This window comes from Hymenobacter rigui (assembly GCF_003944715.1).
Classification (GTDB): domain Bacteria; phylum Bacteroidota; class Bacteroidia; order Cytophagales; family Hymenobacteraceae; genus Hymenobacter; species Hymenobacter rigui.
Genome location: NZ_RWIT01000001.1, coordinates 456402 through 514072 on the forward strand (window position 1 = coordinate 456402; position 57671 = coordinate 514072).

The 57671-nt window shown below is 58.3% G+C and carries 41 protein-coding genes and 1 riboswitch (2 of these 42 cut by a window edge); of the genes, 24 read left to right on the forward strand and 17 right to left on the reverse strand.

Annotation, left to right across the window (positions count from 1 at the left end; genetic code table 11):
• Together EI291_RS01840 and EI291_RS01845 are read right to left on the reverse strand one after the other, a co-directional pair.
• Positions 1-994, reverse strand: partial view of an O-acetylhomoserine aminocarboxypropyltransferase/cysteine synthase family protein gene (locus tag EI291_RS01840; protein WP_125417558.1) — the 5' portion only. 386 nt of this gene lie to the left of the window's left edge; only the first 994 of its 1380 coding nucleotides appear in the window; it begins with the start codon at positions 992-994; its stop codon lies beyond the left edge, outside the window.
• A gap of 393 nt (positions 995-1387) precedes the next feature.
• A riboswitch (SAM riboswitch) is annotated at positions 1388-1501 on the reverse strand.
• Positions 1502-1858: 357 nt separating this feature from the next.
• A complete protein-coding gene (locus EI291_RS01845; protein ID WP_125417559.1) occupies positions 1859-2155 on the reverse strand; it encodes a LysM peptidoglycan-binding domain-containing protein in 297 nt (98 codons plus the stop codon).
• A 226-nt stretch (positions 2156-2381) separates the two neighbouring features.
• Between EI291_RS01845 and EI291_RS01850 the strand changes: the two genes are divergently transcribed.
• Together EI291_RS01850 and EI291_RS01855 are read left to right on the forward strand one after the other, a co-directional pair.
• The gene (locus EI291_RS01850; RefSeq protein WP_125417560.1) at positions 2382-2801 is read left to right on the forward strand and encodes a lipocalin family protein; all 420 of its coding nucleotides are present in this window, start codon (positions 2382-2384) and stop codon (positions 2799-2801) included.
• Positions 2802-2929: 128 nt separating this feature from the next.
• Positions 2930-5491 (forward strand): erythromycin esterase family protein, encoded by a 2562-nt coding sequence (locus EI291_RS01855; protein ID WP_125417561.1) that lies wholly within the window; start codon positions 2930-2932, stop codon positions 5489-5491.
• Between the two features lie 87 nt (positions 5492-5578).
• On the opposite strand, the gene EI291_RS01860 is transcribed toward EI291_RS01855, so the two are convergent.
• Positions 5579-6664, reverse strand: a complete 1086-nt coding sequence (locus EI291_RS01860) for a lysylphosphatidylglycerol synthase transmembrane domain-containing protein (protein WP_125417562.1) — start codon at positions 6662-6664, stop codon at positions 5579-5581.
• A gap of 251 nt (positions 6665-6915) precedes the next feature.
• Here EI291_RS01860 and dxs point away from each other — a divergent pair, with 251 nt between their 5' ends.
• Together dxs and EI291_RS01870 are read left to right on the forward strand one after the other, a co-directional pair.
• The gene (dxs, locus tag EI291_RS01865; RefSeq protein WP_125417563.1) at positions 6916-8859 is read left to right on the forward strand and encodes a 1-deoxy-D-xylulose-5-phosphate synthase; all 1944 of its coding nucleotides are present in this window, start codon (positions 6916-6918) and stop codon (positions 8857-8859) included.
• Between the two features lie 211 nt (positions 8860-9070).
• Positions 9071-9601, forward strand: a complete 531-nt coding sequence (locus EI291_RS01870; RefSeq protein ID WP_125417564.1) for a YceI family protein — start codon at positions 9071-9073, stop codon at positions 9599-9601.
• A 119-nt stretch (positions 9602-9720) separates the two neighbouring features.
• Here EI291_RS01870 and EI291_RS01875 read toward each other — a convergent pair whose 3' ends face one another.
• Positions 9721-10713 carry an SRPBCC family protein gene (locus EI291_RS01875; protein WP_125417565.1) on the reverse strand — a complete coding sequence of 331 codons (993 nt, stop codon included), beginning with the start codon at positions 10711-10713 and terminating at the stop codon, positions 9721-9723.
• Positions 10714-10803: 90 nt separating this feature from the next.
• On the opposite strand from EI291_RS01875, the gene EI291_RS01880 reads away from it, so the two are divergent.
• Complete coding sequence (locus EI291_RS01880) at positions 10804-11562, forward strand: alpha/beta fold hydrolase (RefSeq protein ID WP_125417566.1); 759 nt, start codon at positions 10804-10806, stop codon at positions 11560-11562.
• Positions 11563-11715: 153 nt separating this feature from the next.
• Here the strand turns inward: EI291_RS01880 and EI291_RS01885 are convergent, their stop codons facing one another.
• A complete protein-coding gene (locus tag EI291_RS01885; RefSeq protein WP_125417567.1) occupies positions 11716-14466 on the reverse strand; it encodes a TonB-dependent receptor in 2751 nt (916 codons plus the stop codon).
• 649 nt (positions 14467-15115) lie between these two features.
• Between EI291_RS01885 and EI291_RS01890 the strand changes: the two genes are divergently transcribed.
• Complete coding sequence (locus EI291_RS01890) at positions 15116-16348, forward strand: isocitrate dehydrogenase (NADP(+)) (protein ID WP_125417568.1); 1233 nt, start codon at positions 15116-15118, stop codon at positions 16346-16348.
• A gap of 164 nt (positions 16349-16512) precedes the next feature.
• Here EI291_RS01890 and EI291_RS01895 read toward each other — a convergent pair whose 3' ends face one another.
• Together EI291_RS01895 and EI291_RS01900 are read right to left on the reverse strand one after the other, a co-directional pair.
• Positions 16513-17658 (reverse strand): energy transducer TonB, encoded by a 1146-nt coding sequence (locus EI291_RS01895; protein ID WP_125417569.1) that lies wholly within the window; start codon positions 17656-17658, stop codon positions 16513-16515.
• A gap of 113 nt (positions 17659-17771) precedes the next feature.
• The gene (locus tag EI291_RS01900) at positions 17772-18770 is read right to left on the reverse strand and encodes an aspartate-semialdehyde dehydrogenase (RefSeq protein ID WP_125417570.1); all 999 of its coding nucleotides are present in this window, start codon (positions 18768-18770) and stop codon (positions 17772-17774) included.
• A 125-nt stretch (positions 18771-18895) separates the two neighbouring features.
• On the opposite strand from EI291_RS01900, the gene EI291_RS01905 reads away from it, so the two are divergent.
• The 3 genes from EI291_RS01905 to EI291_RS01915 all read left to right on the forward strand — a co-directional run bounded on the left by EI291_RS01905 (position 18896) and on the right by EI291_RS01915 (position 24630).
• Positions 18896-21508: a lamin tail domain-containing protein gene (locus EI291_RS01905; protein WP_125417571.1), complete on the forward strand. Its 2613-nt coding sequence runs from the start codon at positions 18896-18898 to the stop codon at positions 21506-21508.
• A 202-nt stretch (positions 21509-21710) separates the two neighbouring features.
• Positions 21711-23270, forward strand: a complete 1560-nt coding sequence (locus tag EI291_RS01910) for a DUF1800 domain-containing protein (protein ID WP_170172457.1) — start codon at positions 21711-21713, stop codon at positions 23268-23270.
• Positions 23271-23421: 151 nt separating this feature from the next.
• Positions 23422-24630: a DUF1501 domain-containing protein gene (locus EI291_RS01915; RefSeq protein WP_125417573.1), complete on the forward strand. Its 1209-nt coding sequence runs from the start codon at positions 23422-23424 to the stop codon at positions 24628-24630.
• 92 nt (positions 24631-24722) lie between these two features.
• Here EI291_RS01915 and EI291_RS01920 read toward each other — a convergent pair whose 3' ends face one another.
• The 3 genes from EI291_RS01920 to EI291_RS01930 all read right to left on the reverse strand — a co-directional run bounded on the left by EI291_RS01920 (position 24723) and on the right by EI291_RS01930 (position 29614).
• On the reverse strand, positions 24723-25562 hold the full coding sequence (locus EI291_RS01920) for a transporter (protein WP_125417574.1): 840 nt from the start codon (positions 25560-25562) through the stop codon (positions 24723-24725).
• 57 nt (positions 25563-25619) lie between these two features.
• Positions 25620-28088 (reverse strand): TonB-dependent receptor, encoded by a 2469-nt coding sequence (locus EI291_RS01925; RefSeq protein ID WP_125417575.1) that lies wholly within the window; start codon positions 28086-28088, stop codon positions 25620-25622.
• Positions 28089-28237: 149 nt separating this feature from the next.
• Entirely contained in the window at positions 28238-29614 is a 1377-nt protein-coding gene (locus EI291_RS01930) for an Nramp family divalent metal transporter (RefSeq protein ID WP_125418241.1), read from the reverse strand.
• Between the two features lie 188 nt (positions 29615-29802).
• On the opposite strand from EI291_RS01930, the gene EI291_RS01935 reads away from it, so the two are divergent.
• A complete protein-coding gene (locus tag EI291_RS01935; protein ID WP_125417576.1) occupies positions 29803-30810 on the forward strand; it encodes a cation diffusion facilitator family transporter in 1008 nt (335 codons plus the stop codon).
• A gap of 67 nt (positions 30811-30877) precedes the next feature.
• Here the strand turns inward: EI291_RS01935 and EI291_RS01940 are convergent, their stop codons facing one another.
• Entirely contained in the window at positions 30878-32551 is a 1674-nt protein-coding gene (locus EI291_RS01940) for a gliding motility-associated C-terminal domain-containing protein (RefSeq protein WP_170172458.1), read from the reverse strand.
• Between the two features lie 916 nt (positions 32552-33467).
• Between EI291_RS01940 and EI291_RS01945 the strand changes: the two genes are divergently transcribed.
• A complete protein-coding gene (locus EI291_RS01945; protein ID WP_170172459.1) occupies positions 33468-37061 on the forward strand; it encodes a fibronectin type III domain-containing protein in 3594 nt (1197 codons plus the stop codon).
• A gap of 76 nt (positions 37062-37137) precedes the next feature.
• Here the strand turns inward: EI291_RS01945 and EI291_RS01950 are convergent, their stop codons facing one another.
• Complete coding sequence (locus EI291_RS01950; protein WP_170172460.1) at positions 37138-38535, reverse strand: PQQ-dependent sugar dehydrogenase; 1398 nt, start codon at positions 38533-38535, stop codon at positions 37138-37140.
• Positions 38536-38658: 123 nt separating this feature from the next.
• Here EI291_RS01950 and EI291_RS01955 point away from each other — a divergent pair, with 123 nt between their 5' ends.
• The 6 genes from EI291_RS01955 to EI291_RS01980 all read left to right on the forward strand — a co-directional run bounded on the left by EI291_RS01955 (position 38659) and on the right by EI291_RS01980 (position 45014).
• Positions 38659-39093, forward strand: coding sequence for a GNAT family N-acetyltransferase (locus tag EI291_RS01955; RefSeq protein WP_125417580.1), 435 nt, complete (start codon positions 38659-38661; stop codon positions 39091-39093).
• Positions 39094-39126: 33 nt separating this feature from the next.
• Positions 39127-39771, forward strand: coding sequence for an HD domain-containing protein (locus EI291_RS01960; RefSeq protein WP_125417581.1), 645 nt, complete (start codon positions 39127-39129; stop codon positions 39769-39771).
• Between the two features lie 100 nt (positions 39772-39871).
• Positions 39872-40159 (forward strand): hypothetical protein, encoded by a 288-nt coding sequence (locus EI291_RS01965; RefSeq protein WP_170172461.1) that lies wholly within the window; start codon positions 39872-39874, stop codon positions 40157-40159.
• A 114-nt stretch (positions 40160-40273) separates the two neighbouring features.
• The gene (locus EI291_RS01970; RefSeq protein ID WP_125417583.1) at positions 40274-42733 is read left to right on the forward strand and encodes a S9 family peptidase; all 2460 of its coding nucleotides are present in this window, start codon (positions 40274-40276) and stop codon (positions 42731-42733) included.
• Positions 42720-44003, forward strand: coding sequence for a hypothetical protein (locus EI291_RS01975; RefSeq protein ID WP_170172462.1), 1284 nt, complete (start codon positions 42720-42722; stop codon positions 44001-44003). Before EI291_RS01970 ends, EI291_RS01975 begins: the two co-directional genes overlap by 14 nt.
• A gap of 96 nt (positions 44004-44099) precedes the next feature.
• The gene (locus EI291_RS01980) at positions 44100-45014 is read left to right on the forward strand and encodes a hypothetical protein (RefSeq protein WP_125417585.1); all 915 of its coding nucleotides are present in this window, start codon (positions 44100-44102) and stop codon (positions 45012-45014) included.
• 15 nt (positions 45015-45029) lie between these two features.
• Here the strand turns inward: EI291_RS01980 and EI291_RS01985 are convergent, their stop codons facing one another.
• Positions 45030-45797, reverse strand: a complete 768-nt coding sequence (locus EI291_RS01985) for a phosphatase PAP2 family protein (RefSeq protein ID WP_240635336.1) — start codon at positions 45795-45797, stop codon at positions 45030-45032.
• Positions 45798-46064: 267 nt separating this feature from the next.
• Here EI291_RS01985 and metK point away from each other — a divergent pair, with 267 nt between their 5' ends.
• Positions 46065-47327, forward strand: a complete 1263-nt coding sequence (gene metK / locus EI291_RS01990) for a methionine adenosyltransferase (RefSeq protein WP_125417587.1) — start codon at positions 46065-46067, stop codon at positions 47325-47327.
• A 128-nt stretch (positions 47328-47455) separates the two neighbouring features.
• On the opposite strand, the gene hpf is transcribed toward metK, so the two are convergent.
• The 4 genes from hpf to EI291_RS02010 form a co-directional block, all read right to left on the reverse strand.
• Positions 47456-47755, reverse strand: a complete 300-nt coding sequence (gene hpf, locus EI291_RS01995) for a ribosome hibernation-promoting factor, HPF/YfiA family (RefSeq protein ID WP_125417588.1) — start codon at positions 47753-47755, stop codon at positions 47456-47458.
• A 37-nt stretch (positions 47756-47792) separates the two neighbouring features.
• Positions 47793-48680 carry a tyrosine-type recombinase/integrase gene (locus EI291_RS02000; protein WP_125417589.1) on the reverse strand — a complete coding sequence of 296 codons (888 nt, stop codon included), beginning with the start codon at positions 48678-48680 and terminating at the stop codon, positions 47793-47795.
• 154 nt (positions 48681-48834) lie between these two features.
• Entirely contained in the window at positions 48835-49035 is a 201-nt protein-coding gene (gene rpsU / locus EI291_RS02005; RefSeq protein WP_125417590.1) for a 30S ribosomal protein S21, read from the reverse strand.
• 157 nt (positions 49036-49192) lie between these two features.
• Entirely contained in the window at positions 49193-50332 is a 1140-nt protein-coding gene (locus tag EI291_RS02010) for an acyl-CoA dehydrogenase (RefSeq protein WP_125417591.1), read from the reverse strand.
• A gap of 252 nt (positions 50333-50584) precedes the next feature.
• Between EI291_RS02010 and EI291_RS02015 the strand changes: the two genes are divergently transcribed.
• From EI291_RS02015 to EI291_RS02040, 6 genes are all read left to right on the forward strand, one after another.
• Positions 50585-51526, forward strand: coding sequence for a polysaccharide biosynthesis/export family protein (locus EI291_RS02015; RefSeq protein ID WP_125417592.1), 942 nt, complete (start codon positions 50585-50587; stop codon positions 51524-51526).
• Between the two features lie 47 nt (positions 51527-51573).
• Positions 51574-54030 (forward strand): polysaccharide biosynthesis tyrosine autokinase, encoded by a 2457-nt coding sequence (locus EI291_RS02020; protein WP_125417593.1) that lies wholly within the window; start codon positions 51574-51576, stop codon positions 54028-54030.
• 18 nt (positions 54031-54048) lie between these two features.
• Positions 54049-54810: a tyrosine-protein phosphatase gene (locus EI291_RS02025; protein WP_125417594.1), complete on the forward strand. Its 762-nt coding sequence runs from the start codon at positions 54049-54051 to the stop codon at positions 54808-54810.
• 38 nt (positions 54811-54848) lie between these two features.
• On the forward strand, positions 54849-55844 hold the full coding sequence (locus EI291_RS02030; RefSeq protein WP_125417595.1) for an NAD-dependent epimerase/dehydratase family protein: 996 nt from the start codon (positions 54849-54851) through the stop codon (positions 55842-55844).
• A 185-nt stretch (positions 55845-56029) separates the two neighbouring features.
• Positions 56030-57427: a tetratricopeptide repeat protein gene (locus EI291_RS02035; RefSeq protein WP_125417596.1), complete on the forward strand. Its 1398-nt coding sequence runs from the start codon at positions 56030-56032 to the stop codon at positions 57425-57427.
• 207 nt (positions 57428-57634) lie between these two features.
• A protein-coding gene (locus EI291_RS02040; RefSeq protein WP_125417597.1) for a phosphosulfolactate synthase crosses the window boundary here: on the forward strand, positions 57635-57671 show its 5' end (the start). 797 nt of this gene lie beyond the right edge of the window; 37 of the gene's 834 nt are visible here — the first part of the coding sequence; it begins with the start codon at positions 57635-57637; the stop codon falls past the right edge of the window.

The following is a 57671-nucleotide window of genomic DNA, read 5'->3' on the forward strand; positions in this document are numbered from 1 at the left end:
TGCTGGGCAAACCGGGGTAGTTCACGGCTTCCACCTGCGGGTGCTGCTCCAGCCAGGTGGCAATGCGCAGCGCGTTTTCCACGGTGCGGTCAACGCGCAGACTCAGGGTTTCGAGGCCCTGCAACAGCAGGAAGGAGTTAAACGGGCTCTGCGAAGGACCAAAGTCGCGCAGGCCTTCTACCCGGGCCCGGATGATGAAGGCAATGTTGCCAAACGGTCCGTTTTTGCCGAATACGTCGTTGAATACCAGGCCGTGGTAGCCGTCGGAAGGCTCCGTGAACTGCGGAAATTTGCCGTTGCCGAAGTCATACTTGCCGCCGTCCACAATCACGCCGCCCACGCTGGTGCCGTGGCCGCCAATCCATTTCGTGGCCGATTCTACCACAATGTGCGCCCCGTGCTCCAGCGGCCGGAATAGGTAGCCGCCCGCCCCGAAGGTGTTGTCCACGATGAGCGGCAGGTCGTGTTTCTCAGCAATAGCGGCAATACGCTCAAAATCAGGTACGTTGAAGCCGGGGTTGCCGATGGTTTCCAGGTACAGGGCCTTGGTATTCTCGTTGATCAGCGCCTCAAAGCTTTCCGGCTTGTCGCCATCCGCAAAGCGCACCTCGATGCCCAGACGCTTGAACGCCACTTTAAACTGGTTGTATGTGCCTCCGTACAGGAACGAGGTAGACACGAAGTTGTCGCCGGCCTGCAGGATGTTGTTGAGCGCAATGAACTGCGCCGCTTGTCCCGAGGATACCGCCAGAGCTGCTACGCCACCTTCCAGGGCCGCCACGCGCTGCTCAAACACGTCGGTGGTAGGGTTCATCAGACGGGTATAGATGTTGCCAAACTCCTTCAGCGCAAACAGGTTGGCCCCGTGCTCGGCGTTTTTGAATACGTAGCTGGTAGTCTGGTGAATGGGCACGGCGCGGGAACCGGTAACGGGGTCGGGCTGCTGGCCGGCGTGGAGTTGCAGGGTTTCGAAGTGGAGGTTCTGCGTGGACATGGTACTGCTGGTTTAGGAAGAGGTAGGGATGTAAGCAGGAGGGCGAAAACCGCCGCAAAGGGCCCGTAAACCGGGCAAGGAGCCGCACCAGGGCCACGCAGCAATGTACTGAGCGTGAAAATGATAGGGATGCGGAGGGGCCGCCGGGTGCCGGCTACCGGACACCACCGGCACGGCCGGAGCTATTGAGGGGGGAGGGGGGCTGCGTAGCCTGACTGGCGGCTAGCAACAGCAACAACACGCGCCGCTACAGCAGCGCATTCGCATTCGGCCGGCGGCGGCCACAGTGGCCGGGGCAACACAAACACCCCACGGCAAAGCAGCAGGCCCGAAGGAGGCTGAGGCGGTGGGGTTCACAAGGGCGAAAGCGAGGGTGTTTTCCATGGTACTCCTGAGTTATATGCCCCGCCGCCGGATGGCTGGTCGGGCAGGAATTGGCACCTTTCGCGCGGTCGAAGGTTGCCAGTGGGTCACGGAGCCTGTTCTCTCGCCACTTCTGTATAAATCCTATGAAAACTTCCCCGCCGCAAACGGGGGAGTACCGGGTTGGTATTGCAAAGGTATAGGTGCAGATTTGATATCTGCAATAGCTGGTTGAAAATAAATGAAAATATTTTCAACCAGCCCGATAATCCGGCTGCTGTTCTGGAGTAGCTTGCAGTTGATTGATAATCAAAAAAATGTCTTTTTAGAGAAGGCTCTGTAATTAGGAAGCCAGTGTGATGGTCAGCTAAACCGTGAGTACTATGCTGGCTGTGCAAGGAGGCGCTGTGGGTAGCAGATAAGATGAAAAGCCATGCTGATCAGACACAAAAAAAGCCACTCATTCAGGAGTGGCTTTTTGAATATTTCTAAGAAGTAGTGCTATGCGGAAATCTTGGGCAGCGTCAGTACCTGGCCTACTTCAATCTTGTCGGGGTCGGAGCCAATGATGCCTTTGTTGGCCTCATAAATCTGGTGCCACTTGGTGCCGTCGCCGTAGTGGTTGCGGGCAATTTTCGACAGCGAGTCGCCGCTTACTACCGTGTAGGTTTCGCCTTCGGTAGCGGCAGCATTATTAGCGTTTCCGAAGAAATCGGTAGCACCGCCGGCTGCTGGTTTTGCAGCGGGCTCAACGGGTTTTTTTTCGCCTTCGTTCGAGAGAAAATCAAACAGTCCCATAGGAGTAGAATCGTTAAGAGTGGGAGGGGAAGCACCGACCACCGGCCGGGAGGCGGGCAGTCACAGGCTTATTACGCCGTGGCAGGCAATAAGTTGTAGCGGCACTATATTCTGCTTAAACCATACGATGATGGGCAAACATCTTGCGGCGGGGTTGCGTACTAGACGCACTATCGGCCTCGCTGCCGCAGTTTCTGCCACATCCTTCACCCTATTCACTCTCCCCATGAAAACCCTGACTTCCCCCTTCCGCCTCCTGGCCAGCCTGCTGGTATTGCTGGTTCTCTTCACGGCTGCCTCCTGCGGCAGCAAAGAGGGCAAAGTGGAAGGCGTAAATATGCTGTACGGCACCCAGAGCAAAGTCTGGAAAACCGATAAAGAGCTGAGCTCTACCGGCGACAAAGTGAAGCAGACCGACGCTCAGGAAGATGAGCGCATCACCTTCTTCGCCAACGGCCAGTACAATATGACCGCCCCCACCGGTGCCGTAAACGGTAAATATACCTTCGATCAGGGTGCCAAAACCATCACCATGATGCCCGACGGTGCCGCTCAGAGCAACACCTTCACCGTGGTAACCCTCACCGACGACAAGCTGACCCTGAAAGCGCCCACCGGTGCTGAGCTGAAGCTTGAAAAAGAATAACCCCGCTGTTAGGTTTGTATAACAGTCCAAAAACTCAGGAAAGCCCTTCTGCCTCAAGCGGAAGGGCTTTTTTGATGAGTATTCGCGGAAGTATGTAGCTTGCTGGCTCCTTACATACCGTTGTTACTATGTTTTCTATCCGAGTGCTGGCCCTGGCGGGCCTGCTGAGTGTGTTGGCTGGCCCCATGCTGGCCCAAAATGCCCCGAGTGCAGCGGCAGCAAATGTGCCATTCAAGACGCACCCGGTGCGCAGTATTAATCCGGCTGATACCGATTTTGCTGACCTGGAGTTTCTGCGCCAGGAAATAGGTGGTGCCCGGGTGGTGATGCTGGGAGAGCCTACCCACGGCGTAGGCACGGCCACGGAGGCCAAAATCCGGCTAATCCGGTTCCTGAAGGAGAAAATGGGCTTCACCACGGTGGCGTTTGAAAGCGGTCTGTATCCGCTGGACCGCGCTGAACGGGCCATGCAAGCGGGCACGCCGGTGGCGGAGGCCATCAATGCATCGGTGTATCCGGTCTGGACGGAAACCCGGGAGTTTCAGGCGCTGCTGCCGCTACTGGGTAAGGGCCAGCTGCACGTAGCCGGCTTCGACTCGCAGGTAGGCTGGGGCCACGATGACCTGCTGGGAGATTTGGAAGCCTTTCTGAAGCCTGAGAAAGGCAGTTCCGATATTGCCTACGATTACCTAGACGAGTGCATCAGCACCATGGGCGAGCATAACATCTTCCCACCCTCGCACCAGTTGGTAGTGTTCAAGCTGCAGCTCGGGAAGGCCCGGAAAATTCTGGACAAAGTAGCCGCCGGCCCCGATGCCAGGCGCCGGGAGCAGGCCGCATTCTGGCAGCAGCAGCTCCGCAGCATACAGGCCCTGGCCCAAGACTACTCCACCAACGACCCTGCTGCCAAGGACTCGGCCACGTTCAAGGCTGCCGACAGCAACGCCCGCGACGCCCAGATGGCTGATAATCTGCTCTGGTATCTGCGCCGACATCCCCAGGAAAAGGTGATTTGCTGGGGCGCCATCGGGCACCTGTCCAACACCACGGCCGGGCTGGACGAGGGAGAGCTGAAAAACTTCCGCCCGATGGGCCAAGCGGTGAAAGCCGCGCTGGGCGAGGATGCGGTGTATACGCTTAGCACAATTGCGGGCAGCGGCACGCACGGGTTCGGCTACTGGGGCAAGCATAAAACGGTGCCGTCGCCCGCCCCCGGTACGCTGGAAGCTGAGCTGCTGGCTCAAGGTCAGGAATACAGCTTCGTAAGCTTGAAGCACGATGCACCGGGCCGCCGACTCACCACCTACGCCTTTGAGTTCACGCCAATTTCTGGCCCCTGGAGTGAGGCCATTGATGGACTGCTCTACCTAAAAACCATAGCCCCGCCTAAGCCTGCGCTGGCTACAGCCGCTCCACCCACCGAAGCTGCTGCTGCCGCGCCGCCCGCCGTGCTAGGCCGGCAACATGCCAATACACGCCCGGCCGCCGGTAAAGCCGGCGCGGCGCTGCTGCTAAGCGGCACGGTGCTGGACCGCAAAACCGGCCAGCCCGTTCCCTTCACTACCGTAGCCGTGCCCGCCCGCAGTGCCGGTACCATTACGGATGCCCAGGGCCGGTTTCGGTTGGAGGCGCGGTCGGGCGAGCTGGTACAGATAAGCAGTATCGGCTACGAACCCACCACTTTAACGGCCCAAAATACATCGGCTCTGAATGTGCGGCTGGTGTCCGCGGCCTTCGCCCTGGCCGATGTACGCGTAAGCGCCCAGTCGCAGGACCCGAAGCGCATCATGCAAAAGGTCATCAAGGCCATTGAGAAGAACTACGAGCAACAGGATTACACCCAGCAGCTGTATGCTCACCGTCGGGTTACGGGCTTTGATACAGTACGCCACGAAATAGAATATACTGGCAGGGAGTGGGTGCCCACTGGCTATCATCATTGGGCCGGTGGATTTCTGATGCTGGAAAAGCGACCAGCGTTACGGTTGCAGGAAAAGCGTGTAATAGCGGGCTCAGCAGACAGCCCGGCATATCGTGAGCCGGGCTATGGCTTTTCGGGCGGCTTTGATCCGGTGCGGATATCCCCGCTCTTCAAAACGGGCACTGTGGGTAAGTTCCGGCTGCAATTGGATAGTATTGAACAGCGCGGTGCGGATACTTACTACGTAATCAGCTTTGCCGCAAAGCGGGCCAGTCACCGTACAACCGGGCTGGGTTTTGAGGCGGGGTACTCTGGGAAGGTGTACGTGCGGCAGCAGGATTACGCTGTAGTGCGCTATGAAAGTCTCTGGCAGCATGATACAGCCGAGGTAAATGCCATTGCGCATAAGTACTACGGTACTAAAAGCAGGATTCGGTACTATTTCACCTCAGTATACCAAGACCACCGGGCTACTCACGTAGTAACGTATCAGCAAGCCAGTAACGGCCGCTATTACGCGGCTGCCAGCATAGCCCAAGCTATTGAGGTAGGCCACACGCTAGGCCGTAAACCGTTCTACAACCAGAAAACCTGCGACATCTACTATGCACCACCAGTCCTGATGGAGGTTGTTGAATTAGAGACCCTCAAAGAACATCCGGAGTTATATGGCAGTGGTGCCAAAGTGCCTTACCACCCGGAGTTCTGGCAAACCTACCAGCGCCCGGTACCCGCCGAAGCGGCCCCGGTGCTGGAAGCCACGAAATAGACGAGTTGTTACAGGATAACGGGAGAAATCCGGGTTAAGTCGTTGATGCGATAAACCCGGATTTCTCCCGTTATCCTGTAGTAATAACTAGGAATGCATTACCTGCTCAGCTTTCGGTTTGCCGTAGATGCGGGTTATCCAACGGGGCAGGAATACGGCCCCCAGCACCAGATACAGATAATACGTGACGATGCGGTAGAGCAAGACCATGAAATTAGTCATGGTGGGCGTACCGATGAACTTGCCGAAGAACGTAGGGAAAGCGCCCTCGGCAATGCCCGCGCCGCCCGGCGTAACGGCAATCAGCAGGATGACTTTATACGTGAGGTTGCGGCCGAAAATCAGCCAGAACTCCGGCCAGCTCACGTTGATAAACGCCGCAATCAGGCAGCCGATAACCAGGTAGCGAGCCGTCCAGACAAACGCCGTGCTCAGGGCGGCCCGCAGCCAGTAGCCCCATCCGTTGCCGCGCAGCTGGGCCGAGGCCAGCACCAGCTCGTTGCCGTGCTGATACGCCTTATTGCGCCAGCGCCGCAGGCCCCGCACCGAAAAAAGCCGGATAAACAGCCGCCGCACCGACTGCGGATTTACGAAAATGGCGTACAGCATCAGCAACGCGTAGGCCGTCACGAATACGTAACTCAGCACAAATCCCACCCGCAGCGTAGCCACCAGCCCGCCCTGCAATGCCTCGTGCGGATACAGCGCGTCGCCCCCAATGAGCACCACCAGTGGCACCATCAGCACGTAATACAGGTTGTCGAGCATGGCCGTGGCCATAATGTAGGCCACCGATTTGCCCAGCGGAATGCCCTCCTTGTGCAACAGCACCGGGGCCACGGCCGTGCCGCCCACTGCCGAAGGCAGCACGCAGGACGAGAATTCCCAGAGCATAATTACGTCCAGGGCGGCGCGCCAGCTCAACACTTTCTCGGTTAGGTAGCGGATGCGGTACACGTAGCCGGCGTCGCGGGCCACCAGCACTACCAGCATCAGCAGCAGCCAGAGCGGCTTGGCGTTGGCCAGCGGGGCCAGGTCGCCGGGTTTGTAGCTGCGCCAGAACATAAAGCCCACCACGCTTAGCCCAATCAGCACCGGCAGCACAATCCGCGAGGGGCGGAGCTTATCGAGCAGCTGCTGGTCTTCGGCCTGAGGTTGGGTGAGCTGGGGCATTACGCGGGAGAGGGTGGGTGCGGCTAAAGGTACGGATTTGCGTAGGCGGGGATGTTAAAGTGACATTAAGGCCGGGTTGTGATACGGTTGCTGCACCATAAGCAGCCGAATTTCGTAACTCGGTGGTTCAACCGGCCGTGCGGAAAACCCGTACCTTTGCCTGTTGTACATTTACTCATCTGGTAACTGCCTAACCTTTAGGGCTGGTTATCGGTTGCCTAGCAAATATTCCCTCTTCCTACCTCCTGCACATGATTGTCGAACCTGGTGCCCTGCTGGCGGAAATCAATTCGCCCGATGACCTGAAAAAGCTCAGCCCCGACCAGTTGGTGCAGGTTAGTCAGGAACTGCGGCAGTTTATTATTGATACGGTTTCCATCTACGGCGGCCACTTCGGCGCTTCGCTGGGCGTAGTGGAGCTGTCGGTGGCCCTGCACTATGTGTTCAATACGCCCTACGACCAGTTGGTGTGGGACGTGGGCCACCAGGCGTATGGCCACAAAATTCTCACTGGCCGCCGTGACCGGTTCCCGACCAACCGCCGCTACAACGGTATGTCGGGCTTCCCCAAGCGCAGCGAAAGTGAGTACGATGCTTTCGGCGTAGGGCACAGCAGCACCAGCATTGGGGCGGCGCTGGGTATGGCCGTGGCATCTGATTACAAAGGAGAATTCGACCGTCAGCACATTGCCGTAATCGGGGATGGGGCCATGACAGCCGGTATGGCTTTCGAGGCCTTGAACCATGCCGGGGTGGAGAAATCCAACCTGCTGGTTATCCTCAACGACAATTGCATGAGCATCGACCCCAATGTGGGCGCGCTCAAGGAATACCTCACCGACATTACCACCTCCCGCACCTACAACAAGGTGCGCGACGAGCTGTGGAACGTGCTGGGCAAGCTCAGCAAATTCGGTCCCAACCCCCAGCAGATTGCCCGTAAGGTAGAGTCGGCCATGAAGGCCACGTTGCTTAAGCAAAGTAACCTGTTCGAGGCCCTGAACTTCCGCTACTTCGGTCCGGTGGATGGGCACGACGTGCAGCACCTGGCCACTATTCTGCAGGATCTAAAGAGCATTCCGGGCCCCAAGCTGCTGCACTGCGTGACGGTGAAGGGCAAAGGCTACGCCCTGGCCGAAAAGGACCAGACCCTGTGGCACGCCCCTGGTTTGTTCGACAAGGTGACGGGCGAAATCCACACCAAAACTTACGAGAAGCCCCAACCGCCCAAGTACCAAGACGTGTTTGGGCACACCATCGTAGAGCTGGCCGAGCAGAATGATAAAATCATGGGCGTGACGCCGGCCATGCCTTCGGGCTGCTCGCTCAACATCATGATGAAGGCTATGCCCGACCGCGCCTTCGATGTGGGCATTGCCGAGCAGCATGCCGTTACGTTCTCAGCCGGTTTGGCTACCCAGGGCCTGGTGCCGTTCTGCAACATTTACAGCTCCTTTATGCAGCGCGCCTACGACCAGGTGCTGCACGACGTGGCCCTACAGAAGCTGCACGTGGTATTCTGCCTCGACCGCGCCGGTTTCGCCGGTGCCGACGGACCCACCCACCACGGCTGCTACGACCTGGCCTATATGCGCTGCATCCCGAACATGGTGGTATCGGCCCCGATGAACGAGGAGGAGTTGCGCAACCTGATGTACACGGCCACTCTGCCCGAAAACGCTGGCCCGTTCAGCATCCGGTACCCCCGCGGCGAAGGCGTGATGCCGGAGTGGCGCAAGCCGCTGAAGAAAATTACCGTAGGCACGGGCCGCGTAGTGCGCGAAGGCGAAGGCGTGGCGGTGCTCAGCATCGGCCACATCGGCAACTATGCCGTGAAAGCCACCCAGCTGCTGGTAGCCGAGGGCCTCAACCCCGGCCACTACGACATGCGCTTCTGTAAGCCGCTGGATGAGGAAATGCTGCATAGTATTGCCCGCCGGTACAAAGCCATTGTGACCGTGGAAGACGGCTGCCTGCCCGGCGGCTTCGGCGCGGCCGTGCTGGAGTTCCTGGCTGACCATGGCTACTCGCTGCCCGTGAAACGCCTTGGCATTCCGGACCGCATTGTGGAGCACGGCACCCAGGATGAGCTGTATAAAGAGTGCGGCTTCGACGCTGCCGGCATTGCCGCCGCCCTGCGCGAGATGAGCGGGAAGGTAGCTGCTGCCGCGCCGCTGGAAACGGTTCTCCTGTAAACTGAAGGTATACAAAACAGAAAGCCCCGCTGGATTCGTCCGGCGGGGCTTTTTGTTTTGACGGTTAGGCAGGATGTATAAGTGAAAAATAAATTGATGTACATACATCATTTGTAAAATAAGTACGTACATTTGTCAGGAATTCGGCGCGGCGGTGTAGCTTGCCTGAGTTCGTATAGTGTTCAATTTCACCTCTCAACTGAGTACCGATATGGCAACTACCAAATGGGTTCTGGACCCGATGCACTCCGAAGTACAGTTCAAGATCAAGCACTTGGTTATTTCGACGGTAACCGGCGCGTTCAAGAAGGTTGAAGGCTCGGCCGAAACCGAAGGCGACGCCTTCGACAACGCCCAGGTACGCATGAGCCTCGACGTGGACAGCATTGATACGAACCAGGAACAGCGCGACCAGCACCTGAAAGCCGACGACTTCTTTGCCGTAGGTACCTATCCTAACATCACCTTCGAATCCACGAGCCTGACCAAATCGGGCTCCGACTATAAGCTCACCGGCAACCTCACCATCAAGGACGTAACCAAGCCCGTTACCCTGGATGTGGAGTACGGCGGCACCGCTACCGACTTCTACGGCAACACCAAGGCTGGCTTTGAAGTGAGCGGCAAAATCAACCGCAAAGACTTCGGCCTGACCTGGGAAGGCATTACCGAAGCCGGCTCCATTGTAGTGGGCGAAGATGTGAAGCTGATTGCCAGCGTGCAGTTTGCCAAGCAAGCCTAAGCAGCCGCTTTACCTCCCGCGCCGGGCCGCACACCTACGGCCCGTTCAGTCGGGCCGCCCGCCGCGACGAGGAGTTTGCAAAACGCCCGTTTCCTGCTCCGGAAACGGGCGTTTTGGCGTTAGCGGCGGGCGGTGCTCTGCTGCGTGTTTTCGCACCGCTGCTTGATGACTTCCAGAATGCGGCGCTGAATTTCACTCATCACATAATCGGTCCAGAGGCCGGCGTAGGGGTTGAGGCGGGTGCTGAGGCGTTGCTGGCTATAGAGCACGAGGCGGGTGCGGCCGGGGCCGGCGGGTTGTAGCTCGTATGTGCCGCGCAATACGTCGAAAAACCGGCCGCCCACGGTTACGTGCTCGTCGAAGGTGGTGGGTGGAATAGTGGCCGTGTTGGGCACAATGCTGAACGACAAACGCCGTTGCGGCTCCCACAAATCCACCGTTTCAATGAATTCGACGCCTCGCTCGAATGTGGCCCGCCGTACCCCGCCAACTCCTTCGTGGCTGAGCGTGGCTTCCACCGGACGTGGAAACCCGATTTTATCAACCAAACTGGGGCCTAAATCCTGCGCCTGAATAGGCGGTACCCGGATGATGTGCTGCCACACTACGGCGGCCGGAGCCTGAATCAGAATAGTGTTTTCGACGCGACGATTGTCGGTAGGGGTGTTGAGCTGGGCTTCGAGTGGGGCCAGCAGAAACGGTAGCAGCGCAAATGCCGCCACCGTGTACGTCCGGTTTTTGTCGGGTTTGTCGTTGGTTATGGCTAGGTAGAGGATGGCCCCAAGCCAGGAGGTGAAAAGGAAAAGCGGCGAAATGATCAGCACGCAAATCATCCCCTCTAGGTGGAACAGCAACGCGCAGAACAGAAACAGCAGGACGGTACAGAGTGGTCCCCACACCGCCCGCCACGTGCGCGACATGTACCCCGGCGTGAAATGCGCGGTAACTGCGCCCAGGGCCATCGGAATCAGTAGGAGAAAGCACAGCATCAGTAGCCCGCCGCCATTGGCAAAACCAGTGCTGCCAAACACGAAACGGCCCAGTAGCGCCACAAGTAAGCCCGCCGCCACGGCAATGGCATAGTGATAATATCGACGCTCAATAAAGGACATAGGAGTACAGTTAAAAAAACGAACCGGGCAAAAGTGCGTAATTGTGGCCATTCAACCAGTTTTTCCCGCTTTGCAAGGCGGATCTTCCCCATGACCACTGCCCAGCCCACCATCCTGTTCCTCCACGGCTTTGCTGAATCCCGCGAAGTATGGACGAAATTCACCCGCGACTTTCCCGACGGCTACCGCCTGCTCACGCTCAACCTGCCCGGCCACGGCACCAACGTGCACGATATCCGGGACTACTCCATGGAGGCCCAGGCCCGCTATGTGGCTGAGCAGCTGCGCCAGAAAAATGTGGACCAGGCTTTACTGGTGTGCCACAGCATGGGTGGCTACGTGGCCCTGGCCTTTGCTGAACGGTACCCCGAAATGGTGGCGGGCCTCGTGCTGTTCCACAGTACTGCCCTGCCCGATACCGAGGAGAAAAAAGCCAACCGCACGAAGAACATGGATTTCGTGCGCCGCCACGGGGTGGAGAAGTTCATGGAGTCGTTTATCCGGCCGCTGTTTGCGCCGGCCAACCGGGAGTGTATGCTGGAGCAGCGGGAGTTTCTGGAGGAAATTGGCAAAACCACGCCCGAGGCTACTGTACTGGGGGCGCTGGAAGCTATGAAAAACCGCCCCGACCGTACCAAGGTGCTGAAAGAAGCCCGCTTCCCGGTGCTGTTCATTGCCGGCAAAGATGACGTAGCCGTGCCCACCGACAGCCTGCTGCCCCAGCTGACCCTGCCGGCCCAGAGCCACGCCCTGCTGCTCAGCAACGTTGGCCACCTCGGCTATTTCGAGGAACCGGAGCTGACGCGCCGCGCCGTGGTTGATTTTGCGGGCGGGGTGTTCGGAAAATGAGCGTACACCGGGCTTGAAAGCGTGAAAACGAACGTCATGCAAAGCGTAGCGAAGCATCTCGCGTGCTGATGTTACCAAGCTATTCAGACGTCAGCACGCGAGATGCTTCGCTACGCTCTGCATGACGTTCAATGTCAATTCGCCCCGTTCAACTTAAGGCAGATTCAGCTCCACGCCCGCAAACGCCAGCCGGCCTATCTGCGGGCCGCCGATTACCTGCACGTTGCGGGCATCAAAGGCATTGGACACGCCCGCCTGCAGTACCGCGTGCAGCTTGGGTAGCTGGTAGCGGACGGAGGCGTCGGTGCTGCTGAAGCTGGCCACGTAGCCGGCCGCAAAGGGCATTTCCTGGTAATGGCCCTGGGCCCAGCGGTAGTTGAGCAGGTAACCAAACCGGCTTATCGTACCCGAAACTCCCGCGTTGAACTTGTGGCGGGGCGTGTTGAAATACGTAGCTACCCCGGCCGGTACTTCGCTCCTGTTCAGGTCATTGAAGGAGTAATTGACCGTGGGCACCACTGTCCGCCAGCCGGTGTAGGTGAGGGCCGCCGTGACGCCCTGCGTGTGCAGCTGCTGCCGGCTGTTGAAATAAGTGAACAGGATACGCGTGGGCTGGGTCCGGTTGGAGTAGGTGGGCCAGCCTGCCGCAATCTGCGGCAGGGTAGGGAGGCTGCCATCCACGTTGCCCAGGATAACCTGTGTGGCTATAAAATTGCGGTACTCACTGCGGAAGTAGCTGGCATCCAGATACAGGTTGGGCAGCACCAGCCCCCGGTACCCTACTTCCCAGGTAGTAGCCCGCTCCAGATCCAGCGGGGCCAGCGTAGTCCGGAAGCTGCTGAGGTCGGGCGTAGTGCCGAATGCCTGGCCTTGGTCGTTGGTGGCGCGGTAGCCCTGGTAGCCGTTGCGCACGTTGCCCAGGAATATGGCGTAGCCCAGATCCTCGTACACGTACTGCTCCAGCTGCGAGGGGGCGCGGTACGCCTGCCCGTAGCTGGCCCGGAAGTTATGGCGCTGATCGGGACCTACGGAGTACACCGCCGCCGCCCGCGGTGAGAGGGCCGTGGTGAAGTTGCGGAACTCATCGACCCGGGCCGCCGCCGACAGCTTCAGCCGGTCGTGCAGCAGTGTCTGGATAACCTGCCCGTAGGCCCCGTACTCGTAATTGGTAATGGATCGGCCGGTGGTATCGGCAAACAGCTGTCCGCCCGAGCCCAGCCGGTAATGCCGGTACGCGGCCCCGGCCGTCAGCACCGTCCCGAAGTCAGACACCGGCAAACTGTACTGGGCGCTAAGGTCAGTGAGTTGGGAGCCGAAGCGTTGGCGGGCACCCCGGCCGGGCTTATCGTCGTTGATAATCTGCCGGTGCAGGCTGGCAAAGCGCGGGTTAGCCGGCGTCAGTCGGGTCGCATCCGCAGCTTGTTGGGCCGCTTGTCGGGCAGCCTCTACGCTGGTGCCGGCCTGCCGCTGACGGGTATACTCGGTGTTATAAGTGGCGAAATACGTTTGCGCGAACGAACGGCCGCTTCCATCGTTGTCAGGGGCTTCCTGCAACAGGTTGCCCAGCTGGTTGAGCTCATATGAGCGGTTGGCCGCGTCGTGGGTAGTGTAGAGGCGCACGAAGCCCCGGCTGCTCTTCAGCTCGGCGCGGTACTGCTGGGCCTGCAAGTCCTTCACCCGGAAGCGGCTCAGGTTCTGGTAGGTGGCCGTGGCCTGGGCCAGACGGGCTTCGGCCGTAAGCTTCAGGTTGGGCCGCAGCAGGTAGGCAGCCGTACCCTGCAGCCGGTAGGCACTGGTATGGTCGTCGCCGGCTACCAGCTCCCGCTCCGAGAAACCGGGCGTGTACACCGTCTGGCCGTACAGCTCGGGGTTGATGCCCACCGGTAGCACCGGGTTGGGGGCGGGCGTAAACTGCACCCCGTAGTTGCCATAGGAGTTGATAGGGTCGTAGCCCAGCGGCGAGCCGGCCGGATTAACGGAAGTAGCGGCAGCGGCGTAGTTGGTGGCCAGCCAGTCGCGGGCCCGCAGGGCACTGCCGGTCACTTTTACCGCCAACCGCTCATTGATTTTGTGGGCGTAGCGCACCTGCGCATCCAGCAGGTCGCGCTGGCCGCCGCGCAGCCGTACGCCCAGCCCCGGCGACACAAACGCGTCGCGGGAGTTGAACAGGATAACTCCGCTCAGGGCGTTGGCCCCATAGAGTGCCGAGGCCGGCCCGTGGATAATCTCCACGCTTTCAATGTCCAGCTCGGGCAAACCCAGCAGGTTGCCGGGGCTCAGCCCCAAGGAAGGCAGCTGGGTGTCCTGGTAATCGGTAAGCTGCACCACCCGCTCCGATTTGGCCGTGTTGAAGCCCCGCGTACTCAGGCTGGTGAACAGCATGGACGCCGAGCTGATATCCAGCCCTTTCAGCCGGGCCAGACTGGTCAGCAGCTCGGGCGTGGCCTGCCGCTCCAGGTCGGTGCGGCTCACCTTATCCACCGTCACGGGGCTGAGCTGAATGTTTTCCTCAATCCGCGAAGCCGACATGACCACCTGGCTTACCTGCTCAGTGCTATAGGGCAACACTACCCGAAGCGGGGCAGCAGCATCCGTTACGGCTACCTCCTGCGTGACGTGGCCTACGTAGGCCACCACCAGCGTAAACGGCAGCGGCCGGGCGTCACGAGCCAGTACAAACTCGCCGTTGGCATTGGTACTGGTGCCGATAAAGGTGCCTTTTACAAAAATCGTAGCCCCGGGAAGAGGTTGTCCCTCTTCAGTAAGAACCACCCCGCTGATCATCTGGTTAGGAGTGGGCGTCTGACGCTTCAGTAGTGGGCGACGGGTCGCGGCCGGAACGCCATCGGGGGGCGGAGCCGCCAGCAGAACGCCGGCAGCCAACAGGAGAGCAGAGGGAAGCATAGGTGGTAATCGGCAGGCAAAAAAGCAGGGCGGGAATAAGTCGGTATACTGTAGGATTATCCGGTGTTAGCGGGGTTGGCCGGGTAGCATAACAAGTTGACGATATCCTGACGAAAGTGCAATTTTATTCTATCAATTCGGTGGTTATATAGGTTAATCCATATTCTGACACGGTGAGAAGCGGCCCTTCACTTTAGTATATGTTTTTTAATATTTCAATTCGCGGCTATTGACAACGGATTCCCCACGATGTTGCAGCTCAGCAGTAAACCGAGCAGCATGGAGCGTGTACGGCAAGCAACGCGTTACCAGACTATGAGAAGAGCAAGCAGTTTCACTGCGTTCTGCATGACGTTTTTTGGGCTTGTTTTCTGCCCAGGTAAGGCATTCTGCAAGTTTGCTCACCTTTCTCACCATACCCCCGACGGAAATGCCGCAGTCGATTTTATGGGCGAAGTGCGTTGCTAATCAAAAATCTGGGCAACTTTGCCGGTCTGTGCCCCACGTCCGGGCCCGGCGCGTAATAACCACTGGCCTTGGCGGGTGTTGTTAGCTGCCGGGGCCGTAGCTTGGGTCGATGATAAGGCAACAGGCACTCCCCGCCATACCCTTGGCATAACCAGAAAGACCACTTAATCCCCACTTACTCATGACCAAAATCAAAGTAGCAAACCCGGTAGTTGAGCTGGATGGCGACGAAATGACGCGCATCATCTGGAAGTTCATCAAGGACAAGCTGATTACGCCCTACCTGGAGCTCGATATTAAATACTACGACCTGGGCATTGAGTACCGCGACCAGACCAACGACCAGGTGACCATCGACGCGGCCAATGCCATTAAGCAGTACGGCGTGGGCATCAAGTGCGCCACCATCACCCCCGACGAGGAGCGCGTGAAGGAGTTCAACCTGAAGCAGATGTGGAAGTCGCCGAACGGCACCATTCGTAACATCCTGGACGGTACCGTGTTCCGTGAGCCGATTGTGATGCAGAACGTGCCCCGCCTGGTGCCCAACTGGACGGCTCCCATCTGCATCGGCCGCCACGCCTTCGGCGACCAGTACCGTGCCACCGACTTCGTGACCAAAGGCAAAGGCAAGCTCACCATTACCTTCCAGCCCGAAGACGGCGGCGAGGCCCAGTCGTTTGAGGTGTACAACTTCAAAGGCGACGGCGTGGCCCTGGCCATGTACAACACCGACGAAAGCATCCGTGGCTTCGCCCATGCCTGCTTCAACCAGGCCTTGAGCAAAGGCTGGCCGCTGTACCTGAGCACCAAGAACACCATCCTGAAAAAGTACGATGGCCGCTTCAAGGACATCTTCCAGGAGATTTACGAGCAGGACTACCTGGCCAAGTTCCAGGCCGCCGGCATCACCTACGAGCACCGTCTGATTGACGACATGGTGGCCTCGGCCCTGAAATGGAACGGCAACTTCGTGTGGGCCTGCAAAAACTACGACGGTGACGTGCAGTCCGACACCGTGGCCCAGGGCTTCGGTTCGCTCGGCCTGATGACCTCTACACTGGTTACGCCCGACGGCGGTACGATGGAAGCCGAAGCTGCCCACGGCACCGTAACGCGCCACTACCGTGACCATCAGAAAGGCAAGCCCACGAGCACCAACCCCATTGCCAGCATCTTCGCCTGGACGCGGGGCCTGGAGTTCCGCGGCAAGCTGGATGGCAACCAGGAGCTGATTGACTTCTGCCACGCCCTGGAGCAGGTGTGCATTGAAACCGTGGAAAGCGGCAAAATGACCAAGGATCTGGCCGTTTGCATCCACGGCAACAAAGTAGAGCACGGCAAAGACTACCTCTACACCGAGGAGTTCCTGGCCGCCCTAGACGAGAACCTGAAGAAGAAGCTGGCTAAGTAAGCTGCTGGTACTTCACTTGATAAAAAAGCTCTTCCGGGTATCCGGAGGAGCTTTTTTATGGTAGTGAAGGCTCAGGGTCAGTGGAAATACACTTACTAAACCTGGCATACCCTAGTGAGTGTTGCTACGACAGGTTTGGCATGTATTGGCCTTCAAGTGCGCTGCTACTTAATACTGAAAGTAGCGGGTACCACGTAGAATACGCGGGCTGGTTTGCCGTTATGCCTGCCAGGAATGTAGCCGGGAAGCATTTGAACAACTCTACGTGCCTCTGTATCAAGGTCAGGAGAAGCTGATTTAATGGTTTGAATATTCTCAATAGTGCCAGCTTCTGATACTTCAAAATAAGTCAATACGGTGCCTTGAGTTTGGCTTCGCAACGCTGTAGCCGGGTAACGGAGGCGTTGAGCCATGTAGTGTCCTTCGATGGCATCACCCTTGAAAACGGGCATCTCGTCAACATACGCCAGCGGTGTCGCCACCGAATCAGTCGGCCCGAAATACACGGGGAGCGTTAGAGGGAAAGGTATCTTCTGGCCATTCTTGCGGGCAGGTATCCAAGTAGGCATGGCGTTGATGTGGCTGGCCGCCGCCAATAGTAGCGCCGCCGGCGCTGCGGGCACTTTGGGGTTTTGATGGGAGCGGCGCCGTTCCACCGGCTCGGCTGGTTGCACTGCCATAGCTTGTGTCACTTGTCCCAGGGTGTCCACCACAAACGAAACAAATACTATTTGAGGCAAAGCAGGAGTGCCTGAGGGGAGCGTGGAAGAATAATCTGCCGGCCAGGGGTGGTTAGAAAGGTAAGTGCGAAGCGCTTCCGGGCCGCCTGGAAAAAGCAAAGGGCTGGAAGCCGGAGTAACTGAAGTATTCGGTGCGGCCCGGGCAGCCAGTATTTCCTTCACGTTTGAAGGAATTCTGAACGTAATAGGCACCGTGTAGGCCACAGGCACTGGCTTGCCGAGCTGCCGACCCGGTGAGAAGGCTGGGAGCTTCTGCACTGCCTCCACCGCAGCGGCATCCAGCACAGGAATTGTTGTGTTGCTGACGTGTACATCTTGCACATTGCCGGTAACGCCTACCACGAACTGCACAAATATGCGTCCTTCCAAGTGCTGCTGCAGTGCTTCGGTGGGGTAATATATTGTTTCACCCAAGGTGCGAAGCAAGGCTTCCTGCCCACCCGGGAAAACGGGCATCTGCTCTACATAGGTATAGACTGGCGTGGTAGTAGCTGAGGGAGAGGTGGTTTGAGCAGATGCAACCGTAGTACCACATATAGCCGCCAACAGCAGCCAACAAAAACGATACATTATGGAATAAAAGTGAAGTGATAAGACCAGCAAATATGCGCGAATCTGAGGATATGGCCACAAAAAAGCCCCAAAGCAAACACTTTGAGGCTTCTTTGTGGATCACGGAACAGTTACGACTGCAATAAGCCCATTTTCAGCATGGCTTCGGCAATCTGCACGGCGTTGGTGGCGGCACCTTTGCGCAGGTTGTCAGCCACTACCCACAGGTTGAGGGTGCGGGGCTGAGTTTCGTCGCGGCGGAGGCGGCCTACCAGCACGGCGTCGCGGCCGTGAGCGTCCTTGGGCATGGGGTACACGTTATTTTTTACGTCGTCTACCAGCTCTACGCCTTCCGTCTGACGCAGCAATGCGCGCACTTCGTCAAGGTCAAATTCCTCGGCAAACTCTACGTTTACGGCTTCGGAGTGGCCGCCCATTACGGGAATGCGCACGGTGGTAGCCGTTACCCGAATCTGGTCGTCGCCGAAGATTTTCTTCGTCTCGTTCACCATCTTCATTTCTTCCTTGGTGTAGCCGTTGTCCTCGAACACGTCGATGTGGGGCAGCACGTTCAGGTCGATGCGGTGGGGGTAGGCGGGGTTGGTGGGCTCTTGGCCGGCGCGCTCTTCCAGCAGCTGGTCCACGGCCTTTTTGCCGGTGCCGGTTACGCTCTGGTAGGTGCTCACCACAATGCGCTGAGCCTTGTAGCGCTTGTGCAGCTCGTTAAGGGCCACCACCATCTGAATGGTGGAGCAGTTGGGGTTGGCAATGATTTTATCGGCGGCGGTTAGCTCCCGGGCGTTGATTTCGGGCACTACCAGCTTCTTGGTGGGGTCCATGCGCCAGGCCGAGGAGTTGTCGATGACCACGGTACCCACTTCGGCAAAGCGCGGGGCCTCCTGCTTGCTGATGGAGCCACCGGCCGAGAAGATGGCTACGGCGGGCCGGGCCGCAATGGCGTCGTCCATGCTCACCACCTTATATTTCTTGCCCTGAAATTCGATTTCCTGGCCCACCGATTTGGCGGAGGCCACGGGCAGCAGTTCGGTTACGGGAAACTGGCGCTCGGCCAGCACTTTCAGCATCTCGGTGCCCACCAGGCCGGTGGCACCTACTACGGCTACTTTCATGGAGTTGCGAGGTTAAGAAGCCGTAAAGGTACGGTGGCGCGGGCATTGATTTCTGGGTATATTTCAGACGATAAGGAGGGGTAGGATCAGCGTATTAGGTCCTCGCTCCGATAAACGTATTCGATGTGAAAAAACTACTGCTACCCTTCGTGGCGCTGCTTTTCGCGCGTACCGCTACGGCTCAGCTTACCGATACTTTCGCCGACGGCAACTTTACCCAAAATCCCGCCTGGACCGGCGACGCGGCTTCTTTTCAGGTAAACGCCGCTTTGCAGCTGCAAACCAACGGCCCCGCTACCACCGGCACCGAGCTGCAGTTGGTAACGCCCTGCACGGCTACCATCGGTACCACCTGGGAGTTCTGGGCCAACCTGAAGCTGACCACCAGCAGCGGCAACTACGCCGACGTGTGGCTCATGGCCGACCAGCCCGACCTGAAAGCCACCGGCACCAAAGGCTACTTTGTGCGCCTGGGTGGCACCCCCGATGAGATAGCTCTGTTCCGCAAGGATGCCACGGGCAGCCCGGTATACGTCATCAACGGGCAGGACGCCACGCTCAGCTCCACGAACAACAACCTGGTGCGGGTACGCGTGACGCGCAGCACGGCCGGCCTCTGGACGCTGGAGCGGGATTTGACCGGTAACACCACCTACGTGAGTGAGGGCAGTGCAACGGATGCTACGCACCAGCGCAGCGCGTATTTCGGGGTGTACTGCACGTATTCCTCCACCAACAGCCGGGCGTTCTACTTCGATGATTTCCGGGTGACGGACGCCACCGCGCCGCTGCTGCTACAAGCCGGCGCGTCGTCTGCCCGTCAGCTAGACCTTACGTTTAACGAGGCCGTAGCCGCCGCGCAGCCGGGGGCCAGCTACCGGCTGAGCACTGGCAGCCCGGCCGTAACGGCCGCCGCGCGCGACGTGCAGGACCCTACCGTGGTGCATCTCACCCTGGTCGCCGATTTACCGTTGGGTAGCCTCACGGTGGAGGCCCGCAAGGTGGCCGATGCGTTTGGTAATGTGGCAGCCGGGCCGCTTACGGCTACTTTTCAGAACAACGGCTTTGCGGTGCCGCCCACGTTCAACCAGCTGCTCATTACCGAAATACTAGCCGATGAAACGCCGGTGGTAGGGCTGCCCGCGTCGGAGTTCATCGAAATTCACAACCCTTCGGCAACGGCGGTAGTGGATTTGGCCGGCGTGCGCCTGCTGAAACCGGGCAGCACCAGCAACCCGGCGGTATTTCCGGCCGGGGCAGTGCTGCTGCCCGGCGGGTACGCCGTGGTATGCGGCAGCACCCGCCCGGCGCTGTTTGCCGCCTATGGCAAAGTATTCGGCCTGACCAATTTTCCCAGCCTCAGCAATGCCGCCGACCAATTGGTGCTACGCGGTAAAGATGGCCGCACGCTGTTTGAAGTCAGCTACTCCGACACGTGGTACCGGGACGCCCGCAAAAAAGACGGGGGCTGGACGCTGGAAATGCTGGATACCGCCAACCCATGCGCCGGGGCCGATAACTGGAAAGCCAGCGAAGATGCCAGCGGCGGCACGCCCGGCCGCGCCAACTCCGTGCGCACCCCCAACCCCGACCGTACTGCGCCTGCCCTGCTTCGGGCCCTGGCGCTAAGCCCCACCACCGTGCGGCTCTATTTCGGTGAGAAGCTGGACAGCCTGGCCGCGGCTAACGTGGCGCTGTACACCATCAGCCCAACCGCCGGTATTCTGCGTGCCGCGCCTGTGGGACCTGATTTTCGGTTGGTCGATTTGACGCTGGCCGCCCCGCTCACCGCCAATCAGCCACTGACGGTAACTACGCAGCGGGCCGTGGATTGCGCCGGCAACGCCAGCGGCCCTGCTACCTCCGCCACGTTTGCCCTGCCGGTATCCGTTGTGGCGGGCGACGTGGTTATCAATGAAATCCTGTTCAACCCGCGCACCGGGGGCGTCGATTTTGTGGAAGTCGTGAACCGCTCCGGCAAGTTTCTGGACCTGCAGGGCTGGCAGTTGGGCAATCAGCGGCCCGATAACTCGGTAGATGCGGAGCCCATCAGCAGCGGGCCGGTACTGCTACCGCCCGGTGGCCTGCTGGCCTTCACCACCCATCCCGATATTGTGCAGCAGCAGTACCCGAACAGCACCGATGTGGCGCACTTACTGCAACTGCCGGCTTTGCCCACTTTCCCCGACGATGCGGGCACGGTTGTGCTCTTTGACAGCCGGGGGCAAGTGCTGGATAAATACGCCTACGCCGCCACGCAACACCTGAAGCTGCTGGATAATGCGGAAGGCGTTTCCCTGGAGCGAATTCGGGCTGCCGGGCCTAGCGAGGTCGGCAACTTCCACTCGGCGGCGGGCAGCGTGGGCTACGCCACGCCCGGCCGCCCCAACTCCCAGCAGCAGCCCGATGTGAATGGTACCGGCGTACTCACGCTGGAGCCGGAAATCTTCACCCCCGACGATGACGGCCAGCAGGATTTCACCACCCTGGCCTACCAACTCGACCAGCCCGGCTACGCGGGCTCCGTCACCATTTACGATGCCCAGGGCCGCCTGGCCCGACGCCTCGTGCGCAACGAAACCCTGGCTACCCAGGGCACCTGGCAGTGGGACGGCCTCACCGACCGGGGCCAGAAAGCCAGCGTGGGCTACTACATTCTGCACGTGGAGCTGTTGCGCCCCAGCAACGGCCAGAAACGGGAGTATCGCAAAACGGTGGTAGTAGGAGCGCGGCAATAAGAAGCCGTCATTGCGAGCAGAGCGAAGCAATCCTTCCTTTCTCTGCTCCAAGCCCTGAAAAGCAGAAAGCCCCCGTTTACTGTGCAAGCAGGGGCTTTTGAATAGGTCGCAGGTCTGTGCCCTGAAAAGGACGGATTGCTTCGCTTCGCTCGCAATGACACTCTCGGTTAAACCCAAGCCTCGTTCCTGCGTCCAACCGGATATGACGACGCAACAGCAACTGCAGCATTTGTACTGGCGCGCCGGCTTCGGGCCCCGGCCTGAAGACGTGGCCGCGGGACTCTCACCGCGTAAAGCACTACGTCAACTGCTCCAGAACTCTGACAAAGTAGAGCTCCTCGACAGTCCGCAGATGCGCTATATGGAGCCATTGGCCCAGTTCCGGCCGGTGGCACCGGGCAGCGGTACCCCGCAGAACAGCATGGTCACTACCCCCGATCAGACGATGACGGGCAATGGGCAGCCTGCGCCGGTGGCCGCCGTCCCGTCCCGCTCGGCGCTGCCAAAGGGGCGCAGCCAGCCGCCGCTGTTGCGCCGCAAGGAGATGACGCCGCAGGAGCGCAAAATGCAGAACCAGAGTATCCGAGATGCATTTTATGCCATGAATACCGGCTGGATGCAGCGCATGGCCACCTCGCCGGCGCAGCTGCGGGAAAAGCTGACGCTGTTCTGGCACGGGCACTTTGCCTGCCGGGTGCGCCGCCCCGATGCCGCCCTGCACCTCAACAACACCATCCGGCAGCTGGCCCTGGGCAAGTTTGGCGACTTGCTGCTGGCCGTGAGCAAGGAACCGGCCATGCTGCAGTTCCTCAACAACCAGCAAAACCGCAAGCAGCACCCCAATGAGAATTTCGCCCGCGAGGTGATGGAGTTGTTCACGCTGGGCCGGGGCCACTACGCCGAAACCGACGTAAAGGAAGCCGCCCGCGCCTTTACCGGCTGGGGCTACGACAACCAGGGGGCCTTCGTGTTCCGGGCCAACCAGCACGACGACGGCCCCAAAACCTTCCTGGGCCGCACCGGCAATTTCGGGGGCGAGGAGGTGCTCAGCATCATTCTAGAGCAGCCGGCCTGTGCTGAGTTCATCACCACCAAGCTGTACCGCTTTTTCGTGAACGACGTGCCGAACGCTCAGCACATCGGGCCGCTGGCGCAGGCGTTCTTCCGCAGCGGTTACGATATCCGGGCGTTGCTGGAGCAGATGTTTTCGGCCGACTGGTTTTACGACTCGGCCAACGTAGGCACGCGCATTAAGTCGCCGGTGGAGCTGCTGGCGGGCATCAAACGCACCCTGGGCCTGCAGCTGGTGGATGATAAGCCGCTGATTGTGTTTCAGAAGGCGTTGGGCCAAACGCTCTTCGAGCCGCCAAACGTAGCCGGCTGGCCCGGTGGCCGCAACTGGATTGACTCTTCCAGCCTGCTGTACCGGCTGCAGCTGCCCTCGGTGCTACTCAAAAACGCCGAGTTCAGTGTATCGCTGAAGCAGGATGAAAACGACATTGCCCCCAATCTCAGCCGCGCCGACCGCACCTTTCAGGAGCCGGTAAAGACGACCGTGCGGCTGGCTCCGGTGCAGGCCCTGCTGGCCAAGACCCCACCCGCCCAGCAGACGGCCCAGCTCGGCCAGTTCCTGCTGCAAGCTCCGCTCCGGCCCGATAACCTTGCCCTCATTCAGCAAGCCGCCGACAAAGCGCCCGCCGAGGGCCGCCTGCGCACTATGGTAACGGCCCTATTGAGTTTGCCGGAATACCAGTTGATGTAGTGCTTAGTGGATAGTGCTTGGTGCTTAGGTCGTTCGATATAATTGCTACGGCCCAGCCACCAAGCACTACTCACTAACTACGTATTGTAAAGTGCTAATTACTAAGCACTACCACCTAAGCACTAAGCACTACCCACTAAGCACTAACCCCATGACTTCCCGCCGCGACTTTCTGAAATCTTCCGTGCTGGCCAGCAGCCTGCTGTTTGTGCCCAAGTTCCTGCACGCGTTGGACCGTCAGGGCCTGCGTGACCTGCGCGACGCCCGGGGCCGCCGCCTCGTGGTGGTGCAGCTGGGTGGCGGCAACGACGGCCTGAACACCATCATTCCCTACGAAAACGACCTGTACTACAAGGCCCGGCCCACGCTCGGCATCCGGCAGCAAAGCGGCATCCTGACTCTTGACCAAGGCTTGGGCCTGAACCCCAGCATGACCCGCCTCAAGAGCCTCTACGACCAGGGCCAGATGGCTGTGCTCAACTCCGTCGGCTACCCGAATCCGGATAGGTCGCACTTTCGTTCCATGGATATCTGGCAAAGCGGGTCTGCTTCCGACCAGTACCTGAGCACCGGCTGGCTCGGCCGCTACCTCGACTCGAACTGCGCGGCTTGCCAGCTGCCTTATAATGGTCTGGAAGTGGATGATACGCTGAGCCTGGCCATGAAGGGGCAGCAGCGGAAGGGCCTAGCCTTGAAAAACCCGGAGAAATTCCACCAGATAACCCAGAACCGCTTCATTGCCCAGGTAAGCGGTGAGAAGCCTCAGGGCAACCTGTCGGAACTGGATTACCTGTACAAGACGCTGGCCGAAACCTCGTCCTCCGCCGACTACCTGTACCAGAACGCCAAGGTGTATAAATCGGCGGTAGCGTACCCGAACACCGAGTTCGGCCGCAACCTCAAAACCACCGCCGAGCTTATCAACTCCGGTGTGGCCTCGCGGGTGTACTATGTGTCGCTGAGCGGGTTCGATACGCACGTTCGGCAGCGCGAGCAGCAGGGCAAGCTGCTGGGCGACTTATCGGATGGGCTGGCTTCGTTTGTGGAAGATCTGCAGAAAGCCGGCAACCTCGACGATACGCTGGTACTGGTGTTTTCGGAATTTGGCCGCCGTGTGGGCCAGAATGCCAGCAACGGCACCGACCACGGCACGGCCAACAACGTGCTGCTGCTGGGCGGCGGCCTCAAACAGAAAGGCATCCTCAACGCCGCTCCTGATCTGGCCAACCTCCAGGACGGCGACCTGCGCCACCAGCTCGATTTCCGCAGCCTCTACGCCACCATCCTGCACGACTGGCTGGAAGCCGACGACTCGGCCATTTTAGGCAGCCGGTTTGAGCGGCTGTCGGGCTTGGTGTAGGCTGTCAGTTGGTAGTTGTCGGTTGGTAGTTGTCGGTTGTCAGGCCGAAACGGGACTATCAACTGACAACCAACAACTGCCAACTAAAAAAGCTATCGGCGCAACACTAACCCGGCGAAATACTCCCGTTCGGCATTGCGACTCAGGGCCAAGTGGCGGCCGAAATCCAGCTGCACGTTGCGGCTCACGTGGAAAATGGGCCCCAGGTTCAGGGCCGACTGCCAGCTACTGGTGCGCACATCGTGGCGGCTGGTGCCTTCAATAAAGGCGGCCAGCCAGGGCGTGAAGCCGTAGTCGAAGGTGAGCGAAGGGGCCAGGTCGAGAAAGTGCTGGTGGGCTTCCCGGTCGAAGTTGAGGGAGGTTTCCCACTGGGCACTCAGGTGAGCATCATGGTTGAAGGTATACGTAATGGGCAGCAGCACACCGTACTCGAACCCGCCCGCGCCCAGCTTGCCACCGGTGGGCAGGCGGGTATAGCCGATAGCCGCCGCCGCCCAGCGGCCCGCGCTGATGGAGTCGTTACCCAGGAAGTTGTGCTTCAGGCGCAGGGCCACGTCGCCAAAACCCCGGCTGCGTTCGGGCGCGCCCCCGTCGCTGGCCCACTGCTTCTCCACTACAAACGGATCTACAAATACCTGCACATCGGTGCGGTCGGTGAGGCCGGTTTTGAAGGCAAAGGCATTGAAGCGCAGGGTCCGGGTACGGTCTTCGGCTCCTGGTTTGCTGCTGATGAGTCGCACGGCGTCGGTTTCCAGCTGCCAGTGGCCGGGGTCCACGGTGATGGGACTTTCCGTAACGCCGGGCCGGTCGGCGCTGAGAGGGCGCAGCAGGCGGGTGGGGGCCCGGTGCCGCAGGGAGTACGGCTGCTCGGGGCGCTTCAGCGTATCGGGTGGGACGGCCAGCGCGGCCGATAGGAGGAGAGATAGAAGCATGGGGAGAGGGGAGAAAAGCGGAACAGTGCGGCTTGTACGTGCCCTCGCCGAAAACAGCTAGAAGGGCACCACCACTTTCAGGCTCAGGTTGCGGCCTTGATTGTAGATGCCTTGTCGCCCGTTGGGCGAGGCCGCATAGTACTCAAAGTATTTCAGTCGGTTGAGGTGCGACTGATACACGGTGTTCAGGGCATTGTCAAGCTGCACAAACAGCTGCACGATTTCCCGTTCCCCGGTCCGGTTGCGCAGCCCAGTGCCCGCACCCAGACCCAGCAGGGCGTAGCCGCCGGTGCGGGTTTCGGTATTATCGAGGGCGTAGAAACGGTTTTGGGCGGCGTGGAGGTCCAGCACGGCCCGCACGTAGGCATTGCTCAGCCGTCCCCGGGCCCGCTGCTGGGTAAGGCGCAGCTCGGAGCGGGTATGCAGGGGCGGAATCAGGGGCAGATAGCGGGCGGCGCGGCCGTGAGTTTCCAGTAGGCCCGTCTGCTTATTAAGGCCGGTTACGTAGGCCAGGCTGTTGTTGAAAGCCAGCATGGGCAAAGCCCGGGGGTGCAGGTTGGCCGTTATTTCGGCCCCGTACAGCCGGGCCCGGCCTTGCTGATACTGGTAGGTAGCATTGCCCGGCACTATCACCACCGGCTGCCCGTCGGCATCGGTCAGGCGGGCCTGGTAGATGTAATTGCGGATGTCGTTGTTGAACAAGCTGGCACTCAGCTCCGCGTCGGGCAGATAGGCGCTGAGGCCAATATCTTCCTGCAGGCTGAACTCCGGCCCAAATGTGCGGTTGCCCAGGTATACGATGTGCGCGCCGGGGTCCAGGCCGTTGGAGCCCACTTCCGTAATGTTCGGAGCCCGGTAGCCCCGCGCCACGTTGGCCCGCAGCAGCAGCTTCTCAGAAAAAGAATACGTGGCCCCCGCACTGGCCGATACGCCTTGGTACCGCGTGCGGAAGGCGCTGAACTGCGGCTCCGTGCCGGTTGCCTCCGCCCGGTTCACCTGCCGGGCAAAACCGGTGCGCGCATCCGGGCCCACGTAAAAATCGTCCCAGCGCAGCCAGCGGGTATCGTAGCGCAGCCCGCCCGACAGCTCCAGCGGCCCCCAGGCCTTTTTCAGGTGCACGTAGCCGCCTACGTCAGTCAGGTTATAGTCCGGAATGGGGAAGTCGGTGGCGTTGCGGTTCTGGTTGCGCTGGTGCATGCCGTTCAGGCCCACAGTGGTTTCCAGGCCTCGCCAGGCAGGCGCGGCGTAGCGTATGTCGTAGGTTGTCGTGGTGAGGGCTACGGCCAGGCCCGGCTGGCTGGGCGCGGTGGGGTGGTTGTACTCCCGGCGTTGATTCTGCTGCACGCCCAGCAGCGTGTGCAGATCCCCGGCTCCCAGGCGCAGGCGCGTGCGGTTCAGCAGCCGGTAGTGCTGAATGTGCTGGTGCAGCGGGTTGAGGCGGTAAGTGCTCAGGTCGGCTTGTGGCACCAGCGGGCGGTTCCGGATGTCGTCCTGCTCTCCTTCAAATACCTGCCGGGTAAAGCGCCGGCTCAAAGAGTCGCGGCTACCGTCCGGAATTTCCTGGAAGTTGTCGTAGAGCGTGGCTGTGAAATGTGTGCTGCCCCAGGCTTTTTCCACCCCGGCCATTCCCGTCAGATTCAGTTCCCGGAACGCGGTACCGTACACCCGGCCTTCGAGGGCGTTGCGGTAGTTCTGGGCCCGGCGGTACGAGGCTCGGGCTGCGTACTGCCAGCCGCGCTGGTGGTAGGTGAGCCCCAGGGAAGTACCCAGCAGGTTATTGTTGGTCTGATACTCGGTAAGTGCGTCGCCGTGCAGGCGGCCGGACGTGCCGGTGGGCAGACGGGGCAGCATGTTAATTACGCCGGCTACGGCATCGGAGCCGTACATGAGGCTGGCCGGGCCCTTCACTACTTCAATCCGCTCGATATCATATTGGTCGATTTCGATGCCATGCTCATCGCCCCACTGCTGGCCTTCCTGGCGCAGACCGTTGTAAAGCGTAAGTACCCGGTTGTAGCCCAGGCCCCGGATAAACGGCTTGCTGATGTTGGGTCCGGTAGTTACGGCGCTGAGGCCCGGCACACCCTGCACGGCCGCATCGATGATGTTGCTGTTGCTGTTGAGCAGCACCTCCCGCTTGCTGAGCACGGCCACGGGTACCGGGCTTTTCCTGATTTCGGTAGCCCGGCTTACGCCCGTTACCACCACTTCCTGCAAAGCCGCCGGTACTGCCGCTACATGCACCTCTACCGTGGCAGTAGTACCATCCGTTACCACCACGCTGTGCTCAGTCGGCTGAAAGCCTACGGCACTGGCCACCAGCCGGTGGTTGCCAGTGGGCACGGCGGCCAGCGTAAAGCGCCCATTCTCATCGGCTGTGGTGCCCAGCTTGCTACTCTTCAGCCCCACGCTGGCAAAGGCCACCGGCTGGCCCCCTGACCGTACTACGCCCTGCACCGTACCGGTTTGCTGGGCCCAGCCCAGCACCGGGTTCAGGAGAAAAAACAAGAGGAGAAGCTGTTTCATTTTAGAAAGGGCAGTAGTATTTATTTAGATTAGCCTAAATCAGGAAGGCTGAAAAAAGCGCGGAGTGTCCGCGCCTTTTTTCAATCTGAGCAGGGAGAAATCCGGAGTTACAGTTGAATTACACTCCCTGTTCGAAAACTCATTTCAGTTTATCCGAAGAAAGTCTGGTACAGCAGGTACACGTTCAGTACGATAATGATACCTGACACTACCCAGGCAACGGCCTGCAGCCAGGGCTTATTCACGAAAACGCCCATTTTGGCCTTGCTGCCCGTGAACAGCACCAACGGTACCACCGCAAAGCTGAGCTGCAACGACAGAATCACCTGGCTGAGCACCAGCAGCTCGCCGGTACCTTTCTCGCCGTAAAACAGAGCTACCAGAAAAGCCGGTACTACGGCAATACCGCGCGTAATCAGCCGCCGCAGCCAGGGTTTGAGGCGCAGATCCAGGAAGCCTTCCATTACAATCTGCCCGGCCAGGGTGCCGGTGAGGGTGGAGTTCTGGCCCGAGGCCAGCAGGGCTATGGCAAACACCGCCGAGGCCGCCCCCGCGCCCAGCACCGGGGCCAGCAGCTTGTGCGCGTCACTGATATCGGCCACGTCGTGGAGGCCGTTGGAGTGGAAGGTGGCCGCTGAGGTAATCAGGATGGCAGCATTCACGAAGAAGGCCAGGAACAGCGCCACCGTGCTGTCGATGGTGGCAAACTTGATGGCCATGCGCTTACCGGGTTCATCCTGGTCGAAGGCCCGGGTCTGCACAATGCTGGAGTGCAGGTATAGGTTATGGGGCATTACCGTAGCGCCCAGAATGCCAATAGCAATGTAGAGCATGCGCGGGGTAGTCACCACCTCGGGTTGGGGCACCAGCCCACCCAGAATCCCGAACCAATCGGGCTTTGATACAATGATTTCGTACAGAAAGCAGCCGAAAATCACCACAATCAGCCCCGCTATAATACTTTCCAGCACCCGGAAGCCCTTGCTCTGGAATAGCAGCACCACCAGCACATCCAGAATGGTGAGCACCACGCCCCAGGTAAGCGGCAGGCCAAACAGCAGGTTCAGGGCAATGGCCGAGCCGATAACCTCAGCCAAATCACAGGCGGCAATGGCAATTTCGCAGAGCACCCAGAGTACCCGGGAGACGGGCTTGCTGTAATGGTCGCGGCAGGCCTGGGCCAAATCCCGGCCGGTTACAATGCCCAGCTTGGCCGCCAGATGCTGCAGCAGCATGGCAAACAGGTTGGAAATCAGAATAACCGACAGCAGCGTATAGCCGAAGCGGGAGCCACCCTCAATATCGGTGGCCCAGTTGCCGGGGTCCATGTAGCCCACTGCCACCATCAGGCCCGGCCCCCAGAAGGCCAGCAGCTTGCGCCAGAACGAGGCACTGGCGGCCGGCACCTTCACTGAGGCGTATACTTCCTGCAGGGAAGGAGCCGTGCGGGCCCGTCGCCAGCCACTTTCCGGTGGGGCAGTTGTTGGGTCAGGAGCAGTGGAAGGAGAAGGTAAGACTGTAGGCATATCGTCGGCCGAGGGCGTCGGCGTGGAGTCAGAGGAGTTGATACTCACAAAGAAAGGAAATATTTAGGCTTGTCTAAATTTAAATTTAAGACAGTCTGCATACTGCTTTTGTTCAGAAAAGTTGCGTATACCTGCCAAAGCCCGATTTTTCCCCGGAATTTTGCGCCCCGTTTCGTCGTTAGCCGCCTATGTTCTCGCTGCCCCTCAAAACTCGTTTCGCCATTCTGTCGCTGGTAGTCAGCGTGGTGCTGATTGCCGTGAAGTTTTATGCCTGGCTGCTCACCCGCTCCCAGGCCGTGTTGACGGATGCGCTGGAATCCATTATCAATGTGGTAGCCAGTGGGTTTGCGCTGTACAGTATCTACCTGGCCAGCCTGCCCAAGGATGAAAACCACCCCTACGGCCATGGCAAGATTGAGTACCTCTCGGTAGGGTTTGAGGGCGGCCTGATTCTGATGGCGGGGGTGTACATCTTCTATTCGGCCCTCAACTCCCTTCTACACCCGCACGCCATTGCCCGCCCCGACTGGGGAATGGCCCTGCTATTCGTCACGGCGCTGGCTAACCTGGCCACGGGGTTTCTGCTGATTCGGGCGGGCCGGCAGCACCACTCGCCCACGCTGGTGGGGGATGGGCAGCACCTGTACCTGGATGCGGTAAGCACGCTGGTTTCCTGCGTAGCGCTGCTGCTGGTGGTATTTACTGGTAACGTGGTGTACGACTCGGTGGCGGCTCTGGGGCTGGGCGTGTTCATTGTGGTGAACGGCTGGCGTATGGTGCGCCGCTCGGTATCGGGGCTGATGGATGAGGCCGACACGGCTACCGTGCAGCACGTGGTGGCCGAGCTGCAGGAGCACCGGGAGCCCGCCTGGATTGACGTACACAACCTGCGCGTGGTGCGCTACGGGGCTAACATGCACATCGACTGCCACGTGACCATGCCCTACTACTTCAGCCTGGAACAAACCCACGAGCAGGTGCACCGCATTGAGCGGCTGGTAGATCAGGAGTTTGAAGTACAAGTGGAAATGTTCGTGCACGCCGACCCCTGCACCTTCGCCGCCTGCTCTCACTGCCACATGCCCGACTGCCCCGTGCGTCAGCACGCCTTCGCCCAGGAAATCCCCTGGACGCTGGCCAACGTGGCCAAAAACGAGCGGCACCAGCTGGCCCTGCATAATGGCGTGACACAGTAGCACAGCTAAAGCCAAAAGGCCCGTTCGCACTCTGCGAACGGGCCTTTTTTGTCAAGAAGACGATGGATTAGCGGGATAATTGCACCCAGCCTTTTGTGGTCTTACCAGCTTTATCGGTGAGCAGGTAGTAGTACACACCAGCGGGTTGCTCTTCGCCAGTCCAGTCGTTCTGGTAGTTGGTGTACTCCTTTATCAGGCGGCCCCAGCGGTTAAAAATCTGCACCTTGTTGCCTTCCTGGCCGGCCGTCAGCACGAAGGTTTCGTTCTTGCCGTCGCCGTTGGGCGTAAACACGTTCGGAATTTCCAGCTTGGGCACCACCACTTCCATCGATTTGGTAGAGGCCGCGCACTGCGTTTTGTTGGGCGCAATACCCGCCGTGTTGTTAATGCTGAGCGTGAATTTGTAGGTGCCTCCTTCGCGGATGGTCAGGGCATCAGCACCTGGATCAAACTTGCGGGAGAATACCACCACCGGGCCGGTTACCGGGTTGCCGTCACCGTCCTTAACCTGCTGGTACGTCCACCGGACTGAGTCGGTGGTTACACGCGAAACGGACGTGTTGGTGAAGGTGAAGATGCGGGGCGGTACGCTGGCACTGGTGCCACCATTGCGCATGGCTACCGAAAAATTGGCCGTGAGAGCCGGGGCTACACGCACCAGTACTGAGGCCGTATCCACGCAGGTAGGCTTAGGCGTCAGGCGGAAGTTCTTGCCGATGATGCGCACGTAGTACCGGGTAGTCTGCGTGGGCGTTACTTTCAGGGTCTGCTTCACAGTATCGGCCGGAGCCATGCCGTTGCCCAGCTTCCAGCGGTAGTCATACTGGGCCAGTTGCAGGCCCACGGAGTCGGGGCGGAAAGGCGTAGCGGTGAGGTCAACCTGCGTGCCGGCGCACACATAAGGGTTGTTTACCGAGGGTACTACTTTCGCGAAGTTGCCTTTGGCAATTTTCAGTACCAGAATCCGGTTCTGGACGCCTTTAATGGGGCAGGCATTGTCCGTAATCTGAACCGGGATGCGGTAGGTTTTACCAGTGAACAGTACATCCGGCTGAATCTTCAGAATGCCGTAGGGAGTAGTTGTGCCGTTGCCTACGATGGAGAAGCGGGCCACGTCAACCGGCAGAATGCTCTGCTTCACTTCAGCGGCAAAAACTGGGTCAGTTTCTTTGGGGTAAGTCACCGTCAGCAGGTCGCCGGGGTTCGGGTCGCTGAATTTGATGCGCACTTCCGAGTAGTTGCAGGTGTACGCCGTAATCAGGGTCGAGTCGGTATTGATGATCTGCACACCGGTTTTGGGCGGGCCCGAGGCAATGGGCGGCGCGGGAGTAGTGTTGCCGCCGCAGTCAATGACAATCACCAGGAAGTCGCGGCGCACGGAGCCTACTTTGTAGTAGCGGCCATTGATGCGACGGTATTCGGTTACTTTACCTACCAGCGAGTACTTGTTGAGGTAGTTGTCGGCGTTGCCGGCGGCGTTGGGCTGAATGTATACGCCGGGCGTGAACGTCATGCTGCCCAACTGCGAATCAAAGCGGAAATCCGGTACCGCCGTTTTTACCGGGCACGCGCCGGTAGTGGTGAACGAAGTAATGGGGAACAGGGGGCTGTAACGGCCATTGGAGGGCAACTGCAGTACGCAGGGGGGATTGGTTGAAATAATCTGGATGCCTCCGCTAGCGAAAGTGCTGTATGCAATGGTATCGTTGCAGCCGGCCAGAGGGCGGTCCAACGAGTACACCAGCGAGTCCCCGTCAGCTTCTTGTGTTGAAAAGGTAAGAGTGGTTCGCTGCTGAAAGCACACAAAAGGAATAGGAATATCCTGATCCTGATACTGGGGGGAGCTATTCTGAATAATAGTAGCTACACCATTTACCGAAATAAGATTATTTAAGCGCGCTTCGTAATACATATTCTCAGAATCAGCATCAACCAAATTGCTGATTTTCGGACGAGAACTAACGGAAACACTTAAAATCCACTCGGCCGCCGGAAGCAGCGTAATAGTAGTTTCGTACTTAGCAGTCTGAAAATTGGTTCGACCAGAGGTAGTGCATTGTGATGGGCCTCCAGGCACACTGGCACAATAGGGCGAGCCATTTTCCAGCGCACCCACCTGGTTGAGGGTATAGGTAGTAGCCGCCGCGGAACAACTGCCATTTTTTACACTCAGTGAAAGAGTAGTAGGTGCTGCAACAAGACCAGAGCAGTCACGAAAGAAGCGGCAGGAAATGCGGTACTGGTTATTGCCCAGCGCCGTGTACGTGAGCTGGCCACCCTGCGCGTGCGACGCTTGCGCCTCCTGTATACCCAGCAAGGATATACACCAACTCAGAAACAGTACTAAAGGTGCGTGTAAGAGTTTCTTCATGCGGAAGGGAATTGATTGAAAAAAGTGTAAAAAAGGAAGCAGATAGAGCGGGTGGGTTTAAGCAATGTTAGTGGTAATTTATAAATATTTCAATTGCGTTGAATTGAAAATAAATGTAAAAAGGTGCCAATTATTCAAAGGAAAATCCCTAAAATGAGTCGAAAAATACTTTGGGCTTACTGTGTGAATGCCATAATGAAACCAATATTGGCTTTCTGTGAGCTGGCTTTTTCTTGGTTTATGCCTATTGCCTGTTCCTTTCCTTCAACCTTAACCGCATCGCATGATGACAAAACCTTTACCCTCTTGTAGTCTGCCTGCCGGATCACGCTGGAAAAGTTGGCGCAAGCTGGCTGCCGGCGTGGCACTGGCGCTGGGGTTGGCTGCACCAGCTGCCGCTCAGGTAGATACGTACACTTTAGCGCCCTCAACCGGCACCTTCACGCCATTGGCAGGGAGTACCGTCATCAGTGGGATGGCCGCCGATACGTATCTGTCACCAGCTATTCCGCTGGGCTTCACCTTCATTTTCGACGGTGCTCCTTATACCAGTGTGAAAGCAGCTTCTGACGGCTACCTCACGTTCAGCAGCACCGCCACGACCTCGTCGCTGACCAACAACCTGGCAACCGGTTCGGCCACCAACCGGCCGTTGGTAGCTCCGCTGTGGGATGACCTGGACGGGCGCCCGACCGGTGCCACCGGCACAGGCTCTTATCTGGTAACGGGCACGGCCCCTAACCGGGTATTCACGTTTGAATGGAAGAACTGGGAGTGGAATTACGCGGCTTCCTCCGCTGTCATTTCTTTTCAGGTAAAACTGTACGAAACCAGTAACCGGGTTGAGTTTATCTATCATCCCGAGGCAGGAGGTGTAAATAGTGGTAGTGCTTCAATCGGATTGGCGGGTATTGGTACTGGTGCAGGCTCTTACCTGTCGCTGAACGGTACGGCGGCCACACCCACAGCCAGCACCACTATCGAGACTACCAGCATCAATACCAAGCCGGCCGACGGTCAGATTTACGCGTTTACTCCGGCTCCGCTGCCGGCTTGCTCCGCTCCGCGCAGCCTGACAGTGGCTAACCTTACCAGCACCACGGCCGACCTGTCGTGGGCAGTAGGTTTTGGTACCGGTCCGTTCACGGTGGAGTATGGTGCTCAGGGTTTTACTCCCGGTACTGGCACCGTCATTCCTAACCTCACCACTGCTTCCCGCACCGTAACCGGACTCACCCCGGCCACCGCTTACGAGTTCTATGTAACGCAGAACTGCGGCGGCACCAATGGCAACAGTACCCGAACCGGCCCCGTGGCCTTCACTACCCGTGGCCTGCCCCCGGCAAATGATGAGTGTGCCAGTGCCGTAACGCTGACGCCGGGAGCCATTAACGCGGCCTGTGCCAGCGCTACCAGCGGCACGCTGGAAAATGCCCTGGCCACAACCGGCTTGGCGGCTCCCGTAGGCAACGCCGATGATGACGTGTGGTACAAGTTCATGGCTACTTCCACGGCGCACACGGTTACCCTTACTGGTACTGGCGACTATGTGCAGCAGCTGCTGGGCGGTTCCTGCGGTGCCCTCACGTCCATTGCCTACTCTGACCCGAATATCAAGACCTACACCAGCCTTACCATAGGTACGATGTATTACCTGCGGGTATACTCGTATTCGGCTACTGCTCAGGCGGGTACTCCGGCCCAGTTCACGGTGTGTGTAACCACGCCTACGCCGCCGCCCGTCAATGATGACCCCTGCGGTGCCATTGTGCTGCCGCTGGGTGCTACCTGCTCGCCCCTGAGCGCCACTAACGACTTGGCCACGACTACCACCACCAACGGCTACAGCAACCCCGGTACTTCCTGCGGTATTGCTACCTCGCCCAAGGATGTATGGTTTAGGGTTACTACGGCTGCTTCAGGCCTGGGCAGCACCAGCATTGCCATGACGGTAACGGGTGCTCCGGCCGGTTTGGTACGCCTGTTCTCTACCACCAACGGCTGCAGCGGCCCCTTCACGCAGGTAGGTTGCTTTGCTGGGACTACCAATAACACCTCGGCGGGTCAGGGTATCCTGACCGGTCTTATGCCCAGCACTACTTATTATGTAATGGTAGCGGGCTACGGCTCGGGCGATACGCAGGGCGCTTTTACTATTTGCGCTACTGTGCCTCCAACCTGCTTGGCACCCACGGCACTGCGGGCCGATACGCTGACGACTACTTCTGCCGTATTGAAATGGACCTCGCCTTCGGGAGTAGGACCGTTTACCTTGGAGTATGGTCGGCAGGGCTTCACGCCGGGTACGGGTACCATCATCCCGAACATTACCACCACGCGCTACAAAGTAACGGGCCTGGCTGCCGGTACTCAATACCAGTTCTATGTAACCCAGAACTGCGGTGGCATCAGCGGCAACAGCAGCGCTACCGGCCCCATTGCCTTCACCACGCTGACTTTGCCGCCGGCTAATGATGACTGCGCTAATGCTACGGCTGTTAACGTGGAATATGGTACCTGCACGGCTCCTGCGCGGGCAGTCAACAGCGGCGCTACCACTTCAGCGGGTGCTCCGGCTCCTACCTGCGGCAACTACCAGGGCGGCGACGTGTGGTTCCGGGTGGTTGTGCCGGCTTCGGGGGTGATTACTCTGGAAACAGACTCCGTAACCTCCAGCCCGGTGCGCGACACCGGTATGTCGGTGTACTCGGGAACCTGCGGCTCGCTGACGGAGCTGGACTGCGACGATGACAGTAGCCCTAACGGCTTGTTCTCGCTGGTGGAACTGACCGGCCGTACGCCCGGTGAGGTGCTGTACGTGCGGGTGTGGGAGTACGGCAATGATACGTTTGGCGCGTTTAAGCTGTGCGCCCGCTCCACCAGCAACTGCCCGGTTCCGATGACGCCTTCTGCCGGTTCCCTCACGGGTACGTCGGCAGTCCTGAGCTGGAGCGTGGCTACGCCCACGACGGGCGCCACTTTCAGGGTAGAGTACGGTTTGCAGGGCTTCACGCTCGGCACAGGTACCGTTGTGAATAACATCAGTGGTACTTCTACCACTATTACGGGCCTCACGCCTAACGCCACGTATTGCTTCTATGTGCGGCAGAATTGCGGCACCAGCGGCAGCAGCACCAACGTAGGTCCCACCTGCTTCACTACGCCTAACCCACCTGCCAGCAACGACGAGCCCTGCAACGCCACCGTGCTGCCGGTAGGCACTTCCTGCACGCCGCTGTCGGCTACCACGGTAGGCGCTACCTCTACGCCTGCCAACGGCTATGTAAACCCCGGCTGCTCCACTTCGCTTAACCCCCGCGACGTATGGTTCAGCATGACTACCCCCAGCGGTACGGGCACCCAGACTATCAGCATTACTACCACGGGTTCGGCGGCCGGTCAGGTACGTCTGTTCACGGCGGCTTCCTGCTCAACGGCCTTCACCGCCGTATCATGTAACGCCGTGGCTACCGGCCAGACGGTTGGTACCTTCCAGGTGAGTGGGCTGCAGCCGGCTACCCGCTACATGGTAATGGTGGCTGGCTACGGTTCATCGGATCCGGTTGGTCCGTTTACCATCTGTGCCTCACGTGTTATCACCAGCACCCGCAGTGAGCTGCCGGGCGGTGAGGTGAGCGTTTTCCCGAACCCCAGCAACATGGGTAGCCTCACGCTGCGTATGAGCGGCGTTACGCAGGCCGTTTCCGTACAGGCTACGCTGGTAAACCTGCTGGGTCAGCAGGTTCTGACGCAGAAACTGGCGGTACGTGGCGGCTCTCTGGAGCAGCAGCTGGCTGTTCAGGGCCTAGCCAAGGGTATCTACAACCTGCAGGTGCAGGTTGGCGAATACACCATCATCCGGAAAGTAGTGCTGGAGTAGCATCCCGGTACCTTCCAACAGCAAAAAGGGCGACGCATTTGCGTCGCCCTTTTTGTTTGTCACTAGCCTCGGCAGCTTATTCCACCACGAAACGCTGCACCACGTTGTTGCTGCGGATGGAGTACAGCCCTGGTGTCAGCCCTTGTAACGGTACCTGCACCGTCCGCTGGCCCGCGCTGAACTGCGTGGTGCGTACCACCCGGCCCACGGCATCCTGGATATCGGCGCGGGTGATGTGTGGGGCAGGGGAGGCCAGCTGTAGGGTGAGCGAAGTGCGGGCCGGGTTGGGCCAGAGGCTGAGCTGATTGGTGTTGGCTTTCACAGTACTGGTAAACAGCTTGTTTTCCAGCACCAGTATCTGGTCGTCGTTGGCACCGGGCGTGGCGCGGCCGTCCCGGTTGCTGGTGCCCACGTACACTTTGCCCTGCGGCGAAATACAGATGGAGCGCAGTCGCCCGAAGCTGGTGAGTGTGAAGGCACCTGTACCGGCCGTGCTGCCCGTGGCATCCAGCGGAATTTGGGTGAGCTTGCTGCCTTTCAGGGACAGGGCCAGCAGGCTATTGCGCCAGCCCGGAATGGCCGGGTGGTCGTAGTAGGTAATGCCGGAGCAGCCTACCGTGGGGGCCCAGGTGAAGATGGGCTCCCGCACATTGTTGGCCGCGCAGAAGCTTTGCTCACTGGCCAGGTTACAGAGGCCTTCCACCGTGGGCCAGCCGTAGTTGCGGTTCGGTTCGATGATGTTGACCTCATCCTCGGCATTCTCACCGTGCTCCGAGCTGTAGATTTTGCCGTTGCCGGCCCGTACCAGGCCCTGGGGGTTGCGGTGCCCATAGGTATAGCTGGCGTTGCCGGCCACCGGGTTATCGGCCGGAATGGTACCATCCAGATTCAGCCGCAGAATTTTCCCGTTGAGCGAGGCCCGGTCCTGCGCGGAGGGCCGGTTCTGGGCATCCCCGGTGGTCATGAGCAAAGTACGGTCGGGGAGGATAAGCAGGCGGGAGCCGCTGTGCGTGCTCACTGCGCTAATGTCGCCGAGCAGCACCAGCGGGCTACTTAGCGCACCGTTGGCGTAGGTCAGGCGCACTAGCTTTTCGCGGTACTGGCCACCCGCGTCGTTGTAGTTGTACACCACATACACGTAGGGCGAGGTGGTGAGCAGATCCGGGTGCAGGGCCATGCCCAGCAGGCCACCCTCCGATGATGTTACCACATCTGCCAGCGTGACCAGCGGCGTAACCTGCCCGGTAGCCGGATTTACCCGGCTGATGCGGCCGCCGCGCTCCGTCATCCAGATGAAATTATCGGGGCCCCACACCAGCTCCCAGGGCACTGTGAGGCCCGTGGCCAGGGCCGAAACAGAAACCGTAGTGCTGCCTACCGGAAACGTGGTGAGTACCGGCGCCGTCTGGGCCTGCATCAGTAATGGGCTGCAATACGCAACGGCGCCCAGTAGTAGTGTGTGAAGGTATTTCATAGTCAGGTAGTTAAAATGGTGGTGGAGTATAGGAATAACGTAAGGGGAAGATTTTTGGATTAGAAACTGGGCGGTTTGCAGCGGCTTTTCGTTCTTGCTGCTCACCCAACCCAGTATCCGGCTATGTTCACCATCAGCACCGACCCGGCCCGCCTCGATGTGGCAGTAATTCATCGGTACCTGACCGAGGACTCGTACTGGGCCTGTGGTATTCCGCTCGAAACGGTGCAGCGGGCCATTGCTAACTCCCTCAATTTCGGAGTATATGCCCCCGATGGCCGGCAGGCCGGCTTCGCCCGCGTGGTTACCGACCGGGCCACGTTTGCCTGGCTCTGCGACGTATTCATCCTGCCCGAGTTCCGGGGTCAGGGGCTCAGTAAGCAGCTGATGCAGACGGTATGGAGCCATCCGGACCTGCAGAACCAGCGGCGGCACCTGCTGGCTACCCTGGATGCGCATGGTCTGTACCGGCAGTTTGGGTTTCAAGAGCTGGCCGCGCCGGAGCGGTACCTGGAAGTGCGGCGGGCTAATCCGTACGGCATACCTACGGCCAATTAGCCGGGCCTCATATTTCTATTCTGAATCCACACGATGCATACCACATTGGCGGCCCGTTGGCAGCACCTCACCACGCCCATCCTGGCCGAAGATACCCTGCGCGCGGCTACCTATCAGCAACTGGCGGCGGCCTACGGCAACTCCGACCGGCACTACCACGCTCTGCCGCACATTCGGGCGCTGCTGGAAACCGTGGACCGCTACCCCGCGCTGGTGCACGACCGGGAGGTGGTGGAGCTGGCCATCTGGTTTCATGATGCCGTGTACCACACCCGCCGCGACGACAACGAAACCCGCAGCGCGGCTCTGGCACTGGAGTTTCTGCAGCATACCACGCTTTCGGCGGAGCGCCGCCAGCGCGTGGCTTTCCTCATTGAGCGGACCAAAGACCATACTCAACCCCAGCCCGCCGACCCGGACCTGCACTTCTTCCTGGATGCCGACCTGCAGATACTGGGTGCCCCCGAGGCCGACTACTGGCAGTATGCCCGGCAGGTGCGGCAGGAGTACCGCCTCATCCCTGATTTCCTGTACCGCCGGGGCCGCCGCCAGGTGCTCGAAAAGCTGCTCCATACGCCTCTGCTCTACCACACCGTCACGTTCCGGGAGCAACTGGATGCTCAGGCTCGCCGCAACCTGCAGGCCGAACTGAAGGCGTGGGAGAAGGGCGGTGTGTAGTTCAGAAGCTGTTCAGGGTGCAATCCAAACACTTTAATCGTTCCTTATGCCGTATCAGAGGAAAGCCTGCCTGTTATTAGGTTTTCTACTAACGCCTGCTTTGGCGTTTGCACACGGCGAGGACGTACTTGTACCGTTCGTTATTCAATTCGGCTCGGTTGTCTTATTTACAGCAATTCTTCTGCTCAGCCGATTGGCGTATGCTACAAAAGCCTGGATGAGTTTGGCCTATATTTTAACCGTATTATTGGTATGGGCCATGTTTATTAATGTGCCCTTCCGAGAATCTGCTGATGTATTTAACCTGCTCGTTGGTGTTGCGCCCTTTGCGGCCACTCTCGCCGTTTATTGCCTTGTGAATTTCTTCAACAAAAGAATCCGAAAATAAGGTAATAGCATCATAAGAGAATAGTAAGGAGTGTAGAGGTAAATTCTACTCTCATCCAGTATTATGCATCAGCTACAGCGTCGTAAGTTGCGGTACTGCAACCACCCTGCCTGTATGCTCAAATCTGTACACCTACTCTTATCCGCCGGCCTGCTGCTGGCGCTGCCCACCTACGCCCAGAAACTCAGTCCGCTTACCGTTGAGAAAATAATGCGCGAGCCGGCGCAGTGGCTGGGTACTTCACCCGGCAATGTGCAGTGGGCCGAGGACGGCAAAACCATTTACTTCAGCTGGAACCCCGAAAAAGCCCGCCGCGACTCGCTCTACCGCCTCGCGCCCCAGGGCGGGACCCCGCGTAAAGTCAGTCTGCGGGAGCAGATGAGCCTGCCCGCCACCAGCGGCGAGTACGACCAGCGCTACACCCGCAAAGTGTATGAAAAGGACGGCGACATCTATCTGCTCGACCTCAAAACCCAGCGCATCCGCCGCGTAACCAATACAGCTGAGCGCGAGACGGAGCCCCAGTTTGCCCTGCAGGAACGGGCCATCAGCTACACCCGGGGCGGCAACCTGTTTACCTGGGACCCCGCTACCGGCGAAACCGTGCAGCGCACCGACTTCCGGCGCGGCCCCCGGCCGGCTTCCAACGAGCCTATTGATAAGGAAGAGAAGTTCCTGAAAGCTCAGCAACTGGCTCTGTTTGACGTATTGCGCGGCAAAGAGCAGGACGCCCGGGCCCGGCAGCGTCAGCAGAAAGCCCTGGCCCGGCTGCGGCCCAAAGCCATATACCTGGGCCAGCAGACGGTGCGTAACCTGCGCCTCTCGCCCGATGGCCGCTACGTAACCTACACCCTCACGCAGGAGCCCTCCAGTGAAAAGGTGGCTATAGTGCCCAACTTCGTCACGGCTTCCGGCTTCACCGAGGACATCAGTACCCGCACCAAGGTAGGCGCTGCCCAAACGGCCTACCAACTGGGGCTGTACGACGTAGGCCGCGACACAACGTTTGTGCTGGGCTATAAGGAGTTGAAGGGCCTGGATGAGCAGCCGGCCTACCGCAAGGAATATCAGCTGAAAGCCAAAGCCCCCGTACCGACCGACACCAGCAAGGCTGCCGCGAAAAAGTCAACACCTGCCACCGAGCAGCGCCGCGTGGTGCCCTACGGCCCGTTCTGGTCCGACAACGGCCAGCAGGCCTTCCTTGTCATCCGGAGCACTGATAACAAAGACCGGTGGATTGTGGCCCTGGACCCCGCTACGCAGCACATCAAGCTCCTGGACCGCCAGCACGATGATGCCTGGATTAACGGCCCCGGCATCGGTTACGATGAGGGCAACGTGGGCTGGCTGCCCGATTCGCGCCGCATCTGGTTTCAAAGTGAGGAAACCGGCTACTCCCATCTGTACACGGTGGACGTGAATTCGGGCCAGAAAAAGGCGTTAACCAGCGGCCGGTTTGAGGTGCAGAAAGCCCAGCTCAGCCGCAACCGGAAAACCTGGTACCTCACGGCTAACAAAACTCACCCCGGCGAGCAGCATTTCTATTCTATGCCGTTGGAAGGCGGCCCGCTTACCCAAATCACCACCAAACCAGGGGGCTATGAGGTGAGCCTCTCCCCCGACGAGAAAACCCTGGCCCTGCGCTACAGCACCAGCAACCAGCCCTGGGAGCTGTATGTGATGGAAAATAAGCCCGGCGCACAGATGCGTCGCCTCACGCACAGCACCACGCCGGAGTTTGAAAGCTACCCCTGGCGCGCCCCCGAGGTAATCAGCTACAAAGCCCGCGACGGAGCCGATGTATACGCCCGGCTCTACCGCCCCGCCATTACGCAGCCGCAAGGCCCGGCCGTCATTTTTGTGCATGGGGCCGGCTACCTCCAGAATGCGCATAAGTGGTGGAGCCAGTACTTCCGCGAGTACATGTTCCATAACCTGCTGGCCGACCGGGGCTACACGGTGCTGGACATTGACTATCGCGGCTCCAGCGGCTACGGCCGCGACGTGCGCACGGGAATCTACCGCTACATGGGTGGCAAAGACCTCACCGACCAGGTAGATGGGGCCCGGCTGCTGGCGGAGAAATATGGCGTAAGTCCGCAGCGCATTGGTATTTACGGGGGCAGCTACGGCGGCTTTATCACGCTCATGGGCATGTTCACCCAGCCCGAGGTATTCCGGGCCGGTGCTGCCCTACGCTCCGTTACCGACTGGGCCCACTACAACCACGGCTACACCGACAACATCCTCAACGAGCCCTACAACGACTCCATTGCCTACGCCCGCTCATCGCCCATCAACTACGCCGGCGGCCTGAAAGGGGCCCTCCTGATGTGCCACGGCATGGTGGATACCAATGTGCATTTCCAGGATATTGTGCGCCTGTCGCAGCGGCTGATTGAGCTGAAAAAGGAAAACTGGGAGCTGGCCGTGTATCCGGTGGAAGACCACGGCTTTGTGGAAGCTTCCTCCTGGACCGACGAATACAAGCGTATTCTGAAGCTGTTCGAAACCAATCTGCGGCAGAATGCAGCGGGTGCGAATGGGACTTCCGGCAGCAGTGGCGGCCACTAGCGCCCCGGCTGGTGCAGGCATTCGGGGTGCGTGGTTTCGCCGGGTAGCGGCGTACACGGCTTTCATACTGAGCCTCACACTGTCCTTCTGGTTTTCGCCCGCCCCGCGCACCGAAGCGGAATACTGCGGCACCTACCTACACCTCGCGCCGTGGGCGGGCTTCACGGCCAACTGCGACGGGTTTGTGTACATGGAGGATGCTCGTCACCCTGCTCATTTACTGGAGCCCTGCGAGGTGCGCCAGTCGCGGCCATTGTTTGTTCTGCTGGGCACGGCCGTGGGGTATCCGTGTACCTGGGTAGTGCAGGGCCTGCAGGCCAGTGGTCTGCTGCCAGCGCGGGTCATGCAGAAACTGCCGGCCAAGTACCAGCCGCTGCTGGGGTTTTACCTGGGGTATGTTCTGCTGAACTACGCCGTGCTGCTGGCGGCACTGCTGCTATTTCGGCACTTGTACTATCGGGTAACCAATGGGCTAGGCAGTCTTGGTGTGTTGTGGGCATTGCTGGTTTTTTTGGTGTCCAACCAAGTAACCAAAGCCTTTTTTTGGACGGTACACCAGCAGATGTTCACGTTTCTGGTACCGTTGGTGCTGGTGTATCTGGTGCTGCAGCTGCGCGGCTCAGCCCAGTGGCGGGCATGGTTGCCAGGGCTGGCAGTACTGGGAGGCTTATTATCGTTAGTGTACGGCAGCTTTGTATTGGTGCTGCCGGTGCTGCTGTACGGGCTCTGTCAGCAACGCCGCCATCCTTGGCCGGTAGTAGTAGGACGGGCTATTGTGGTTGGGTTGATGTTTGCCGCGCCTACGCTTATCTGGATAGGTATTCTGAAGCTGCAGGGCGTGTCATACTATAACCACGAGGCCGCCGCGTATGGACAGGTAGTGTGGCTGCAGGCCATCTGGCAGCAGCCTTTCCCCGAGTTTTTACAGTTGTTGAGCACCAACATCAGCAAGTTTCTGCAGACACTGCCGGCCATTGAAGTATTTGTAGTAGCAGCACTAATTTCCGTTGACTGGGCAATCAGAAAGCAAAAAAAGCTGCCGGAGCCCATGCTGCTGCTGCTTGGTGTGGTGTTGTTGCTGCTGATTTTCCTGGCCGGACTGGGCTATTATAAGGAACGCCTCACTTGGATGCTGGTACCCATTCTGTTGCTGGTGGTAGTAGTGGTGATGCCGGGCACGCGGGCCTCTCGTTGGCCTGTATGGGTGCTGCTGCTGATGGCCTGCGCGTGGCATGTTATGCAGGTAGTGTCGTACGGCCCCTTTTCATAGGTACTGCTCCGATGACCGGTATAACATCAGGCTGGCGGGATTTCGCTGAAAAAGGATAGGTTTAGCGCACTATATTCCTCCCTCAATCCCTTCCTTATGACTGCTTATTATCAACCTTCCGGCCGCTTTACAGTAGGCGGCGTGCTGGCAATGATACTGGCCGGTGCATTGGCCGCATTTCCGCTGGCTTTTATGTACGTGTACGCCATCTGGTACATTCCACTGCTCTACGTCAACTTTCTCGTGACGCTGGGCCTGGGCCTGAGTATTGGCTGGGTATTGAAACGGTTGGCACGCGCCGGAAAGCTCCGTAACCCCGCTCTGGCAGGGTGGCTAGGGTTTGCGGTGGGCCTCTGGACGTGGTACGTGCAATGGTGCGTGTATTTGACGCTGCTGGCCGGGGCCGGTGAAACCGAGCAGGTAGGCAGCCGCATGTCGTTTACGCACACCACTTTTCAGCCGGAAGCCTTTTTACATTTTCTTTCTGACCCGGTAGATGTGCTGAGCATCCTGCCGCGCCTGGCTGCCGATGGTACCTGGAGCATTTTTGGCGTAACCGTCAGCGGCTTTTTTCTATACCTGGTGTGGCTGGCCGAGTTTCTGATCATCAACGTGCTGGCGGCCATGCTGCCCAACACCCAGGCGGCCACGCCCTTCTCGGAGCTGACGCAGGAGTGGGCCGAAAAAACGACGTTGCCCCAGCCCGCAGCTTCCTTCACCGATGCAGCCGCCACTAAAGCAGCCCTTGAAGCTGCCGACTGGAACCACCTGCAGCTCCTCCCTCAGGAGGATGCCTCCGCAACGGCACCCTTCAGCCGGCTGCATTTCTACCAGGTACCATCTGACCCGGAGTGCTGCTATTTATCCCTGGAAAATGTGACTATCGAGTTGGATAACAAAGGCAAGACATCCGAGAAAACTACCGATGTAGTGGAATACCTGCGGGTGCCGCCGCGCGTCTGCCAGGAGTTGCACACTCGTTTCGGCGCAATCAACGCCGTAAAGGCTTGACCAGAAAGGTGTGTGCTACAGTTGCTTGGTGAACGACAGGCCGCTGTATGAGTAGCCATTTACATTGATGCCTTGCAGAGGGGCAATACTCAGCGTGCGGCCTTTTTTCTTGTGCAGCTGCGGCACCAGAATACCCGCCGTGGCACCCACTGCGTAGCCCACGATATTGTCGGAAAGAAAGTGCTTCCCGGCTTTGATGCGCGTGTAGCCCTCCGCAGCCGGTACCAGTGCCGCCGCCGTCCACACCAACGGTTTCAGCTTTGAGTCGGGGTGGAAGTCGTGGTACACCTTGGCGGCAAAAAACGAAGCCGCGGCGGTATGGGCAGTGTGTCCGGCGAAAAATGAGTTAGTAGAAATCTTACTGTTCCGGTCGCCGCCGCCCTGCGTGCCGTACAGGAACGGCCGGTACCGGGTAATATTTCCCACGCTCATGGTGAAAGTGGCATCGGCGGCCAGCATCGTTTGCAGATATAATCCCAGCACCTGTCCGTAGCGTCCGCGCACATCAGCATCCAGGGCCAGCAGGGCCGGCGCAATAACCAACGAAGGATATACAATCAAGTCGCCGGCCGTTTGAGCCTTGTCGCTGTAATACCCCGCCGAAAACCGGTCGAACTTGGGAATATCGTTCTTATTGAGCGCCGCTAGCTGCGCATCCGTCAACCCATCCTTTTTCTGCACCAGCAAGAGGCCTGTAATGCTGAGCGCGCCCAGGCCGGCAGAAACCGGCGCATCAACCGCAAAACGAGTTTGATAAGGCGAAGGTGCCTGTTGGGCCTTCACTGAAAACGCAGATAAGAGTGAAACGCAATAGGCTAGAGCAACGGATTTCTTCATACCAGGAGTGAAAAACGTAGAAACGGGAGTCTGTTGCCCTAAACGCGTAGCCGCGCCGCGGGTTGAATGGAACGACAAATACCTGTATGCAGAAGACGCCGCCGACAAGTAAGTAACCGCCGGAAAACTTGTAGCTTTGCGGCCCTGCCTGGCTGGTTGCCTGTTGCAGGGCAGGGGCTGCCGGCCCCTTGCGTACTTCTACCTCACAAGCTGATGCCCTACCTGTTCACCTCCGAATCCGTTTCGGAAGGCCACCCCGATAAAGTAGCCGACCAGATTTCTGACGCTATCCTCGATGAGTATTTGCGGCAGGACCCTACTGCCAAGGTGGCCTGCGAAACGCTGGTTACTACCGATTTTGCCCTGGTAGCCGGCGAAATCAAATCAACTGCCCACGTAGAGGCCGAACCCATCATCCGGGAAGTTATCCGCCAGATTGGCTATAACAAGCCCGAATACCTGTTCAACGCTGATACCTGCGAAGTGATGAACCGCCTGCACGAGCAGTCGGCCGACATTAACCAGGGTGTGGAGCGCGCTACGGCTGAGGAGCAGGGTGCAGGCGACCAGGGCATGATGTTCGGGTACGCCACCAAGGAAACCGACAACTATATGCCTCTGGCCCTCGACCTTTCGCACCGTCTGCTGCGCGAGTTGTCGGCCATCCGCAAAGCCGGTCAGGAAATGACGTACCTGCGTCCCGATGCCAAAAGCCAGGTAACCATCCGCTACGCCGACGACAATACGCCCGAGGCTATTGAAACCATTGTGGTAAGCACCCAGCACGATGATTTTGATGCCAGCGAGGAGACGATGTTGGCTCGCATCAAGGAGGACATCATCAACATCCTGATTCCGCGTGTGAAGGCCCAACTCGGCCCCGAGGTGCAGAAGCTGTTCACCGCCGACATCAAGCACCACATCAACCCCACCGGCAAGTTCGTCATCGGTGGCCCCCACGGCGACTCCGGCCTTACCGGCCGTAAAATCATCGTGGATACCTACGGCGGTAAAGGGGCGCACGGTGGTGGCGCTTTCTCCGGCAAAGACTCATCCAAGGTAGACCGCTCCGCTGCCTATGCTGCTCGTCATATTGCCAAAAACCTGGTAGCCGCCGGCGTAGCCGACCAAGCACTGGTGCAGGTAGCCTATGCCATTGGCGTGGCCGAGCCGGTAGGGGTGTTCGTAACTACTTACGGCACCACCAATGCTACCAATGGCCAGGGCCACAAGCTCACCGATGGTCAGATTGCCGAAAAGGTGCAGCGCCTGTTCGACCTGCGCCCTTACGCTATTGTGCAGCGTCTGGGCCTGCAGAACCCCATCTTTGCCGAGTCGGCGGCGTATGGCCACATGGGTCGTCAGCCCGGTACCAAGCAGGTTCAGGATGGTAAAGGCAATACCCGCACGGTGGAAACCTTCACCTGGGAGAAGCTCGACTACGTGGATAAAATCAAAGCCGAGTTCGGCCTGTAGGTTTATAGAGTTGTTAGCTTCCTGTAAGCAGAGCTGACTACACTACTAAAAAGCCCCGTCTGAAGCTTTCAGACGGGGCTTTTTAGTGGTAAGAGAATGGCTGTCAGCTACGAGCTAACAGCATAAAATTAATGAGCAACCAGTTTTTCCTTGTGTTTGGTTATCTGGCGTTTCAGGCTTTCGGCGGCGGCGTCTGTAGCGGCTTCAAAGGATGCAGCATCTTCCTGCGCAAATAGCGTACTGCCGGGCACGTGCACTTTAATTTCCACGGTTTTATTGGCAATACCATCCTTGTTGTTGAGGCGCATAATCACTTCGCCTTCTGTCACGCGGTCATAGAAGGTTTCGAGTTTGTCGAGGCGCTTCTGGATGAAGTCGAGCAGTTTCTGGTCGGCGTCGAAGTGCACCGATTGCATCTGTACTTTCATCGGTCGTGGGGTTAAATGGGAAGAAAGGGAACAAAAATCAGGCCTTCGGATGGGCCTTTTCAAACACTGATTTTAGCTTGTCAATACTAAGGTGGGTATACACCTGCGTGGCCGCCAGGTTGGCGTGCCCGAGCAGCTCTTTGATGGCATTCAGATCGGCCCCTTTGCCCAGCAGGTGCGTGGCGAAGGAGTGGCGCAATACGTGAGGATGTTGCTGCCCCGGAGCAGTAGTTATCTGACTCAAATAGTGCTTTACTGTCCGATACACGAACTTTTCATAGAGCGGCTCTCCCTTATCCGTAACGAGGAGTACGCCGTGGGCGTTGCTCACAGTACTAAATTCGCGTTGCTGAAATGCTATATAACGCTCCAATACCGTAAGCAGCGTGGGGTTGAGCGGCACTATCCGCTGCTTGTTGCCTTTGCCCGTAACGCGCACGGCCCGTCCCGGCAGACTCAGATCAACGTGCTTAATACCAAGTAATTCCGATAGGCGAATACCCGTGCCGTACAGCAGTTCCAGAATCAGCTGGTCACGCAGGCCGGCAAAAGTGTCCGGAAACTCAAATGAATTCAGCAGGCCGTTCAACGAATCTTCGGGTACGAAGTCCGGCAGCTTCTTGGCCACCTTCGGTGACGTGATGCGCAGCATGGGATTCTTCTGGATACCACCGGTGCGCAACAGAAACTTATAATAAGAGCGCAGGCAGGCAATTTTCCGGTTCACGGTGCGCGGGTCGCGGTGCTGCTGCATCAACTCCACCACCCACGAGCGAATCAAGGTATGATCCGCCTGGGCCACATCAGTTACTTCAAAAGTGGCTTTCAAAAAATCTGAAAACTGGCGTAAATCCGTCTGGTAAGAAAGTACGGTGTGGGGGCTGTATCGCCGCTCAAACCGTAGGTAGTCAAAAAACAATTCCATACACAAGGGTTCCGGCCGCTGGGGCCGGATACCCAATGTATGGAATTCAACGGAAGAAAAAAATAGAATTGTATGGACGCGAAAAAACCGGCTGATTCGCGCATAAAGGGCAAATCAGCCGGTTTTTTCGTCCTGGCAACAGCGCAGCGGTAGCTTACGCGTTGGTAGCGTCGGGGCCGTACGTAGCCAGCTTGTAGATAGCCTTCTGCTTCTGCTTGCGGCTCGTAATCGAGGGCTTCTGGAAGAAGGTGCGGCGACGCAGCTCTTTCAGAACGCCGGTGCGCTCAAATTTCTTTTTGAAGCGCTTCAGCGCACGGTCAACCGACTCGTTTTCTTTGATTTGGACGATGATCATATCTTCAGTGAACTAGGAAACCCAATCTGGAGGGGCCGCAAAGATAATCATTGATTTGGAAGATTTGAAAATCATTCCCGGGTTTTTCCATCACTACCAGCGTGGTACTGAACCGTTACCCCAGAAAATCGGCTCATATCTTCCGAAAACCGTGATTTTATTTGAGCAGGGTACGAGCAATAACCAGCTTTTGAATTTCGGAGGTGCCTTCCCCGATGGTGCAGAGCTTGGCGTCGCGGTAGTATTTCTCGGCCGGGTAGTCTTTGGTATAGCCGTAGCCCCCGAAAATCTGGACGCCTTCGTTGGCCACCCGCACCGATACTTCCGAGGCATAGAGCTTGGCCATTGCCGACTCCTTGTTCACGTTCAGGCCCCGGTCTTTCATATCGGCGGCACGGTAGGTGAGCAGGCTGGCCGCTTCAATCTCCGTCGCCATATCGGCCAGCTTAAAGCTGATGCCCTGGAAGTTGCTGATGGGCTGGTTAAACTGGTGCCGCTCCTTGGAGTATTGTACGGCGGCCTCGTAAGCACCTTGGGCAATGCCCAGGCTCAGGGCAGCAATGCTGATACGGCCACCGTCGAGCACTTTCAACGACTGCACGAACCCGTCGCCTACCTTGCCAATTACGTTTTCCTTGGGTACGCGGCAATCCGTAAAGATGAGTTCCGTGGTTTCGGAGGCGCGCATACCCAGCTTATTTTCCTTACGGCCGGCCTCGAAGCCCGGCGTGCCCCGCTCAATGATAAAGGCCGTCATGCCGTGCGAGTCACCTACTTCACCAGTGCGGGCAATAACCACGGCTACGTTGCCCGTTTTGCCGTGCGTGATGAAGTTTTTGGCTCCGTTGAGCACGTAATGGTCGCCATCTTCCACGGCTACGGTGCGCATGTTGCCGGCATCGGAGCCTGTGTTAGGTTCCGTCAGGCCCCAGGCCCCGATCCACTCGCCGGAAGCCAGCTTGGGCAGGTACTTACGCTTCTGCTCCTCGGAGGCATGCTGTAGAATGTGACCGGTGCAGAGCGAGTTGTGGGCCGCCATGCTCAGGCCGATGCTGCCGTCAATCTTGGCCAGCTCCGCAATGGCCGTCACGTACTCCGTGTAGCCGAAACCGGCACCGCCGTATTCCTGCGGCACGAGTACACCCATCAGGCCCAGCTCGCCGAGCTTGTGAAATACCTCTTTGGGGAACTCTTGAGTTTCATCCCATTCCATCATGTGGGGCTTGATGTGCTGCGCACCGAAGTCGCGCACCATCTGGGCAATCATCGTCTGGTTTTCAGTAGCTACCAATTCCATAAGTAAAGGGAGGTGGGGGTGGGATGTTGAGCGAAGTTAGGCGTGTATACAACTCATCGCACTCAAATTTGGGTCCGCGAAAGTAGGGTTTTGTAGCCGCACAAGCCAGTGCAGGATTAAGGCCTTCACGGGCTGAATTTTGATGGGGCCGGCTAATTCGGTTTCTTTGATGGTTTTTAGGCAAAAACTGCTCAATAATTACGGCAGGTATGCCGTTGCTTCCGAAATCAGACTCCGGGTAAACCGGTTTGCATGCAGAATATACTTCTTCGTCGCTTCCTGAGCCTTTGGCTTATCTGTTTGCCAGCGGTGTTCCTGCTGGATTCCTGTGCCACGGCGCGCGTACACCAGCAGAATATTCTTTTTCGCACTGATGGCTCAGGGCGGATGGACACGGCAAAACTCCGCGACGTGGTAAACCGAGCCGAGCGTAACTACATTATTCAGCCCAACGATGCACTGGAGGTGCGAGTATACACCAATAACGGGGAACGGATATTAGACCCGAACGGGGAGCTAATGTTTGGGTCTCCGGGTGGGGTAAACGGTGCCACCGGTACCAGCCGCCAAACCACGCAATTAGGCAGAGGAGGCAATCAGAACCGCCAACAGCAGCAGAATCAGCAGGGCCAGGGAGGATTGAACGAGTTTATTGTGCAGCATGACGGTATTGTGAAGCTGCCCATGGTGAACTACCAGAAACTGGCCGGGCTTACACTATTGGAGGCCGATAGTCTGCTACAGCGTAAATACACCGAGTTCTACAAGGATGTATTTGTGACTACCCGGGTGAACAATAACCGCATTATTGTGCTGGGAGCCACTTCTGGTGGATCAGGGCAGGTGATTCAAATGTACAACGACAATATGAACCTGCTGGAAGTGTTGGCACAGGCAGGTGGCATTGAAGGCACCTTTGTGGGGGCTAGTGGTACCGGTCGGGCCGGCCGGGCCGATAACATCCGCCTGATTCGGGGTAACCTGAAAAACCCGCAGGTTCAAATTATCGATCTGACAACCATTGACGGGATGCGTCGGGCCAACCTGCAGGTGGAACCAAATGACATTGTGTATGTTGAGCCGATTCGACGACCATTCTACGAAGGCCTGCAAGATGCAGCACCTTTGTTTTCGCTGATTGGCAGCCTGGCGGCAGTCATCAGCAGTATTTACGTTATCAGCAGGATAAAGTAGATAGAACTGACTAGGTCTCATCCATTCTTGGCATTACCGAACTGTACATGGCGGCGAACGAAGACGCTGAACTAGAAGAGATGATCCGCAACGCAGGCGGAAACGAGTCAGATGGGGAGGATGATGGAGGTGGAATTGACTTTACCACCTTACTGACCGTCGCTCGCAAGAGCCTGCCCTGGATGCTGTTGCTGATAGCCTTAGGCCTCACGGCCGCATGGCTTTTTCTGCGTTACACACCTCCGTTGTACCAGTCCAGCTCGACGTTAAAAATCGACGAGAAGACCGAAGCCGGTGTGCTGGGATTGGGCGGGCTGGGCGGTGCTGTCGAGCAAAAGCAAAATCTCAATAAGCTATCCGGTGAAATTGAACTGATTAAGTCGGATATCATCTATCGTCGACTAAAGGACTCCCTGACGCTGGACGTAAACTATTACGTGCAGGGGACCGTGCTGGAAACGGAAATGTACAATACCTCCCCTTTTAAGGTAGTGTACACGCCTACGGACGACGCTGCGTATGATCAGAAAATAGCCGTTCAGTTTATGTCGCCCACCACCTTCCGCCTGACTCTGCCGGAGTCGTTGGGCGGAGGCGTGCAGGAGCATACCATTGGCACCCCATTTACCGCCGGGGGCTTCCGGATGGAAGTGCGCAAAACGCCCCAGTTCAACGATAAGGCTTTTGAGGGGGAGTACTTTTTTACTATCAACAGCAATGGGGCGCTGAATGCCTATTTTAACAAGAATCTGTTGGTAGATATTGTAAATGTGGATGCTAATACCATCAGCATTTCCTTCACGGACCATAATCCTACCAAGGCGCGGGCAATTGTAAATAAGATTGACTCCGTGTACCTAGTTGAGAAGCTACTGAGAAAACAGGAGCAGGCGGCCCGGGCCATGAGCTATATTAATGAGCAGCTGGGCGAAAATAACCAGAAGCTAGGTCAGGCCGAAGAAAACATGCAGGCCTTTGTGAAGCGCAACGGCACGTACGATGTAAAGGGTGACGTCGGCCAGATCATGACGGCGCTGAAAGAGCAGGAGACTGAACGGGAAAAACTGCAGGAGCAGGTGGACATGCTGAATGATGTGGCCCGTCTGATAGAGCAGGACCGTCTGACGGACCGTGCCGACGGGGATGTGCTACAGAGTATTCCAGCCCTGACAGATGCGAAAGATGGCCAGCTGGTGGCCCGGATTCAGGAGCTCAGTGATGCGCAACTGGACCTGAAGCGGGCGTTGCTCTCATATCAGCCGGGAGCTACCACGGCCATGCAGACCAAAGAGCAGTTTGTAGCAGATCTGAAAAAAATTGTGCGACAGCTACTTCGGAAAGATCAGCAGCTGCTACAGAAACAGCTGAATAAGCTGGATGCCAAACGAGCGGAAATGGAAGGCCGCTTGCGCGCGCTGCCTGAACTGCAGACCGAGCAGGCGCGTTTGCAACGGCCGCTGGAACTGTATGAAAAGTACAATCTTACAATGATGGACAGTAAGATTCAGTACGGCATTACCATGGCCGGCGCTACTGCCGACTTTCAGATTCTTTCCCCTGCGAGCTATGGTGCGCCCATTTCGCCGGTGAAGGCCATGATATATGCCATTGGGCTGGCCGCCGGGATTGTGCTGGGGCTGGGGCTTATTGCCGTGCGTTACCTGATGCACAATACCGTAACTAGTGTCCGGGAGCTGGAGCGGAGCACGGGCGCTTCCATGCTGGGTATCATTCCCACGTACGAAAAGGAGAAGATGGCCGTATCGAAGCTGGTGGTGGATCGGAACCCCAAATCGGCTATTTCGGAAGCTATTCGCTCTATCCGCACCAATCTGGAGTTCATGGCTAGCTCTAAGAAGAAGCGATTGATTTCCATCACCTCTACCATCAGCGGGGAAGGCAAAACCTTTGTAACGGTAAACTTGGCGGGTATTATTGCCGCGTCTGATCAGCGGGTAGTGATTCTGGACCTGGATATGCGCAAGCCGAAGGTGAACTTGGCATTTGACGCAGAAAACACAAAGGGCATCAGTACCATCCTGATTGAAAAACACACTTGGCAGGAGTGCATTCAGCATACCAGCATTCCCACGCTGGACTTTATTTCCGCTGGTCCTACTCCGCCGAATCCTTCGGAGCTTATTATCAGCTCGCATTTTGATGAGTTGATTACCCAACTGCACCAGCACTATGATGTGGTGATGATTGATACGCCGCCGGTGGGGCTAGTAACGGACGGGATTCTGATTATGCGCAAAGCCGACGTGCCGATTTACATCGTGCGCGCCAACTACTCCAAGAAGTCGTTCCTGAAGAATATCAATAAGCTGATGCGGGTGAATGGCTTTACCAAGCTGACTACCATTCTGAACGACGCGAAAACTACCGGTGGCTACGGCTATGGCTACGGTTACGGCTATGGCTACGGTTATGGTCAGGGCTACTACGAGGAGTCTGCCGCACCGGGTGGTTTCCTGGCCCGTGTGCGCAAGCGGTTCTCCTGATTTAGCAGCTGTCAGCACATGTCCTTTTTTCAGAAACTGTTTGGGCGGGAAACTGCTGCTACGGAACTTCCTTCGCTTGGCGTGCTGGAAGTGGATATGCACTCCCATCTGCTGCCTGGCCTAGACGATGGTGCTGAAACGTTGGAACAGTCGGTAGAGATGCTGCGAGAGTTGCGCCGCCTGGGTTACCGCAAGCTTATCATGACGCCGCACATCATGGGCGACTTCTACCGGAACACGCCGGAAGGCGTCCAGTCGGCGCTGGCGGCAATGCGGCAGGCGGCAACAACGGCCGGATTGGTGGATGTAACACTGGAATGCGCTGCTGAATACTACCTGGATGAGAGCTTTCTGCCCCGATTGGAGCGTGGCGAGGAACTGCTGAGCTTTGGCGGTGAGCGACGAATGGTGCTGGTGGAAACCTCTTACATCAACGAGCCTTTTAACCTGCCGGAAATAGTGTTCAACCTGCGGGCGGCGGGCTACCAGCCCGTACTGGCCCACCCGGAGCGCTACACCTACCTGTATGGCCGGTTCGAAGAGCTGATGAAAATCCGGGAACTGGGCGTACTACTGCAGGTGAATCTGAACTCCCTGATTGGGTATTATTCTGCCGGGGCCAAGCGTGTGGCTGAAAAATTGATTGACGGCGGCATGGTAGACCTGTTAGGTACGGATGCGCATACTATGAAGCACCTGGACAACATCCGGGAGAAGGTACTGCTGAATGCTTACCTGACTAAAGCGCTGGCCCTGCCGCTGCTGAATAATACGCTGTAACTGATTTCCCGCGTCGATACTTTTACCCCTCAAACACTATGATCTTCGTCACGGGTGGTAGTGGGCTGGTAGGCAGCTTTTTGCTGATTGCGCTGGTAGGGCAAGGCCAACCAGTACGGGCACTCTACCGCCAGCAGATACCCGCACTTCCGGTGGCCGATGCCATAGAGTGGGTGCAAGGAGATATCCGCGACGCGCTGCTGCTGCGGCAGGCGCTGGATGGCGTAACCCACGTCTTCCATTGTGCCGGACTGGTGTCCTACGCCCCCCAGGATGAGGAGGAGTTGTTGCGGGTGAACGTGGAAGGCATGGCTGCACTTGTAGACGCCTGCCTCGAGCGGCCTGGTATCCGGCTGGGCGTGGTGTCGTCGGTAGCAGCGCTGGGCGGCGGTGCCAGTACTACTGAAGAAGCCGCTGGTCCTTTGGTGCTGGATGAGCAGGCAAAATGGGACTTGGGTGCCGCCCACAACCAATATGCCACTTCCAAATACCTGGGCGAGCTGGAAGTGTGGCGCGGTATTTCCGAGGGCCTGCAGGCAGTAATGGTGAATCCCTCTGTGATTCTGGGGCCGGCCAACTGGGAGCAAAGCAGCACCCGCCTGTTTCGGTATGCTTACCAGGAACACCGCTTCTATACCCCCAGCCGCATTAACGTGGTGGATGTGCGCGATGTGGTGGACGCGTTGCTTCGCCTCACGCTGGATACTACCATCAGTGGAGAGCGGTACGTGCTGAACGCGGGCAGTATGCCGCTGCACGATTTGCTGGCGCAGGCCGCCTGCTATTTCCGGAAGCGTCCGCCCACCGTGGCAGTCCCGGAGTGGGCCGCCGAAATCATCTGGCGGCTGGAATACGCCCGGTCCCTGCTTACCGGTGCCCGCCCCCTCATTACCCGGGATACTGCCCGCGCCGGTCGCAAGCCCATTGAGTACCGCACGGAGAAAATTAAGCGGGAGTTGGGCCGCGAGTTCCGACCTTTGTCGGAAACGATTCAGTGGTGTTGTCAGGAGCTTCTGCGGAAGGTGGGGGAGTAGAGCGGTCTGCCCAGGTCCTGCAATTACCTGGCTGCTCCACTGCGTACGTCTTCATCCCGAACCCATCCGCGTCCGGTGTGGTTGTTGTATATTAAGGGCAAAGCAGCTTTACGGGCGTAAAAGCTGCCTGCTTATTCATGGTTCTGCCGTTGTGGCAGCCATGTGCCGATTGTTGCCGCATGAGAATGAACGAAAATTTTGAGGACCGGGACGAAGTGCTGGCCACCGTACGCCGCTTTGAGCAGATGGTAGCCCACAACGAGTCCGTGTTTTTTGATCTGGCCGATTTCGAGAATATCATCGACCATTATACTTCCACCACTCAATACGATAAAGCCCTGCAGGCCTGTGAGGCGGCTATTGCGCAGTACCCATTCAGTACGGAGCTGCTCATTGACCGTTCGCAGGTGCTGGCCATGAAGGGTGAGTACGTAGCCGCCAGTACCCAGATCGAAGACGTGGCCCACCTGGACCCCGACAACCCCGACGTGGCCGTAACGCGGGGCATCATTGCCACCCAGAAGGGCGATTTTGCCGAGGCCGTAGCCTTTTTCCAGCAGGCGGCCGAGCGGGCTCAGGACCGGGATGATATCTTCTTCAACCTGGGCCTGGCCTACCAGAGCTGGCAGAAATTCAAGAGTGCGGCCAAGTACTACAAGCAGAGTTTGCGCCTCAACCCCGACAATGATGTGGCGGTGCAGGAGCTGCTGTATTGCCTGGAGGTGAGCGAGCGGCTGGAAAAAAATCTGGACTTTTTCCGCCGCTTCACCGACGAGGACCCGTACTCGGCCATTGCCTGGTACAATCTGGGGCAAGCCTACTACCGCGCTAATAAGCTCGATGATGCCGTTAGCGCCTTCGAGTATGCCATTCTGATTGACAGCAAGCTTTACGAAGCACATGGCTTCCTGGCCAGTACCTACGTGAACATGGAGCGGTACCGCGCCGCCATTGCCGAGTTTGAGCTCAGCTACCCCGAAGGACAGCCTAGTCCGGAGGCGCTCTGCAATATTGGCGAGTGCCACGAAAAACTGGCCGAATGGGACCTAGCCCGCCGCTTCTACCAGCGCTCCATCGACCTGGACCCCGAGATGGACGAGGCCTGGTTTGGTATAGGGATTATTATGAATGCGCAGGAGAAATACTTCGAGGCCATTCATTTTTTCCGCAAGGCCGTGAGCCTGTACCAGGAGAGCATTGAATACTGGCTGGCCCTAGCGGCGGCGGAGTATCAAATTGGCAACATCGTTTCGGCGGTGGAGGCCTACGAGAAGGCTACCGAAACGGCGCCTGATAGCAAGGATGCCTGGCTGAACTGGAGCATACTGCTTTATGAGCAGGGCAACTTCGACGGGGCCATCGACCTGATGCGCAACGCCGTGGAAATTCAGCCAATGGAAGCAGAGTTGCACTACCGCCTGTGCGCGTACCTGCTGGCGGCCGGCCGCTACCGGGAGGCCTACCAGTGCCTGGAAAACGCCCTGGTGCTGGATTTCGACAAGCACCGGCTGCTGTTCGAGTTTTTCCCGGAGCTGGAGTCGCAGAAGGCCCTGGCCCGCCTGATTGATCAGTACCGGAAATAGCAGGGCCGGAGTTAAAGAGAAAAAGTAAAAGTGCCGGTGTGCGCCAGGTGAATGGTCTGCACCGGCACTTTTACTTTTTACCGGTCACTTCTTACTTCTCTGCTTGCTTACAGAATTCGGGCGTACTTTTACCGCCGTTGTTTTTCCGGGCGCGGCGACTGGCTAACGACCAAGTCCCTGAGCGCCCAAGTCCCCAAGTTTCCAACTATGAACTACACGCTTAACCAACTCCCCGAGCGGACGC

Bases quoted from the DNA above. Each gene is read 5' to 3' on its own strand.
- EI291_RS01845 (WP_125417559.1), bottom strand. From the start codon at position 2,155: ATGGGACTGTTTGATTTTCTCTCGAACGAAGGCGAAAAAAAACCCGTT.
- EI291_RS01850 (WP_125417560.1), top strand. From the start codon at position 2,382: ATGAAAACCCTGACTTCCCCCTTCCGCCTCCTGGCCAGCCTGCTGGTA.
- EI291_RS01855 (WP_125417561.1), top strand. From the start codon at position 2,930: ATGTTTTCTATCCGAGTGCTGGCCCTGGCGGGCCTGCTGAGTGTGTTG.
- EI291_RS01860 (WP_125417562.1), bottom strand. From the start codon at position 6,664: ATGCCCCAGCTCACCCAACCTCAGGCCGAAGACCAGCAGCTGCTCGAT.
- dxs (WP_125417563.1), top strand. From the start codon at position 6,916: ATGATTGTCGAACCTGGTGCCCTGCTGGCGGAAATCAATTCGCCCGAT.
- EI291_RS01870 (WP_125417564.1), top strand. From the start codon at position 9,071: ATGGCAACTACCAAATGGGTTCTGGACCCGATGCACTCCGAAGTACAG.
- EI291_RS01875 (WP_125417565.1), bottom strand. From the start codon at position 10,713: ATGTCCTTTATTGAGCGTCGATATTATCACTATGCCATTGCCGTGGCG.
- EI291_RS01880 (WP_125417566.1), top strand. From the start codon at position 10,804: ATGACCACTGCCCAGCCCACCATCCTGTTCCTCCACGGCTTTGCTGAA.
- EI291_RS01885 (WP_125417567.1), bottom strand. From the start codon at position 14,466: ATGCTTCCCTCTGCTCTCCTGTTGGCTGCCGGCGTTCTGCTGGCGGCT.
- EI291_RS01890 (WP_125417568.1), top strand. From the start codon at position 15,116: ATGACCAAAATCAAAGTAGCAAACCCGGTAGTTGAGCTGGATGGCGAC.
- EI291_RS01895 (WP_125417569.1), bottom strand. From the start codon at position 17,658: ATGTATCGTTTTTGTTGGCTGCTGTTGGCGGCTATATGTGGTACTACG.
- EI291_RS01900 (WP_125417570.1), bottom strand. From the start codon at position 18,770: ATGAAAGTAGCCGTAGTAGGTGCCACCGGCCTGGTGGGCACCGAGATG.
- EI291_RS01910 (WP_170172457.1), top strand. From the start codon at position 21,711: ATGACGACGCAACAGCAACTGCAGCATTTGTACTGGCGCGCCGGCTTC.
- EI291_RS01915 (WP_125417573.1), top strand. From the start codon at position 23,422: ATGACTTCCCGCCGCGACTTTCTGAAATCTTCCGTGCTGGCCAGCAGC.
- EI291_RS01920 (WP_125417574.1), bottom strand. From the start codon at position 25,562: ATGCTTCTATCTCTCCTCCTATCGGCCGCGCTGGCCGTCCCACCCGAT.
- EI291_RS01925 (WP_125417575.1), bottom strand. From the start codon at position 28,088: ATGAAACAGCTTCTCCTCTTGTTTTTTCTCCTGAACCCGGTGCTGGGC.
- EI291_RS01930 (WP_125418241.1), bottom strand. From the start codon at position 29,614: ATGCCTACAGTCTTACCTTCTCCTTCCACTGCTCCTGACCCAACAACT.
- EI291_RS01935 (WP_125417576.1), top strand. From the start codon at position 29,803: ATGTTCTCGCTGCCCCTCAAAACTCGTTTCGCCATTCTGTCGCTGGTA.
- EI291_RS01945 (WP_170172459.1), top strand. From the start codon at position 33,468: ATGACAAAACCTTTACCCTCTTGTAGTCTGCCTGCCGGATCACGCTGG.
- EI291_RS01950 (WP_170172460.1), bottom strand. From the start codon at position 38,535: ATGAAATACCTTCACACACTACTACTGGGCGCCGTTGCGTATTGCAGC.
- EI291_RS01955 (WP_125417580.1), top strand. From the start codon at position 38,659: ATGTTCACCATCAGCACCGACCCGGCCCGCCTCGATGTGGCAGTAATT.
- EI291_RS01960 (WP_125417581.1), top strand. From the start codon at position 39,127: ATGCATACCACATTGGCGGCCCGTTGGCAGCACCTCACCACGCCCATC.
- EI291_RS01970 (WP_125417583.1), top strand. From the start codon at position 40,274: ATGCTCAAATCTGTACACCTACTCTTATCCGCCGGCCTGCTGCTGGCG.
- EI291_RS01980 (WP_125417585.1), top strand. From the start codon at position 44,100: ATGACTGCTTATTATCAACCTTCCGGCCGCTTTACAGTAGGCGGCGTG.
- metK (WP_125417587.1), top strand. From the start codon at position 46,065: ATGCCCTACCTGTTCACCTCCGAATCCGTTTCGGAAGGCCACCCCGAT.
- hpf (WP_125417588.1), bottom strand. From the start codon at position 47,755: ATGAAAGTACAGATGCAATCGGTGCACTTCGACGCCGACCAGAAACTG.
- EI291_RS02000 (WP_125417589.1), bottom strand. From the start codon at position 48,680: ATGGAATTGTTTTTTGACTACCTACGGTTTGAGCGGCGATACAGCCCC.
- rpsU (WP_125417590.1), bottom strand. From the start codon at position 49,035: ATGATCATCGTCCAAATCAAAGAAAACGAGTCGGTTGACCGTGCGCTG.
- EI291_RS02010 (WP_125417591.1), bottom strand. From the start codon at position 50,332: ATGGAATTGGTAGCTACTGAAAACCAGACGATGATTGCCCAGATGGTG.
- EI291_RS02015 (WP_125417592.1), top strand. From the start codon at position 50,585: ATGCAGAATATACTTCTTCGTCGCTTCCTGAGCCTTTGGCTTATCTGT.
- EI291_RS02020 (WP_125417593.1), top strand. From the start codon at position 51,574: ATGGCGGCGAACGAAGACGCTGAACTAGAAGAGATGATCCGCAACGCA.
- EI291_RS02025 (WP_125417594.1), top strand. From the start codon at position 54,049: ATGTCCTTTTTTCAGAAACTGTTTGGGCGGGAAACTGCTGCTACGGAA.
- EI291_RS02030 (WP_125417595.1), top strand. From the start codon at position 54,849: ATGATCTTCGTCACGGGTGGTAGTGGGCTGGTAGGCAGCTTTTTGCTG.
- EI291_RS02035 (WP_125417596.1), top strand. From the start codon at position 56,030: ATGAACGAAAATTTTGAGGACCGGGACGAAGTGCTGGCCACCGTACGC.